This window comes from Chryseobacterium daeguense DSM 19388 (genome assembly GCF_000430825.1).
Classification (GTDB): Bacteria; Bacteroidota; Bacteroidia; order Flavobacteriales; family Weeksellaceae; genus Chryseobacterium; species Chryseobacterium daeguense.
Genome location: NZ_AUMT01000014.1, coordinates 1 through 57671, shown reverse-complemented (window position 1 = coordinate 57671; position 57671 = coordinate 1). Strand labels below are relative to the sequence as shown.

Annotated in this window: 50 protein-coding genes (1 of these 50 running past the window's edge); 22 read left to right on the top strand and 28 right to left on the bottom strand. The window is 35.2% G+C overall.

Going from position 1 to position 57671, the window contains the following annotated elements; all coding sequences use genetic code 11:
• Both H560_RS0116125 and H560_RS0116120 read right to left on the bottom strand, forming a co-directional pair.
• A protein-coding gene (locus H560_RS0116125; RefSeq protein ID WP_034753064.1) for an oxygenase MpaB family protein crosses the window boundary here: on the bottom strand, positions 1-1042 show its 5' portion. Its footprint begins 155 nt before the window's first position; the window shows 1042 of its 1197 coding nt (coding positions 1-1042); its start codon is at positions 1040-1042; its stop codon lies off the left edge, out of view.
• A 157-nt stretch (positions 1043-1199) separates the two neighbouring features.
• Positions 1200-1979, bottom strand: coding sequence for a response regulator transcription factor (locus H560_RS0116120; RefSeq protein WP_027380980.1), 780 nt, complete (start codon positions 1977-1979; stop codon positions 1200-1202).
• A gap of 370 nt (positions 1980-2349) precedes the next feature.
• Between H560_RS0116120 and H560_RS0116110 the strand changes: the two genes are divergently transcribed.
• The gene (locus tag H560_RS0116110; RefSeq protein ID WP_027380979.1) at positions 2350-3249 is read left to right on the top strand and encodes a hypothetical protein; all 900 of its coding nucleotides are present in this window, start codon (positions 2350-2352) and stop codon (positions 3247-3249) included.
• Here the strand turns inward: H560_RS0116110 and H560_RS22535 are convergent.
• The 6 genes from H560_RS22535 to H560_RS0116080 form a co-directional block, all read right to left on the bottom strand.
• Positions 3246-3713: a hypothetical protein gene (locus H560_RS22535; protein ID WP_027380978.1), complete on the bottom strand. Its 468-nt coding sequence runs from the start codon at positions 3711-3713 to the stop codon at positions 3246-3248. The genes H560_RS0116110 and H560_RS22535 overlap by 4 nt on opposite strands.
• An 82-nt stretch (positions 3714-3795) precedes the next feature.
• Positions 3796-4803: a type I glyceraldehyde-3-phosphate dehydrogenase gene (gene gap, locus H560_RS0116100; RefSeq protein WP_027380977.1), complete on the bottom strand. Its 1008-nt coding sequence runs from the start codon at positions 4801-4803 to the stop codon at positions 3796-3798.
• Positions 4804-4829: 26 nt separating this feature from the next.
• Positions 4830-5816, bottom strand: coding sequence for a 6-phosphofructokinase (pfkA, locus tag H560_RS0116095; protein WP_027380976.1), 987 nt, complete (start codon positions 5814-5816; stop codon positions 4830-4832).
• 244 nt (positions 5817-6060) lie between these two features.
• Positions 6061-6819 carry a TIGR03915 family putative DNA repair protein gene (locus H560_RS0116090; protein ID WP_027380975.1) on the bottom strand — a complete coding sequence of 253 codons (759 nt, stop codon included), beginning with the start codon at positions 6817-6819 and terminating at the stop codon, positions 6061-6063.
• Positions 6820-6953: 134 nt separating this feature from the next.
• Positions 6954-7370 (bottom strand): hypothetical protein, encoded by a 417-nt coding sequence (locus H560_RS0116085; protein WP_027380974.1) that lies wholly within the window; start codon positions 7368-7370, stop codon positions 6954-6956.
• Between the two features lie 7 nt (positions 7371-7377).
• A complete protein-coding gene (locus tag H560_RS0116080) occupies positions 7378-8637 on the bottom strand; it encodes a putative DNA modification/repair radical SAM protein (protein WP_027380973.1) in 1260 nt (419 codons plus the stop codon).
• Positions 8638-8935: 298 nt separating this feature from the next.
• Here H560_RS0116080 and H560_RS0116075 point away from each other — a divergent pair, with 298 nt between their 5' ends.
• The 6 genes from H560_RS0116075 (at position 8936) to H560_RS22530 (ending at position 13630) form a co-directional block, all read left to right on the top strand.
• Positions 8936-10267: a hydroxymethylglutaryl-CoA reductase, degradative gene (locus H560_RS0116075; RefSeq protein ID WP_027380972.1), complete on the top strand. Its 1332-nt coding sequence runs from the start codon at positions 8936-8938 to the stop codon at positions 10265-10267.
• 125 nt (positions 10268-10392) lie between these two features.
• Complete coding sequence (locus tag H560_RS23710) at positions 10393-10599, top strand: four helix bundle protein (protein WP_316929367.1); 207 nt, start codon at positions 10393-10395, stop codon at positions 10597-10599.
• Positions 10600-10788: 189 nt separating this feature from the next.
• Positions 10789-11175, top strand: coding sequence for a DUF423 domain-containing protein (locus H560_RS0116065; protein WP_027380971.1), 387 nt, complete (start codon positions 10789-10791; stop codon positions 11173-11175).
• A 410-nt stretch (positions 11176-11585) separates the two neighbouring features.
• Positions 11586-11726, top strand: a complete 141-nt coding sequence (locus H560_RS22765) for a hypothetical protein (protein ID WP_316929366.1) — start codon at positions 11586-11588, stop codon at positions 11724-11726.
• 131 nt (positions 11727-11857) lie between these two features.
• The gene (gene sucC, locus H560_RS0116050) at positions 11858-13048 is read left to right on the top strand and encodes an ADP-forming succinate--CoA ligase subunit beta (protein ID WP_027380970.1); all 1191 of its coding nucleotides are present in this window, start codon (positions 11858-11860) and stop codon (positions 13046-13048) included.
• Positions 13049-13129: 81 nt separating this feature from the next.
• Positions 13130-13630 (top strand): hypothetical protein, encoded by a 501-nt coding sequence (locus H560_RS22530; protein WP_027380969.1) that lies wholly within the window; start codon positions 13130-13132, stop codon positions 13628-13630.
• A 36-nt stretch (positions 13631-13666) separates the two neighbouring features.
• Here H560_RS22530 and H560_RS0116040 read toward each other — a convergent pair whose 3' ends face one another.
• Complete coding sequence (locus tag H560_RS0116040) at positions 13667-14554, bottom strand: mechanosensitive ion channel family protein (RefSeq protein ID WP_027380968.1); 888 nt, start codon at positions 14552-14554, stop codon at positions 13667-13669.
• Between the two features lie 97 nt (positions 14555-14651).
• On the opposite strand from H560_RS0116040, the gene H560_RS0116035 reads away from it, so the two are divergent.
• Positions 14652-15287, top strand: coding sequence for a peroxiredoxin (locus H560_RS0116035; RefSeq protein ID WP_027380967.1), 636 nt, complete (start codon positions 14652-14654; stop codon positions 15285-15287).
• A gap of 104 nt (positions 15288-15391) precedes the next feature.
• Here the strand turns inward: H560_RS0116035 and H560_RS0116030 are convergent, their stop codons facing one another.
• From H560_RS0116030 to H560_RS0116020, 3 genes are all read right to left on the bottom strand, one after another.
• Positions 15392-15982 (bottom strand): hypothetical protein, encoded by a 591-nt coding sequence (locus H560_RS0116030; RefSeq protein ID WP_027380966.1) that lies wholly within the window; start codon positions 15980-15982, stop codon positions 15392-15394.
• Positions 15983-16144: 162 nt separating this feature from the next.
• Positions 16145-16660 carry a membrane protein gene (locus H560_RS0116025; RefSeq protein ID WP_027380965.1) on the bottom strand — a complete coding sequence of 172 codons (516 nt, stop codon included), beginning with the start codon at positions 16658-16660 and terminating at the stop codon, positions 16145-16147.
• Positions 16661-16751: 91 nt separating this feature from the next.
• Entirely contained in the window at positions 16752-19034 is a 2283-nt protein-coding gene (locus H560_RS0116020; RefSeq protein ID WP_027380964.1) for a TonB-dependent siderophore receptor, read from the bottom strand.
• 176 nt (positions 19035-19210) lie between these two features.
• On the opposite strand from H560_RS0116020, the gene H560_RS0116015 reads away from it, so the two are divergent.
• The gene (locus H560_RS0116015) at positions 19211-20269 is read left to right on the top strand and encodes a Gfo/Idh/MocA family oxidoreductase (RefSeq protein ID WP_027380963.1); all 1059 of its coding nucleotides are present in this window, start codon (positions 19211-19213) and stop codon (positions 20267-20269) included.
• A 151-nt stretch (positions 20270-20420) separates the two neighbouring features.
• Here the strand turns inward: H560_RS0116015 and H560_RS0116010 are convergent, their stop codons facing one another.
• The gene (locus H560_RS0116010; RefSeq protein WP_027380962.1) at positions 20421-22322 is read right to left on the bottom strand and encodes an ABC-F family ATP-binding cassette domain-containing protein; all 1902 of its coding nucleotides are present in this window, start codon (positions 22320-22322) and stop codon (positions 20421-20423) included.
• Between the two features lie 100 nt (positions 22323-22422).
• Between H560_RS0116010 and H560_RS0116005 the strand changes: the two genes are divergently transcribed.
• From H560_RS0116005 to H560_RS0115995, 3 genes are all read left to right on the top strand, one after another.
• Positions 22423-23049, top strand: coding sequence for a hypothetical protein (locus tag H560_RS0116005; RefSeq protein WP_027380961.1), 627 nt, complete (start codon positions 22423-22425; stop codon positions 23047-23049).
• A 155-nt stretch (positions 23050-23204) separates the two neighbouring features.
• Entirely contained in the window at positions 23205-23720 is a 516-nt protein-coding gene (locus tag H560_RS0116000; protein ID WP_316929365.1) for a DUF1761 domain-containing protein, read from the top strand.
• A 48-nt stretch (positions 23721-23768) separates the two neighbouring features.
• Positions 23769-24896: a hypothetical protein gene (locus H560_RS0115995; protein ID WP_027380959.1), complete on the top strand. Its 1128-nt coding sequence runs from the start codon at positions 23769-23771 to the stop codon at positions 24894-24896.
• A 221-nt stretch (positions 24897-25117) separates the two neighbouring features.
• Here the strand turns inward: H560_RS0115995 and H560_RS0115985 are convergent, their stop codons facing one another.
• Positions 25118-25981, bottom strand: a complete 864-nt coding sequence (locus tag H560_RS0115985; RefSeq protein ID WP_027380958.1) for a glycoside hydrolase family 25 protein — start codon at positions 25979-25981, stop codon at positions 25118-25120.
• A 65-nt stretch (positions 25982-26046) separates the two neighbouring features.
• Here H560_RS0115985 and H560_RS0115980 point away from each other — a divergent pair, with 65 nt between their 5' ends.
• The 5 genes from H560_RS0115980 (at position 26047) to deoC (ending at position 30558) form a co-directional block, all read left to right on the top strand.
• Positions 26047-27309 (top strand): NAD(P)/FAD-dependent oxidoreductase, encoded by a 1263-nt coding sequence (locus tag H560_RS0115980; protein WP_027380957.1) that lies wholly within the window; start codon positions 26047-26049, stop codon positions 27307-27309.
• Positions 27306-27983, top strand: coding sequence for a tRNA (guanosine(37)-N1)-methyltransferase TrmD (trmD, locus tag H560_RS0115975; protein WP_027380956.1), 678 nt, complete (start codon positions 27306-27308; stop codon positions 27981-27983). The genes H560_RS0115980 and trmD overlap by 4 nt, the downstream gene beginning before the upstream one ends.
• 372 nt (positions 27984-28355) lie before the next feature.
• Positions 28356-29291 (top strand): endonuclease/exonuclease/phosphatase family protein, encoded by a 936-nt coding sequence (locus tag H560_RS0115970; RefSeq protein WP_027380955.1) that lies wholly within the window; start codon positions 28356-28358, stop codon positions 29289-29291.
• A gap of 43 nt (positions 29292-29334) precedes the next feature.
• Positions 29335-29805 (top strand): Lrp/AsnC ligand binding domain-containing protein, encoded by a 471-nt coding sequence (locus H560_RS0115965; protein WP_027380954.1) that lies wholly within the window; start codon positions 29335-29337, stop codon positions 29803-29805.
• A 6-nt stretch (positions 29806-29811) separates the two neighbouring features.
• Entirely contained in the window at positions 29812-30558 is a 747-nt protein-coding gene (gene deoC, locus H560_RS0115960) for a deoxyribose-phosphate aldolase (protein ID WP_394330266.1), read from the top strand.
• Between the two features lie 64 nt (positions 30559-30622).
• Here deoC and dusB read toward each other — a convergent pair whose 3' ends face one another.
• Together dusB and H560_RS0115950 are read right to left on the bottom strand one after the other, a co-directional pair.
• Entirely contained in the window at positions 30623-31621 is a 999-nt protein-coding gene (gene dusB / locus H560_RS0115955) for a tRNA dihydrouridine synthase DusB (protein WP_027380952.1), read from the bottom strand.
• A 171-nt stretch (positions 31622-31792) separates the two neighbouring features.
• Positions 31793-35005, bottom strand: coding sequence for a hypothetical protein (locus H560_RS0115950; RefSeq protein ID WP_034753059.1), 3213 nt, complete (start codon positions 35003-35005; stop codon positions 31793-31795).
• Between the two features lie 186 nt (positions 35006-35191).
• Here H560_RS0115950 and H560_RS0115945 point away from each other — a divergent pair, with 186 nt between their 5' ends.
• Positions 35192-35965, top strand: coding sequence for a T9SS type A sorting domain-containing protein (locus H560_RS0115945; RefSeq protein ID WP_027380950.1), 774 nt, complete (start codon positions 35192-35194; stop codon positions 35963-35965).
• Positions 35966-36181: 216 nt separating this feature from the next.
• Positions 36182-37048 carry a lamin tail domain-containing protein gene (locus H560_RS0115940; RefSeq protein ID WP_027380949.1) on the top strand — a complete coding sequence of 289 codons (867 nt, stop codon included), beginning with the start codon at positions 36182-36184 and terminating at the stop codon, positions 37046-37048.
• A 63-nt stretch (positions 37049-37111) separates the two neighbouring features.
• Here the strand turns inward: H560_RS0115940 and H560_RS0115935 are convergent, their stop codons facing one another.
• The 8 genes from H560_RS0115935 to H560_RS0115895 all read right to left on the bottom strand — a co-directional run bounded on the left by H560_RS0115935 (position 37112) and on the right by H560_RS0115895 (position 46653).
• The gene (locus H560_RS0115935) at positions 37112-39928 is read right to left on the bottom strand and encodes a gluzincin family metallopeptidase (protein WP_228372493.1); all 2817 of its coding nucleotides are present in this window, start codon (positions 39926-39928) and stop codon (positions 37112-37114) included.
• A gap of 59 nt (positions 39929-39987) precedes the next feature.
• Positions 39988-41367 (bottom strand): orotidine-5'-phosphate decarboxylase, encoded by a 1380-nt coding sequence (pyrF, locus tag H560_RS0115930; protein WP_027380947.1) that lies wholly within the window; start codon positions 41365-41367, stop codon positions 39988-39990.
• A gap of 290 nt (positions 41368-41657) precedes the next feature.
• The gene (locus H560_RS0115920) at positions 41658-42002 is read right to left on the bottom strand and encodes a YkvA family protein (RefSeq protein ID WP_027380946.1); all 345 of its coding nucleotides are present in this window, start codon (positions 42000-42002) and stop codon (positions 41658-41660) included.
• Between the two features lie 80 nt (positions 42003-42082).
• Positions 42083-42622: a TlpA family protein disulfide reductase gene (locus H560_RS0115915; protein WP_185095858.1), complete on the bottom strand. Its 540-nt coding sequence runs from the start codon at positions 42620-42622 to the stop codon at positions 42083-42085.
• Between the two features lie 99 nt (positions 42623-42721).
• Positions 42722-43285 carry a thioredoxin family protein gene (locus H560_RS0115910; protein WP_027380944.1) on the bottom strand — a complete coding sequence of 188 codons (564 nt, stop codon included), beginning with the start codon at positions 43283-43285 and terminating at the stop codon, positions 42722-42724.
• 13 nt (positions 43286-43298) lie between these two features.
• Entirely contained in the window at positions 43299-44369 is a 1071-nt protein-coding gene (gene aroC, locus H560_RS0115905) for a chorismate synthase (RefSeq protein WP_027380943.1), read from the bottom strand.
• 44 nt (positions 44370-44413) lie between these two features.
• Positions 44414-46051: an LIC_10190 family membrane protein gene (locus H560_RS0115900; RefSeq protein ID WP_027380942.1), complete on the bottom strand. Its 1638-nt coding sequence runs from the start codon at positions 46049-46051 to the stop codon at positions 44414-44416.
• Positions 46052-46107: 56 nt separating this feature from the next.
• Complete coding sequence (locus tag H560_RS0115895) at positions 46108-46653, bottom strand: YMGG-like glycine zipper-containing protein (protein ID WP_027380941.1); 546 nt, start codon at positions 46651-46653, stop codon at positions 46108-46110.
• Between the two features lie 465 nt (positions 46654-47118).
• Here H560_RS0115895 and H560_RS0115890 point away from each other — a divergent pair, with 465 nt between their 5' ends.
• Entirely contained in the window at positions 47119-47565 is a 447-nt protein-coding gene (locus H560_RS0115890; protein WP_027380940.1) for a hypothetical protein, read from the top strand.
• A 511-nt stretch (positions 47566-48076) separates the two neighbouring features.
• On the top strand, positions 48077-48361 hold the full coding sequence (locus H560_RS0115885; protein ID WP_027380939.1) for a hypothetical protein: 285 nt from the start codon (positions 48077-48079) through the stop codon (positions 48359-48361).
• 75 nt (positions 48362-48436) lie between these two features.
• Here the strand turns inward: H560_RS0115885 and H560_RS0115880 are convergent, their stop codons facing one another.
• A complete protein-coding gene (locus H560_RS0115880) occupies positions 48437-49270 on the bottom strand; it encodes a glycosyltransferase family 2 protein (RefSeq protein ID WP_027380938.1) in 834 nt (277 codons plus the stop codon).
• Between the two features lie 1015 nt (positions 49271-50285).
• On the opposite strand from H560_RS0115880, the gene H560_RS22525 reads away from it, so the two are divergent.
• A complete protein-coding gene (locus tag H560_RS22525; RefSeq protein WP_027380937.1) occupies positions 50286-54029 on the top strand; it encodes a fibronectin type III domain-containing protein in 3744 nt (1247 codons plus the stop codon).
• 540 nt (positions 54030-54569) lie between these two features.
• On the opposite strand, the gene H560_RS0115870 is transcribed toward H560_RS22525, so the two are convergent.
• The 3 genes from H560_RS0115870 to H560_RS0115860 form a co-directional block, all read right to left on the bottom strand.
• On the bottom strand, positions 54570-54797 hold the full coding sequence (locus tag H560_RS0115870; protein WP_027380936.1) for a hypothetical protein: 228 nt from the start codon (positions 54795-54797) through the stop codon (positions 54570-54572).
• A gap of 369 nt (positions 54798-55166) precedes the next feature.
• Positions 55167-57326, bottom strand: coding sequence for a peptidase domain-containing ABC transporter (locus H560_RS0115865; protein ID WP_027380935.1), 2160 nt, complete (start codon positions 57324-57326; stop codon positions 55167-55169).
• Positions 57327-57399: 73 nt separating this feature from the next.
• Positions 57400-57671: IS3 family transposase (locus H560_RS0115860; RefSeq protein WP_034753070.1), on the bottom strand; the 272-nt coding region annotated here is incomplete at its 5' end.

Here is a 57671-nt window from a genome sequence, read left to right as displayed (position 1 = left end):
CAACATCAGGAATCTGAAGTCTTTTACAAACCTCGTCATCCAATAAAAACCATGTACAGCAGATATGCAGGTAGCGTAGATTTCTTCTCTGGAATTTATATTTTAAAATAGGATTTTCTAAAGATTCGTTTAATAGAGAATGAGCCAGGAGAACAGAATCTTTGTCGGACGGAGGCTGAACGGATGTCCATAAATAAAAATATTCCGTAGCCTGCTTTTTGTCGTCCGGCAGGAGGTTTTCAGGGATTCCCAGCAAGTATCCCACGTATTTCCACAGGAGAAAAAGTCCTTTTTCTTCTTCAATGGAAAATGTATTTCCCAGCTTATGAAGACTGTGCATAAATACAAGACTAAAGCCAATGTACGTGGCCATCATATCCCAGGAATTAATGGGTTCGCCCCAGTTTTCAGTATCCCAGCTTTTATAATGCTTTTTGATGGAAAGCCTTGCGTAGGAATGAATTAGCCTTGTTTTTATTGCGAATTCATATCCTTTTTTGTGAATTTCCAAAGCATTGTATCTCGTAATATTTACCCAAAAATCCAGTGTTTCAGAAAGTCTTTTCACTGCACCTTTTTTCAATGCCTCGGTGGCGATCAGAGGTTTATTGAGGTAAGCATAATCGTAACCTCCGATGAGGCAGTAATCCCGCAAAGAAATCAATGAATCCAGATTGCTTCTCATACAGAGTTCAGCTCCTTTTTTGATTATATCATAATCTACCCAATCCGGAACTTTTTGGGTCTGGAGGAAAAGTTTTTTTACACTTTCGGGGACATCATCGCTTTCTGAGACACCATTTCTTATGTATTGCTCGATTTCCCGGGAGGCTTCGTGGTATTTCTTTTTGAGGTAAATATCTTTTACAACCTCATCACCTATTTCATCAATATGATAAAAATAAGGTGAAAATTTTTCAAAGTTTTTGAAGCTTACATCTGCCCCGGAAAAGTTGATAAGCTCTTTCCCGTTTCCGTTTATCCAAAAGTCCTTGAAATGCGGTGAATCTTTAAAGCGCGGTTGTAAAACTGGTGTTTCCATCAGCGTTAAAAATACAAGTTTTGCGCCGAAATTCCTCTGTGAGATTTATCAGGGTTTAGAAGTGAATTGTGAATTGTAAATTCGCTTTGCTTGTGAATTTTTTTATCAAATTAATCTATTAATTCACTATTGACTCGAAGCAAACTCACTATTTATATTAAACCAATCCCCATTCAAAGGCTTTTTTCAGGAGTTCTTTGCTGTTTCTTGAGTTGGTTTTTGCCAGAATGTTTTTACGATGGGTACGGACTGTGTGCTCTGATAAGATTAATATTTTTGATATCTCCGGAGCGGAATACCCTTTTGCAATGAGCGATAAGATTTCAGTTTCTCTTTTGGTTAAATTTATTTCAAAAAAATCTTTTTCTGTTGAATGATTTTCAATTTTAATTTGATGGAAATCATTTCTCGGTCCAATTCCTGAAATAAGGACGGTGTGCGGATTTTCTTTTGTAATATGGTTAATATTTGTGTGGATATTAATGGATTGAATAAGATTTTGGTCTTCATCTTCCATCGTGAGAACGGCCTGATGATGGAAGAGCTCATAATTTCCTTTAGCAGTTTTCATTCTGAAGCAATAGCTGCATTTAAAAAATAATTGATGTTCTTTCCCGATTTCCTTTAATTTCTCAACCACCTTTTGTTCGGCTTTCATGATGAATTCCAGGTCATCAGGATGGGTAAGGTCTATAATCTCTTTTAAATTTTCCGGATATTTTTTCAGGCCATGAAGCTTTAAAACATTAGGATGATGATGGGAAATAGTACTGTTGGTAAGATTTAAAACATAATAATAAAACTCACCAATGGCAAACATCTCGCCGATAATGCGCTCAATAGGAGGAATATTTGAAATATTCCGGTTTTCTTTTCTGATCCCGGAATAGGAATTCCAAACTTCAATTAAGGGATGTTTTTTCTCTGAATCGTCCATATTTTAGTTTGTTCTAAAATAGTTAAAGTTTTCTTAAAAATACCTCTTTTGTGGTATTTTTTTGTATCGATTTAATTTTAAAATTTGTAGTAGCCAATAACCATGGAAACTCGTTTTCTAAAACTGTTATTTTTTACAGTTTATTCTTCATAATTTTCGTGAAGAATGTTAATCCATCACAACCATTTATCAAAATGTCAAAAATAGTTTAGAATTTTCTGTTAGCTGTTTGAAAATGATAAACTTGAATCCTCTGCAATTTTGTGGAGGATTCATTATTTTGATCTGGAAAATTTTTCATTAAAATCACACAAACGGGTAATTTTTTTGTGTTCATGAATTTTGAAAATTTGTATAAAAATTAATAACCATGAAAACAAAAATTTTATTACTCTTGCTACTAAATACTGCAGGTGTAATGTTCGGGCAGGAAGAATTTAAAAAACATTATCTGATTCCAAATAGTCTTGTAAACGGACATACATTGAAAAAAGAAATTCAAAGAAAGTATGAAGATTTAGATGAGAATGATAAGAAGGAATTGACTAAAGGATATAATATTGGTGATAAGATCAAGCTGGTACAAAAGGTTAATGTGTCCGGTAAAGAACTGGAAGTTATAAAAGAGATTATTGTTGATGAAGCTTTTTTTAAAACATTTACCAAATCTGAAACTGTGGATGCCAATCTAAACTATAGAGTGAAAGCCATGGTTGCTGTATCTAAAGATAAACTAATTGTAAACCCCTATTTATCAGAGAATAAAAACGTTGATAATAATACGGTATATTTTTACAAATTGAAAAATCGGGAAAATATTAGTCTATGGACAAAAAGCTGGACTGTAAATGCGATTACAATCCCTGTAAAATATAGGTTTAAGGGAAAGAATGGTCTCAAAGAAGATTTTTCTACAGGTATTAACGGTAATTTTTTTGTAGGATATTCTTTTGGAAGAACTAATTATCTTTACCAGGAAGAAGTTGGCACGAAGGAAAATACTTGGAAAATTACCGGCGGAATTTTATTAGGAGCCTCTTCTGTAAAATTGAATAAATCCAATACCAATTTATCCAAAACTCCTATTCTTGATGATTCTGAATTTACGAAAGGCTTAGGGTCCTTTGCATTTGGATTTACATATTCTTATAATAGTATTAATTTCGGTGCTTTTTTAGGCTTTGATTATGCTATTGGAGAAGATGCAGAAATATGGAATCACAATAAAAAACCTTGGTTGGGGATTGGAGTAGGATATAAAATATTTTAAATTCCATATTTAATCTTATTCTCGTCTAAGAATCTCAACAATTCCTCTTTATTTTTCAAAGAGAAAGCACGCTTTTTTCCATTTTTTAATTTTAAAAAAATGATTTCATTATTTCCTGTAATAAAAGCTTTTCCATATTTTTTCGAAAGACGGATGCCCCAGCCTCCGAAATCGAAAATAGGATCTGTATTGACAATCTGAATTTCACGGATATCGTTCCAGCTGATTTTTGTGGATTTAAAGGTAAAGGGAAAGAAATTATATTCGAAATAGTCTTTATTTAAATTTAGTTTTAAAAAAGAGAAAGCAAATAATAAAATCAAGGGAAGGCTTACGTAAAGAACAATCATGAGAGATTCTTTTTCTTTCATTAGAACCAGAGACATCACAATGGCCTGAAAAACGAGAATAACGATAAAAAGCTTTGGAAATCCTGACTTTTCCTGAAAAGTTCTATTATCCATAAAGACGAATTTTAATTTAAAGTTACAAAAACAAAAAAAACCTTCCAAATCGGAAGGTTTTATATTACTCATTGCTGATTGCTTATGACAAAGAAGCAGCGTGTACCAGCATATCAACTAACTTGTTTGAGTATCCCATTTCGTTGTCATACCAAGAAACAAGTTTTACGAAGTTAGGAGAAAGCATTATACCAGCATCTTTATCGAAGATTGAAGTTCTCTTATCTCCTACGAAATCCTGAGAAACTACAGCATCTTCAGTGTATCCAAGAATACCTTTCAATTCACCTTCAGAAGCAGCTTTGATTACTGAACAGATTTCTTCATAAGAAGCAGCTTTTTCAATTCTCACAGTTAAATCCACTACAGAAACGTCTACAGTTGGTACTCTGAATGACATACCTGTTAATTTTCCATTTAGTGAAGGAATTACTTTTCCTACCGCTTTTGCAGCTCCTGTAGAAGAAGGGATAATATTATTAAGAGCAGCTCTACCACCTCTCCAGTCTTTCATTGAAGGACCGTCAACTGTTTTCTGAGTTGCTGTTGTAGCATGTACCGTTGTCATTAAACCTTCTACGATTCCGAAGTTATCGTGGATTACTTTAGCCAAAGGAGCTAAACAGTTTGTAGTACAAGAAGCGTTTGATAAGATTTTGATATCATCAGTAAGTTCTTTATGGTTTACACCCATTACGAACATTGGCGTATCATCTTTAGAAGGAGCAGAAAGGATCACTTTTTTTGCACCAGCGTTGATGTGCTTTGCAGCATTTTCTTTATCAAGGAATAAACCGGTAGATTCTACGATGTAATCTGCACCGATTTCGTTCCATTTTAGGTTGTTCGGGTCTCTTTCTGCTGTTACTCTGATTCTTTTTCCGTTTACCACAAGGTCATTTCCTTCTACAGAAACCTCACCCGGGAAAATACCGTGTACAGAATCATATTTAAGCATATAAGCCATGTATGTAGCATCGATAAGGTCATTGATTCCTACTACTTCGATGTTATCTCTTTCAGTCATTGCTCTGAAAACAAGACGTCCAATTCTACCAAACCCGTTGATACCTACTTTAATTGTTGACATAATAGTTTGTTTTAAATTATAAAATATTAGATTGCTAAAATTTCTGAAATCAGTAAAAGGTCTTTATTGATTTCGTTATGTTTTTTAATGGCTTCTTCAATTGGTGTGTACACCAAATCGTTGGAACGCATTCCGGCCATTACGTTTGTTTGTCCTTCCATTAATCCTGTTACGGCTCCGTAACCCAGCCTGCTCGCCAACACTCTGTCTGCGCAGCTTGGAGAACCTCCTCTCTGCATGTGTCCCAAAATCGCAACACGAATGTCATAATCAGGGAATTCCTTTTTTGTTTTTTCTGCTAATTCATAAATGTTAGCTAGTTTTTCACCTTCTGCTACCACTACAATACTGGATGCTTTTCCTGTTTTTTCCGCACTTCTGAAATTAGCGAAAAGCTCATCGATACTGTCTTTTTTTTCAGGAATAAGAATATCCAGTGCACCGGTTGCCAATCCGCTGTTTAAAGCAATAAAACCTGCATCACGGCCCATCACCTCCACAAAGAAAACTCTGTTGTGGGAAGTTGCCGTATCACGGATTTTGTCAATTGCTTCCATTGCGGTATTCAATGCGGTATCATAGCCGATTGTATTGTCTGTTCCGAAAATATCGTTGTCGATTGTTCCCGGTACACCGATCACACGAATCCCAAATTCTTCATTAAAGATTTTAGCCCCTGTGAATGTTCCGTCTCCTCCTATGCATACCAAACCGTCTATTCCAAGCTTTACACAATTATCATAAGCCTTTTGGCGACCTTCTTTGGTTCTAAACTCCTGGGATCTGGCAGATTTCAGAATAGTTCCGCCCTGGTTGATTATATTTTTTACGGAACGAGGCCCCATTTTCAGGAAATCATCGTGGATAAGACCGTTGTAGCCTTCTCTTACTCCGTAGCATTCGATATTATAGTAGTTTGCGGTTCTTACCACCGCTCTTAATGCTGCATTCATACCCGGAGAGTCACCTCCAGAGGTAAGAACTGCAATTTTTTTTACAGCACTCTCTTTCATCTAGTAAAAAATTTCGAACACAAATTTACAAAAACAAGTTCAGATAATTGCAGTAACTTCATAAGAGTTTTGAATATAAGTTATTAAAAAACTTCTAAAATTTATAAGCTTAAAAAATTAACCTTTTATTTGGCTTGGATTGTTTAATATTTAAATGAAGTAATCCTTGTCAAGGTTCTGAACCTTGACAAGGATTAAGGCTAAAAAAAATCAGCGTTATCAGCTAAATCAGCGAGAATTATATTTAATTTTTCTCAGTAAGATACTTCCAATACCTCTTGGGAACATGCTGGATATGCAGCTTAAGATTTTTTCTTTCCACAATATTGGTTTTTGTAAAATACCGTTGCCACAAGGTTTGATACTGTGTTTCTTCATCATGAAATTTCTGTTGGTACCTGCTTAAGTCTAATTTTTCTTCAGGATAAAAAAAGTCACAGCTTTCCAGATCATAGAGCAACCCGTAATGTCTTCTCAGATCATAAATCATCCATTTCTGATCCTGATAACGGTCTTTAAAATGTTTTCGAATTAAAGGAAGCACATTAAAATCGGGATCTATTTTAGCAAAAAAAACATCATCCTGCATTTTCTCAAAACGTACAAAAGCGGTCATACGGTGTCTTTCACGGCTTACAGACTTGCAGATTTTAGAGATTTTCAAAATATCATTGTCTGCATAGTTCTGCAGGATATTTTCTTCCGGATGTTTTATGGATTGCTTCACGGCGGATAAAATAAGGTGTTCCATTTCCGGATCTTCTGATAAAAATACTTTTAAAAGCTCATGGATCCCGGATTTTCCGGTGTTTTCTTCCAGTTTATTTAAAACTCTTTCAGATTTATCATTCTGGGTAATGACTTCATGAATTTCCGCAAAAATATTTTCCTGATGAAACCTTTTTCTGCTTACAATTTCCACATCTTTATAACGGTATTCGAAAACTTCAAATATCGCTGTAAAAAGTCCGTCGAAGCTTCCATCATAGAGTAGAGTTGTCATTGATTAAGATTAATGATGGTAATTTATTTTCATCCAGTTTGTAGAGTCTTAATGTATTATTAGGGGTTTTAAAAGAGCTTTTAAAAACGATTTGTGCAAATTGTGCAAAATATTTGTAATTAGTGTTGGAAAGATCATTCTTTATAACAAATTAAATATAAAGCATTTTCATCAATTTCTAAATAAAATTCACCAATATTGTTTATAATCTCTTTGATTTTAAATAGATTCTGATTTGATGTTTTGGGGAAAATTAATAATTCAATTTCTTTATATTCTAACCATTCACCAAAAGAGTTATTTCCTTCAAATCCCGTTTGCCAATAATCAAATTCAAAAATGCTATTTTCATTTAAATACAATTCTCCAATTCTATCACTTTGAATTTTTTTAAATTGAATTTTCTTGAATTCTTGAGCATGGTCAATAATTGTATCAATTAATCTGACCCACTTAGAGTTTGACATGAATTGTTGAGAGAATCTTGAAATAGCTTTTTCGATGTCTCTTATTTTTTGTTCATCGTATCGTAAGGCTTTCTTTGTTCTCATATTAAACTCAAAATAAAGTCAGCTGCTGCGAAAACTGATTGTGAAATTTCGAAGAACTTCCTCCAATCAATAATTTCCTTAGATTAATATCCGTTAAATATTTCAAGTAAGCATTTCCTGCATTAAAATCAATAAAATAGCGGGCGCGGTTCACGGCAGCACCCAATTTTTTCAGATGATCAATATTCAGAATCTGGAAGCGTCTTGCATTCACAATTTTTTTTGCTGTTTTCACCCCGATTCCCGGAATTCTCAAAATCATCTGATAGTCTGCAGTCTGAAGATTAACAGGAAACTGATCCAGATGCCGCAATGCCCAGCTTAATTTCGGGTCGACTTCGAGATCGAGAAACGGCATATTCGGATCCAGAATTTCATCAGCTTTAAATCCATAGAAACGCATCAGCCAATCCGATTGGTACAAGCGGTTTTCCCGAAGCATAGGCACTTCCGTCGTTAAAGCCGGCAGTCTTTTATCTTCTAAAACCGGTACATATCCGGAGTAATAAACTCTTTTAAGATTAAAATTTTTATAAAAATGATCGGCTACTTTGATAATTTGTAAGTCATTTTCATTGGTAGCACCTACAATCATTTGCGTAGACTGGCCCGCCGGAGCAAACTTCGGAACTTTCCTGAAGATTTTCTTCTCATCTTTATTCTGCGCAATTCCATTTTGAATATATTTCATAGGATTGAGCATATCCTGTCGGTTTTTTTCTGGGGCTAATAACTTTAGTCCGCTTTCCGTGGGAATTTCAAGATTTACAGATAAACGGTCGGCATACAAAGCGGCTTCGTTCATTAATTCATCACTCGCTCCCGGAATTGATTTTAAATGAATATAGCCGTTAAAATTTTCTTCAAGTCTTAATTTTTTCGCCACGCGAACCAGGCGTTCCATCGTGGTATCTGCATTTTTGAAAATTCCTGAGCTTAGAAATAAGCCTTCTATATAATTTCTCCGGTAAAAGTTAATGGTTAAATCAACGACTTCTTCCACTGTAAAAGCAGCTCTTTTGATATCGTTTGAGCTTCTGGAAACACAATAAGCGCAGTCGTAAATACAATGATTGGTCAATAGAATTTTGAGTAGCGAAACGCACCGCCCGTCTTCGGTATAGGTATGACAGATCCCGCTCGTGGAACTGTCTCCCAAAGCGCCTTTTTTATTCTTTCTCAATCCTCCGCTGGATGAGCAGGAAACATCATATTTCGCTGCATCGGCAAGGATTTCGAGTTTTTCTTTCAGGCGGTCAAAATTCATATTTTTTATAATTTTTTAATATAAAAGTCATAAAGATTTTAAGTCTAAATAATTTGATAATTAAAAGCTAACAAAATAAAATCTAAGATTTTTAATAAACTGAAGTGTACTTTTTAAGCATTATATTAAACTTTTTAATTTCTAAAGTGTAAAAGCTTTTGTGACTTTTGTGGTTTAAAACTTAAGTTTTCTGTCCAAATTTAATTCCAAAATTGACAAATGTCAACCTTTTTTCATGGAAGTTATCCACAGTTTACAGAGACAAATTTACTATATTTACGGTCATTAAATTTATGTTATGAATCATAAACCGGTAGAAGGTTTTTCCAAAATTACAAAGCAGGGAAAAATCGATTGGCTCGTAAACGAATATCTTGACGGAAACGAAGAATATCAAACTATATTAAAACAATATTGGAACGAAAACGCTGATCTTCAGAAGCTTCATGAAGAGTTTTCAGAGAATACGATCTCCAATTTTTATATGCCTTACGGAATCGCTCCGAATTTTTTAATTGACGGAAAATTATTCGCTCTTCCTATGGCTGTTGAAGAAAGTTCAGTAGTTGCCGCTGCTTCCAAGGCCGCTAAATTCTGGATTGATAAAGGAGGTTTTAAAACAACAATCATCAATAATGAAAAGCTGGGTCATACCCACTTTATTTTTAATGTTGAATCTCATAAGCTGCAGCATTTTTTTAATTTTAATTTAAAGAAAAAATTATTTGAGGCTACAGAAGATATTACAGCCAATATGAGAAAGCGCGGCGGCGGGATTTTAGACATTAAATTAATTGATAAAACGGCCGAAATGCCGAATTATTACCAGCTTAAAGCAAGCTTTGATACAGTGGATTCCATGGGGGCTAATTTCATAAATTCATGCCTGGAACAGTTCGGGAAAACATTGAAGCAGGAAGTTGCCATCAGTGAAGATTTTACAGAGGAAGAAAGAAATTCCCTGCAGATTGTAATGAATATCCTTTCCAACTTCACACCGGATTGTATCGTAAGAGCTGAGGTTTCATGTAAAATTGATGATTTAAAAGACGACAGCGGAATTTCCAATGAAGAGTTCGCAAGAAAATTCAAGCAGGCAGTTACGATCGCTGAAATCGAGCCTTTCCGTGCAACTACGCATAATAAAGGCATCATGAATGGGGTAGATGCTGTTGTTATCGCGACAGGAAATGATTTCCGTGCAACTGAAGCCTGCGCTCATGCATACGCTGCGAAAGACGGGCAGTACCGTTCGCTCACACATTGTACAATTGATAACGGTATTTTCAGATTCTGGATTGATCTTCCGATTTCTGTAGGTGTTGTAGGAGGTTTAACGAATCTTCATCCGCTGGTAAAATTCTCTCTGGCACTTTTAGGAAAGCCTTCTGCTCAGGAATTGATGAGTATTTTGGCGGTTTCCGGTCTGGCTCAGAATTTTGGAGCATTACGTTCCCTTGTGACAACCGGAATTCAGAAAGGACACATGAAAATGCATTTGCTGAATATTTTAAACCAATTAGGCGCAACGGAAGAAGAAAAACAACATTTTGTGACCTATTTTAAAGATAAAACAGTGAGTCATCATGAAGTGATCAATGAATTTAATAGAATGAGAGGAGAGAATTAATTTCAAATTAGAAATTACGAATTACGTTTTTTGATCATGAAAAAAGATAATATTGTTCAACAAAAAAGTTTTGATTTTGCTTTGAAAATTATAAATATCTTAAACAGGAAAAACATGAATTTGTATTGTCTAAACAATTGTTAAGAAGCGGAACTTCTGTGGGAGCAAATATTGAAGAAGCGATTGGAGCGCAAACAGATAAAGATTTTTTCACAAAAATTACCATTTCATATAAGGAAATGCGGGAGACTATTTATTGGATTAAACTTTTAAGACACTCTTCTTATTTAGAAATCTCTGAGGCAGATATTCTTTTAAATGATGCAGAATGAATTAATAAGAATTATTGGTTCAATTCAAAAAACATTAAAAATAAAATTAGGACTTATTAAATAGAGTTACGAAGTAGAAATTGCAAATTACGTTTAGTCTATATTAATTATTTTAAGCGTAATATTATTTGGAATTGCTGATTTAATGATAGTGTAATTCGTAATTTGAAAATTGTAATTAAACAAAATATGAAAACAATAACCTTAGTTTTTGGTGCCGTTTACGGAATGTTATCCGTGATTTTGGGTGCATTCGGCGCGCACGCTTTGAAAAAAAATTTGTCTGTGGAAAGGCTGGAAAGCTTTGAAACAGGAGTAAGATATCAGATGTATGCTGCATTCTTTTTATTGATTGCCGGTTATATTTTAAAATTTGATACATCATCACAAAAATGGATTTCCATACTAATGATTGCCGGGACAATGCTGTTCTCTTTTAGTATCTATGGTTTGAGCCTGCAGGATTATTTTGGTATGAACTTAAAGTTTTTAGGACCAATTACTCCGCTTGGAGGCCTTCTAATGATTTTAAGCTGGGGATTGATGATTTTTTACTTTGCTAAGAATAGAATTTAAGAATAAAATAAAAGATGCTTCGACTCCGCTCAGCATGACACCGTTAAATAAACTGCTAATGGAAACAGTTAGTATTAGAGATGTCATGCTGAGCGGAGTCGAAGCATCTCAAAACATTAATACAAAATGATAGTTGCAATTTTAAAATCAATTTAAATGAAAATCAACAGAAGAAGACGCTTAATACGAACATTCAATCTTTTGGATCAGCCCATTAGGTTTAATCCGTTTGTATTCAGCCGTACTTTTTTCATGGGCAATTACGGGTTTGGTTGGGGGGATTATCGCCGGACTTTATTGGATTGCCCTTGAACATTTCACTGATTTTTTTAGCAGAATTTCAACTGTTGATACCACTTTAGCCATCGTAAGCTGTATGGCCTTAATTAATGCCTGTAACCAGAACTCCTATGAGTACAACAATTATTTTGGGAACTTTAACAGGTTTTACATACTTCGTTCCGATACTTTTTGCAAGTTTAGCAGGGTATTTTCTTGCACCCAGAATCACGTTTATCGGATCACAATCTGAAAAATTGTCCGAAGAATAAGGCTAATTTCAGAGATATGCTAAAAATCAAGTTCTGCGGACTTTAATTTTTAAGTCAATAAACTTGAACTTCCATGTCTTTTTAGTAAATTTGTCAACCTTTAACTATTAAAATAAAATAATAAAAATAATATGAATCTTCACGAGTATCAATCAAAAGAGATTTTATCAAAGTATGGAGTAGCTATCCAACGTGGTTTTGTTGCAAACAACGTAGATGAAGCTGTAGCTGCTGCTGAAAAACTAACTGCTGAAACCGGCGCTCAAGGATGGGTAGTAAAAGCTCAGATCCACGCAGGTGGCCGTGGTAAAGGTGGTGGTGTAAAGTTCTCTCCAAACATGGATAAGCTTAAAGAAAACGCTCAGAACATCATCGGGATGCAGCTTATCACGCCGCAAACTTCTGCTGAAGGTAAAAAAGTAAATTCTGTTTTGGTTGCAGAGGATGTATATTATCCAGGTGAGTCAGAAACTAAAGAATTTTATGTTTCTATTCTTTTAGACAGAGCTGAAGGTAAAAATACCATCGTATATTCTACTGAAGGAGGTATGGATATTGAGCATGTTGCTGAAGTAACTCCTCATTTGATCCACAAAGAAATCATTGATCCTGCTTTAGGTCTTCAAGGTTTCCAGGCTAGAAAAATTGCTTTCAATTTAGGTCTTGAAGGGAATGCGTTCAAAGAATTCGTAAAATTCATCGCTTCTTTATACAATGCTTACACAGGAATTGATGCTTCTCTTTTCGAAATCAATCCTGTATTGAAAACTTCTGATAACAAAATTATCGCTGTAGATGCTAAAGTAACTTTGGATGACAACTCATTGTTCCGTCACAAAGATCTTGCTGAGCTTAGAGATACTAGAGAAGAAGATCCAATGGATGTAGAAGCTGGTGAAGCTGGTCTTAACTTCGTAAAGCTGGATGGTAACGTTGCTTGTATGGTAAACGGAGCTGGTCTTGCAATGGCAACTATGGATATCATCAAATTATCTGGTGGTAACCCGGCTAACTTCCTGGACGTAGGTGGTACTGCTGATGCTCAAAGAGTACAGACTGCCTTCGGAATCATTTTAAGAGACCCGAACGTAAAAGCTATCCTGATCAACATCTTCGGAGGTATCGTAAGATGTGACAGAGTTGCTCAAGGGGTTGTAGATGCTTATAAAGCGATGGGCAGCCTTCCGGTTCCATTGATCGTAAGATTACAGGGAACTAACGCTGTTGAAGCTAAGCAGTTAATTGACGAGTCTGGTCTTCCGGTTCACTCTGCAATTACTTTAGAAGAAGCTGCAAATAAAGTAAAAGAAGTTTTAGCTTAATACTGAAATTTTATATAAAAATAAAACCGTTTCATTTTTTTTGGAACGGTTTTTTAATGTAGTAAAGGAAAACTTATTATCATGAAAAATCTACACATCCCAAATCCCTGCTCAGAAAACTGGGAAATGATGTCTCCTCGGGAAAAAGGAAGATTTTGCTCAGTATGCAGTAAATGTGTCATTGATTTTACCGAAAAACAATCTGAAGAAATTCAACAGATCATTAAAGAAAAAAAGGAAGGAGCAGTATGTGGAAGATTTTATAACCATCAGCTAAATGATTTACCAATTTCTAAATCTGATAAAATTAGAGATCAGTTTTTAAAGTACATTCCATCAGGTTTTCAAAATAGCAGGATTACATTTGCACTAGTTTCTTTAGTTATGTTTCTTACGGGCTGCAGTAAGCAAAAGGATGTATGTACAGTAACCACTGGGGTTGTGATGACAGATATAGAAATGGATACGGTAAACAAAGATTATGTAATGGGTGAGGCTAAAATAATTGAAGAAGACTCCGTGGCAAAAATTCCAAAAGGAGACAGCATTAGTTTAAAAAATAAATCAGCAAAACGAAAATAATTAATCAAAAAAGCAGTGTGAAACTGCTTTTTTGATTTATTTATCCGAATTTCCCATTGTCAGATTATTTTCACCATTTGTAATACTGATGCTTGTAGGAGTCACCAGCTGAATTCCGTCTGCATCAAGGCGCTGCTTGATTTTCAGAATTGCATCACTTTTTACGTTCACCATATTAGCACCAAATTTCAGCCAGAATTTTGCCTGAATAGTAAATACTCCCTGCTTTAAATCCGTAAAAATAACTTCCGCAGTATCCAGCCTGTCTACATTCTCCAGACCTTTTATGATTTCCATAATCCCTGTCTGGGCTTTTGTAATATCCTCATCAGCCGGAATTTCAAAATTTAAAATAATTCTTCGTTGAGGTGAAGCGGTAATATTAGCAAAAGGAGCATTAAAAACAACCTGGTTGGGTATATACACTTTTTTACCGTCGTCGGTAATAATTTTTGTTGTTAAAAAACCAATCTCAGAAACTGTACCGGAATTTATCCCGATCGTGATATAATCTCCCACTTTAAAGGCTTTATCAATTCCGATCAGCATTCCGGAGAATATACTCGAAACCAGATCTTTCAAAGCCACACCGGCGATAACCCCTGCTACTCCCAAACTTCCTATGAATTTCCATAAAAAACCGCTGAACCCCATGATCTCTAAGGCAATAAATGTACCCATGATCATGATTAAAAACCTGAAAATACTGATCAGTGTAACAAGAGAGCTTTCTTTTTTGCTTTTCGGAAAAAGTTTATGAAATAATTTTACGGCAATTTGGCTTAAATATTTGCTGGTAATCAGGAAAAACGAGAAAACCAATATTCCCACAATAAGCTTTGGAGTGATTTCTGCAAATTTAAAATACCAATTTTGTAAGACTTTATAGATGACATCGAGATAGCTTAAGCCATTATTCTGCATAAAAATTATTTTGATTAAAAATATGAAAATTCTAATCAAAAATTTTGCCAGTTTCAAAAAGTCTACTAAATTTGTAGACTAACAAGAACGAAATATTATGTCAATTAAACTAGGAGATACAGCACCCAATTTTCAGGCAGAAACATCTGCCGGTAATCTGGATTTTTACGAATATCTGGGAGATTCCTGGGGTATTTTATTTTCTCATCCGGCGGATTTTACCCCTGTTTGTACCACGGAGCTTGGTTATACATCAAAACTGAAATCAGAATTTGATAAAAGAGGGACGAAGGTCATTGCCCTAAGTGTAGATGATGTTAATGATCATCTCAGCTGGATTAATGACATTAATGAAACCCAGAATACCACCGTACAATTCCCTATCATAGCGGATAAAGACAGGAAAATTTCCGAATTATATGATTTTATCCATCCCAACGCTTCGGTAACGGCAACGGTTCGTTCGTTATTAATAATAGATCCGGATAAAAAAGTAAGGCTGATTATTACGTATCCGGCTTCAACGGGAAGAAATTTCAATGAAATTCTACGGGTACTGGATTCTCTCCAATTAGTTGATTCCCATAAAATAGCAACTCCTGTCAACTGGAATAACGGCGATGATGTGATTGTTCCGCCTGCAGTTTCTACAGAAGATGCCCGAAAAATATTTCCGAAAGGAGTAACGGAAGTAAAGCCGTATCTGAGATATACGCCTCAACCTAATACATGATTTATTTGATTTTTTATAGTTTAGTTTTAATTTGTACGAAAAGCGCCGCAGAATTTCTGCGGCGCTTTCATTTTATACGTGTATGTATGTAGATGTGAAGTGATTTATTTTACATCATTCACCACTTGTTTTGCTTTTGATGTTGGAATGTAGATACTGAATCCAAGGTTGAAAGTAATGTTTGAGTTCAAACCTTCGCTTCCAAATCCTGCTCTGCCTCTATATTTTACCAAACCTTCAAGACCGATGTTAGGCGTAATAAAGTAAGAATAACCAGGACCTACTCCGAAATCAAGACCGGTAGTAGAATCTGCGCTCTCTACTGATCTGCCTCCAATACCTACGTTACCTTCAAGGAACCAACGGCCGTGGTTCAATAAGTTATCAACACCTTTTTCTCCCGGAGAAAGATAATAACGTCCCAATCCACCTACACCGTAAGTAAATTCTGTTTCACTTCCTTTTGTAGTTTTTAAAATACCCAAGTCTACATACCCACCAATTGCTACATTATCTTTAATAAAGTATGCTCCTTTAGGTTGAATCGCAATATTATAACCACCACCAGTGTTTAGTCCGAAATTACTTGATATTAAACTACTACCTACTAACCAGTTTCCTTGTTGAATCTGAGCATTCATAGTTGTCATCAAACCTGCTGCCGCTAATATTCCAGTTAAAATTAGTTTTTTCATAATTTATTTTTTTTAATAATTAATGTTTATCATCTGTAAAGCATGATAAAAACAAGAAATGTGCCATAGTAGTCAACACATAGTGAATTTTTCTTAAAATTGTTAATTTAACTAAAATTAATATTCTTTTATTTCGAATTTTAACTTTAAAATATTATAAAATTAAATAAATAACAAAATAATAGAAACTATAAGCCCTGCAATGGTAAAAATTATTCCGCGCTTAAAAGCTTTTGTTTTTGGGTTAAACATCCAGAAACTTGAGATGACAAAAAAGAAAAGTGATATGCCAAAAAAGGTATTTAGTGGCGAAAGTGTGTCTTTCGATTGTGATTTGTGAAGCTTTGTCATTTTATCTAAAACAAAAGGAAGCTCTTTTTTTGCGTATTTTGCTTCACCGGTTGCAGAGTTGTAGGTTCCCTGTTTGAATTTTAAAATGCTGCCTTCCGTTTTTTCCACTTCCAGGTTTTTTATTTTTAATTCTTTTCCCAGTTCCTTTTCGGTAAGGTTTTTCTCAATGGTCTTCTCATATTTTTTTTCCTTTTTCAGGAAATCGGTATCCCTGTACACCAGCAGGACGCCGCTTACTGCATAAACAGCCATAATTCCTGCAAGAAAGTACCCCAGATATCGGTGGGTAATCCTCATGAAGCTTCTTGTATCTTTGATTTTATCCATATCTTATTGTTTGTTTTTAAGGTTGAAAAGTGGGAACTGCAAATTTGCAATTCCCACTTTTAATGAAGAAATTATTAATAATATTAAATTGTTACAATTTGTAGGTCAAAGTGAAATAGTAATTTCTTGGAGTAATCGGGTTCACAGAGTAATTCTCATGAACATTGTAATTAACAACATCAAACAGGTTGCCCACTTTGCCCTGGATTGAGAATTTTTTCCATTCATAGCCTACAGACAATGAAACAGTTGTGTAATCTTTTAAATCAAACATTCTGCTTACATCATTTCTGCTGACATTGGTGGATTTAGTATCATTCCATCCTGCGATTCTGTCGCCGATATAGTAAATTCCCGCTCCTATTTTTAAGCCTTTTACGTAGTTGGTAAACTTATATAAAACAGATGCATTGGCAGTTGTTGCAGGTGTTCTTACCAATCTCTGATTTTCTACATACCCTTTTTCCGGAGTATCTATATACACAGAATTGTTGTAAGAAAAACCTCCTATAATTGACAGATTATCTGTAGGATTTCCTGTAATATCAAGCTCCACACCACGGCTTCTCATTTTTCCTGCAAATTCTTTAAGGTTGGTATCTGTAGAGTTTACCGGGGCACCGTTTGGCCCTGCGAACCAATAAGTCTGATAGTAATTATTATACATAATCTGGTAAGCCGTTACATTAACAGCCAAAGCGTTGTTCCAGAAATTCTTTTTAACCCCAACTTCATATTGATCAACGGTTGTTGGTTTTAAACTTTGTCTTGAAAGTCCATTTAATTGATTTTGAACATCCTGAACCGGCAGATTAGTATTTACCGAACCAAACTGGTCTGAAGTATATCCTGTATTGGATACAAATGAATTAGTATACGTTGCAAAAACAGAAAGATTATCATTCGGCATATAAACAATACCTGCTTTAGGCGAAACGGCCTGGTCTGAAGTTGCTGAATTGTCTACCAAAAACTTTTCGTTAGTTGTAAAACGGCTGGTTATCGTAGGCATATTTTCTATATAAGACCATCGTAAGCCTGCAATTATTTTCCATGCTTTAGTAAGGCTTATGAAATCCTGAGCATACAAACCTATTCTTCTTGTATTGATCCTGTTTTTAGTATTAAGGGTAGAATTAGGCATATCAATACTGCCCCATGTGGAAGGGTCATCAAGATATAAAAGATTTCTAGGAGCGCTCACATTATATGCATAGGCATCTGCCTGGCTGTAATCTGCATCTGCCCCGATTAAAACCTTATGGTTAATTTTGCCAGTGTTGAACTCTCCATTGATATTTACCTGCGCAGAAGTATAATTCTGTTCGTTATAAGTTTTACCAAAAGGTCTCTTCCAGGAAAGCCTGTTTGGATCTACGGTAGCATCTTTGGTATCATAAATCCACTGAATTCTCTCCGAAGAAAAATAATCTTTAGTATAGTTTTGATAAGATGCAGTAGCGTTCAAAGACCATCTTTCGTTAAACTGATGATTAAAAGTAACGTTTGTTGAGGCCTGCTGTACGTTTTGATATTGCCAGTCTGTTCCGAAGAAAACATTTCTGGATACTGCATCATTTAGTCTGTAGCTTTGATCTTTATTGGTGATAGATCCTATTCCAAAATCCGGTGTAAAATCATTTTTAAGATAATCTGCCTCTACAATTAATTGTGATTTTTCACTTAAATTAAATACAAATGAAGGATTGAAATAATACTTTTCAGACTGCACTACATCTCTGAAGCTTTCCGCATATTCGTAAGCACCGTTTACCCTGAAAGCAACATTTTTTGATAACGGACCGTAAATATCTACTGTCGGTTTGTATGAGTTCCAGCTTCCTGCATTTAATCCTACGCTTCCTCCGAAATTAAATTTCGGTTTTTTTGTAATCATATTGATAACACCTCCGGCAGCAGTATTTCCATACAGCATTGCATTTGCACCCTTTAAAACTTCCACTCTTTCAAGACCGCTGATCTCCGGAAAAACACCGCTGTTTATCCTCGATCCGTTTTTGAAAATATTATCATTTCCTAAAATAAAACCACGTCCCCCAAAACTATCCTGTGAATTTCCTCTTGATGAGGTAATATAAATACCATTTACATTCTGAAGAACATCACTCAACTGCTTGGCCTGCTGCTGTTCAATGATTTCGTGGGTTACAATGGCAATCGGCTGTGGATTTTCCATTACCGTAAGATTAGACTTGGTGGATAATGGTCTTGCCTTATTCGGATTCCCTGTTTTATGGAGGTTTACGTCTTCTATGGTCTGTACTCTTACCGTATCGGTCTCAGTATTTCTCATCTGTGCACCTATGGATACGGCTGTGAATAATAATCCTAAGGTAACTAGCTGCTTTTTCATTTTTATTATTTATTGAAGTGTATTTAATCAGGCGCAAATGTAATCTCTTATTTAGAATTAGTCGAAATAAAAACAATGATTTTTATCATTCAATAAATTTGTAATGTATTTACAAATAAAAATAATAATGAAATTGGCGTAAAAAATTTATAAATATATTTGTTAAAAATAATAATATGCAATTGGTAAAAGTAGGACTTTGTGCATTTGGGATGAGCGGGAAAATCTTCCATGCTCCCTTTTTAAAGGAACATCCGGGATTTTTTATGTCAGCGGTGGTGGAAAGAAGCAGGGAGGAATCAAAAGAAAAATATCCCGATGCAAAAATTTTTCGTTCGGTAGAAGAAATGCTGCAAAATGCAGATATTGATCTTGTGGTAGTTAATACACCTGTTCAGACTCATTTTGAATATGCAAAAATGGCTTTGGAAGCAGGTAAAAATGTAATCGTGGAAAAACCTTTTACCGTAAATGTGTCTGAAGCGGAAGAACTGGTAATGCTGGCTGATGAGAAAAGTTTATTCTTAAGTGTTTATCAAAACAGAAGGTTCGACAGAGATTATCTTCAGGTTCAGAAAGTCATTAATGAAAATAAAATCGGAAATATCAAGGAAGTTGAAATCCGTTTCGACAGATTCCGGACTGAGCCCAGCGGTAAAGCCCATAAGGAGAATCCGGATGCAACAGGTTCCGGTTCACTCCATGACCTTGGAGCACATTTGGTAGATCAGGCCGTACAGCTTTTCGGTTTCCCGGAAAAACTGTTTGCAGATGTTTTTTCAATGAAGGGAAAGGAATTTGCCAATGATTATTTTGAAATTATTTTATTTTATGAAAATGAATTAAGGGTAAGATTAAAATCTTCTGTTTTCAGTAAAGAAGCGCATTATGCATATATCGTGCATGGAGAAAAGGGTAGTTTTCTACAGGAAAGAACTGATAATCAGGAAAATGAATTGGTTGCGGGAGTTATTCCGGAATATGGGAAAGACTGGACGCAGCCTTTACAGCAACCTGACGGAATCCTGAATTTTTTAAACGAAAACAAACAAACCGAAAGAATTCTTACCTCCAGCGAACCCGGAAATTATATGAATTATTATCAGCAGATTTATGAATTTATCGTGTTTGGATATGCTTTGCCATCACCTGCGGGCGAGATTATCAAGAATATGAAAATCATTGATGAAGCGATGGAGAGCTCCGGGCAGGAAAAAGTGATTTATTTAAGTTAAAATTATATTTAAATAAAACGCTTCGAGAGCCTCAGCGTGACACCGCTACAAATTGACTGTTAAATGACAGTTAATATTAGCAATGTCACGCTGAGGGTCTCGAAGCGCTATTTATATTAAAACTCAAATCCTCAAACTCTCAAAAACCTAATTACCCTTCTCCAAGAATATCCTGCAATTCCAGCCATCTCATCTCATGGTTTTCCAGTTTTTCAGAAATATTTTCCAGATCAGCAGATAGTTTTGATATTTTCTCATAATCCGCTTCGTTATTAAGCTGAGCAAGGATTTTTTCCCGTTCTGCTTCGAATTCCGGCATTTCTTTTTCTATGGTTTCAAGCTCTCTTTGTTCTTTAAAGGATAGTTTTCTCTTTTTACCTGTATTTTGTTGAAGTTGTGGAGAAGCCGGTGCTTCTTTTACGGCTTCGGGTTTTTGTGAAACTGTTTTTTCCAAAGCTTCTTCTTTGCTTTTCGCTTCACGATATTCTGAGAAATTACCTACAAAATCTCTTATTTTACCTTCCCCTTCAAAAGCCAGAATGTGATCAACAATTCGATCCATAAAATAACGGTCGTGAGAAACAATAATCAATGATCCCTGAAACTGCTGCAGAAAGTTTTCAAGAACCGTTAATGTAGGCAGGTCAAGGTCATTCGTAGGCTCATCGAAAATCAGGAAGTTGGGGTTTTGATATAAAATATACATCAAATGCAGCCTTCTTTTTTCTCCACCGGAAAGCTTTGAAATAGGAGAGTACTGCGTTTGGTCATCAAATAAAAATAACCTCAAGAACTGGGATGCAGAAAGGCTTTTTCCATTGGCTAAAGGATAATATTCCGCTACTTCTTTAATAAAATCAATGACTCTTTCATCTTCTTTATATTGAAGGCCTTTCTGCGAAAAATATCCGAAGTGAATGGTTTCTCCGGTTTCTATTTCACCTTTGTCTGCCTTTTCAAAACCCTGAATAATATTGAGGAGGGTAGATTTTCCGGCGCCGTTTTTTCCTACAATTCCTACTTTTTCACCGCGCTGAAACTGGTAGCTGAAATCTTTCAGCAGTACTTTGCTTCCAAAGCTTTTGTCAATATTTTTAAGCTCAAGGATTTTATTCCCGAGTCTTTTCATTTCGAAATCAAGTTCCAGGCCTTGTTTTCGGGTATCGGTTTTAGCTACTTTTTCCGTTTCGTAAAATGCATCAATCCTCGATTTTGATTTTGTGGTTCTGGCTTTCGGCTGTCTTCGCATCCATTCCAGCTCCTTTCTGTAGAGGTTGTTGGCTTTATCAATAGTTGAATTAAGGTTGTCCTCCCGGATCATCTTATTCTCAAGGTAAGTTGCATAAGAACCATTGTGTACATACAGGTTTTTATCCTCCATTTCCCAGATGATATCGCAGACACTGTCAAGAAAATACCGGTCGTGGGTTACGAGCAGCAGGGTGATTTTGGCTTTACTCAAATAATTTTCCAGCCATTCTACCATTTCCACATCAAGGTGGTTGGTAGGCTCATCCATAATCAATAAGGTGTGGCGGTGTTCTGCTCTTGTTTCTGTCAAAAGCTTGGCCAGTGCAACACGTTTGATCTGCCCTCCGGAAAGTGTTCCCATTCTGGCATCCAGATCGGTGATTTTTAGCTGGGAGAGAATTTGTTTCATTTCATTTTCCAGGTCCCATGCTTTATGGACTTCCATTTCTGCCAATGCTTTTTCAATGAAATCATTATCTGTGGAATGTAAAGATTTATGATAATTTTTCAGCGCCATGATCGGTTCAGAATCCAGAGTCATCATAAACTCGTCTATGGTAAGATTCGAATCAAAATCAATCTCCTGGTCAAACAAAACTACCTGAATGTCTTTATTGATGATTACCGTTCCGCTGTCTGCAATTTCTTTTCCCATCAGGATCTTCAGAAGGGTGGATTTTCCGCTTCCGTTTTTGGCTACAATGGCTATTTTGTCACCTTCATTGACATGAAAAGAGACATTTTCGAACAATACTTTGATGCCGTAGGATTTGGTAAGATTTTCGACAGAAACGTAATTCATTGGAATTTAATTGGTTTTATTTGAATTAAAATTGAGCCGCAAAAGTACGAAAATGTAACAAGAAAACTTTTAAATAAACAAATACTAAAAAGCTATTATCATGATTACTAAATTACGCACTGTACCGAAAGAAAAATATTGGGAATATTTTATTTTGGTTTCACGATTTTTATTGGCCTTTACTTTTTTCAATTATGGTTTTGGTAAACTCTTTGTAGGTCAGTTCGGTATTTCACCGGAAGAGATGGCAACTTCCATTAAAGATCTGTCATTATTTCGGGTGATGTGGTATTTATTTGATCATGAACCTTTTAATTCCGTGGTAGGTATTCTCCAGATCATTACGGCAGTTTTATTGCTCTTTCACAGGACCGTTATTCTGGGTGTCTTCTTTTTTATTCCGATTGCGGCAAATATCATATTGATGGATGTCAGCTTTATGCCTGAAGGTCTGGCCATGGGTTTTGCAAGGAGATTTACCGGATATTTTATTCTGTGCTTTCTTATTTTATGGCATGAAAGGGAAAGAATGAGATTGATCTGGAGAGCGATGATCAAAGAATTTTCTTTTAAGCTCAGATTTCCGGTTATTATGTATCTTTTGATTCCTGTTTTTGCTCTGATATTGGAATTTTTACCCGGAATACTACAAATGATTTACTTTTCTATTACAGAACCCCAAAAGTCATGGAGCTTTATTCAAAATGCTTTTGGTTATATATTTTAAAATAACAATTAAATATTGATTGTTTTAAAATATTATCCTATAAATATCATTTTATTTGTGATATTTTAGTTAAATGTCAAATATCTTTGATTTAAATGTATTTTGTATCGTTTTTTAATGTAGCTTTATATTAAGCTTATTTTAAAATTAAAACTATGATGCAAATTAACTTATGGGCTATTTTTGTAGCCGCACTTATTCCTTTAATAACGGGATTTATCTGGTATCACCCGAAGCTTTTCGGCACAGTATGGATGCAGGAAGCCGGCCTTACGAAAGATAAAATGAAAGGCCAGATGATGGGCGTTTTTATTTTTTCTATTATTTTATCCTTATTGATGGCATTTTTCCTTCAGATGGTCACTATTCACCAGTTTGGTGCAATGGGAATGGTAGGAGGGGACGAAATGAACGCTAAAGCATCTTACGCTGCTTTTATGAAAGATTACGGAATGGCTTTCCGGTCTTTTGGACACGGAGCTTTACATTCTTTCATGGCGGGAATTTTCTTTGTGTTTCCTATGATCGCCATCAATTCCATGTTTGAAAGGAAATCTTGGAAATACACCATGATCAATACAGGTTACTGGACGCTTACCATTACTATAATGGGAGGTATTATCTGTGGCTGGTATGCTGTAGACGGATTTCATTGGGTGACACAAAAATAATTGTACTATTTTCTAAAAGATAAGGCTACATTTGCGTGGCCTTTTTTTATGTTTGGTTTAAAAATTTATAAGACAGCTTCTGCGCTTCCCGAAAAGTGGAACGATGTAATTGGAGATCATAATATTATGCTCTCAAAAGAATATTTCCGGGTTCTTGAAACGGCAAAACCACAAAATATGGAATGTTTTTTCATGGGATTTTTTCATGAGGAAACTTTAGTCGGCGGGGCTTTATTTCAATATCTCAGCTTTCAGCGGCACGCTACTTTTCAAAAAAATGAGGTCTGGTGCAGTATAAAAAATCTTGCAGCGAAGCAATTCAGCAGAGATGTTATGATCCTGGGAAATAATATGCTCACCGGGCAGAACGGATTTTATATTGATGCTTCGAAAATTAATCTTGATCAAATTGTTCCCCTTTTAGATGAAGCCGTCTTAAAAATGCAGAAAGAGATTCGGAAAACGTCCATGATTATTTATAAGGATTATCAGCAGAACCTGGTTAATTTTTTTCAGAATAAAACACATCAGTCTTACTTTAGGTTTTCCGTACAGCCAACAATGATTCTCAAGCTGAGAAATCATTGGTCTTGCTTTAATGATTATTTAAATGATTTTTCAACAAAATACAGAACACGCGCCAAAGCAGCACGCAAGAAGCTTATCGGAGTGGAAACCATCGAGCTGGGTCTTAGTGCCATAAAAATACATCAGAAAGAAATGAATTTTCTTTATCAGAATGTAGCCGAAAACGCGCCGTTCAATACTTTTTTTCTTCCTGAAAATCATTTTGAAAGTATGAAGGAAAATTTAGATGAAAATTTTAAAGTTTTCGGTTATTTTTTAAATGGAAAACTAATTGGTTTTTACACCTTAATTTTAAATAATAAAGACATTGACACCTACTTTTTAGGATATCACAAAGAACTTCAGAAGGAAAAACAGCTTTACCTGAATATGCTTTTGGATATGGTAGAATTTTCCATTGATAATAAATTTAACAGGATAATTTTCGGAAGAACGGCTTTAGAAATAAAATCTACCATTGGTGCAGAGCCTGTTGAGATATTTGGTTTGATAAAGCATAATAATTTAATGGTAAATCCTTTTATGAAAAATATTTTCCCGTCACTTTCCCCAAAAACGGAATGGATCCAAAGAAAGCCTTTTAAATGACCCTTAAAGCGCAGATTCACAAAATTGTACAAATATTCCAAAATTAAGCACAAGATTTATCCTAAAATAGACCCAATCATCTGCGTAATCAGCAAAATCAGCGAGAGACTGCACAATATCCTGCATCAATAGGAGCGGGCTTTAGCCCGTTTAAAAGAATATAAAAACAAATTGGCTTTAGCCAAAACTTAATTAAAAATTTATAATACGAAGAAAATAAATCAATCCAAAGTCAATCTTTTCAAAGACCATAAACTTCCATTATAAATATCCAGATCAACCTTTGTATTAATCCCATGCACGATTCCGTTTTCTGTAAACTGCCAGAAATCCCAGTTGTCATCGGGTGATGGGGTAGGAACATCGTTGTAATTGGCCAGCCAGAGCGGATAATCGTCAAACTCGCCTTTCAGGAAATCTTTATAATAATGATAATAGGTGTAAATGATTGGTTTTTCACCGTAAGTTTCTTCCACGATTTTGCACCAGACCTTTAAGTCTTCAATTAGTTTTTTGTTGGTTTTTCGTTTTGGTATCTTTTCAATATCAAGAATTGGCGGAAGGTCACCGCTCTCCAGCTTTACATTTTCCAGGAAATTATTGGCCTGTACCACAGGATCTTCATCCGCCCTGTAAAAGTGATACGCTCCACGGATCAGATTGTGTTTTTTTGCCTGTTCCCAAAACTCATCAAAATGCTTATCGGCACTTCTGTTGCCCATCGTTGCACGCATCACCACAAATTCCAGCGGAATGGTTTTATTACCGATGCTCAGGCTGTCCCAGCTTATATCTTCCCGGTTTTGGTAATGAGAAATGTCGAAACCATAGGTTTTATCAAGATTATCAGAAAGGATTTTCTGAATTCTTAATGCTTCAATTTCGGTATTGTGAAGCTTTTTATGTTTGAATTTATTAAAGTACATAGCATAATAGTAGCTTACCGATTGTTTCAGGTAAAAACCTGTCCCTATCAATGCAATAATTAAAATAGCCAACAGGATTTTCCGACGGAAAAAATAATGCTTCCGACGGTTTTGGTGTATCTTTTTGGCGGTCTTTTTGCTGTACTTTTTTTGTGTCATAAAGTTTTGCAAAACTAACTTTTTTCACTGCTAAATGCTAAATAAAATCAGTAAATTTGTGTACTATGGAAACACGCGAAAAGATCATCATCATAGGAGGAGGTTTTGCGGGGCTGCAGCTTGCGAAAACATTGAATAATAAGAACAAAAAAGTAATTGTTCTGGATAGGGTAAACCATCACATGTTTCAGCCTCTTTTCTATCAGGTGGCGTGTGGAAGGATAGAACCATCCAATATTTCTTTTCCTTTCAGAAAAATTTTTCAGCGTTCCAGAAACACACAGTTTCGTCTTACCGAGGTTAAACAGATTGATACTATTAATAATAAGGTAATTACTGAAGAAGCAGACTTCAGCTATGATAAGCTGGTGATCGCTACCGGATGCAAAACCAATTTTTTCGGAAACAAAGATCTTGAAGGCAAAGCTTTCGGAATGAAAAATACCCAGGAAGCCATAAGCATCAGGAACCATGTTTTAATGACTTTCGAAAAATTAATCATCGAGAAAAGGCGTAGTGATGACGGAAACTGGAATATCGTAATCGTAGGAAGCGGACCGACTGGTGTAGAACTGGCCGGTGCTTTTGCAGAGATGAAAAAAGAAATTCTTCCCAGAGATTATCCTTATATGAATTTTGATCATCTTCAGATTATTCTGGTAAGCTCTACAGAGAAGCCGTTGGCGGTAATGAGTCCTGAAGCTCAGGAAAAATCTGAAAAATATCTGAAAGATTTAGGAGTTACTTTTCTAAGCCAGGAATATGTTACGGATTATGATGGTGATAAAGTTTTCATGAAAAGCGGAAAAACAATTCCTTCTAATAATGTAATCTGGGCAGCCGGAGTTACAGGTAACGTAGTGGAAGGATTTCCGGCGGAAAATCTGGTAAAAAACAGGTATATCGTTGACCGATATAATAAAGTAAAAGGCTACAGCAATATTTTTGCAATTGGTGATATCTCTTATATGGAAACCCCTAAATACCCGCAGGGACACCCGCAGGTTGCCAATGTAGCAATTAATCAGGCAAAGAATTTAGGCAAAAATCTTTTGAAAAAAAGCACAAGCGAATGGGAGGAATATGAATACGATGATAAAGGATCACTGGCAACCATCGGGAAGCACAGGGCAGTAGTGGATTTACCGTTTATAAAATTTCAGGGATTATTTGCCTGGTATTTTTGGATGTTTTTGCACTTAATGCTCATTCTGAGTGTAAGAAATAAGCTTGCCGTGTTCTTCAACTGGATGTGGAGCTATTTTAACAAAGATTCTTCCTTAAGATTAATAATTTTGCCGAATAAGAAAAACGAAACATTACAATGAGAATTGATATTATAAGCGTACTTCCGGAGCTGATGGAAAGCCCGTTCAGAACTTCTATTTTGAAAAGGGCAGTGGATAAAGGACTGGCAGAAGTGCATTTTCATCATCTGAGAGACTGGGCTGTCAATAAACACAGGCAGATTGATGATGAACCTTACGGCGGCGGTGCTGGAATGGTAATGATGGTGGAGCCTCTGGATAAATGCATCTCGGAACTGAAATCTCAGAGGGAGTATGATGAGGTTATTTACCTTACACCGGACGGAATTACATTAAATCAGAAAATTGCAAATACATTATCCATTAAAAATAATCTGATTTTCTTATGTGGTCATTATAAAGGAATAGACCAGCGTGTTAGGGATCTTCATATCACTAAAGAAATTTCTATTGGTGATTATGTACTTACCGGTGGTGAGCTTGCGGCCTGTGTGCTTGCAGATTCTGTTATCCGCCTGCTTCCGGGTGTTCTGAATGATGAGCAAAGTGCATTGACTGATAGTTTTCAGGATGATCTTCTTTCGCCACCCATCTATACAAGACCGGAAGTTTACAAGGGACTGGAAGTTCCAAAAATACTTTTAAGCGGCAACTTTGGTAAGATTGAAGAATGGCGCCATGATGAAGCGGTGAGAATTACCAAAGAGAAACGTCCTGATTTATTAGGAAATTAGTTGCTTTTTTTATCAGTTAAGCGTTTTTTTTTTTCACTTTTTATTTATTTAAATTAAAAATGGAATGAAAATTGCTATTATTTAATTTATGGTTAAAATTAAATTAACTTTAGAATAATAAAATTAATTTTTATACTGTTGAAGATTGTTTTTACGGATTTTTTTTAATTAATATTAACGACTGATACGTAAAAGTTATTAATTTTTTTAACCAAATAAAGTATTTTTATTGTTGTTTTTAGTTTAAACTAAATTTTATATCTCAAAATTAATGTGAAAATTTTACAAAAAAATTGAGGATATATAAAAAAAAATAATAAATTTACACCAGAATTAAGATGTAAATTTTGATTAAACAAGAAAAGCGTGTTGATGGAGCTGTTCAGTTTTTACAACGTTGAAAATTTATTTTTACCGGATCCAATGCCAAAACATAAGTCAGACCCTACAATATCAGGGCTGAGAAATTGGGATCAGAGAAAATATCAGAACAAGCTCTTTAAAATATCACATGCCTTTCAGCTGATGAAGGAGGAAAATGGCGTATTGCCGTTTATGATAGGTCTGTCAGAAGTTTCCGGAAGGAAAGTCTTGGAAGATCTTGTGCAGAAAGAACCTTTTAATTCAGGATATGGAATCATCCACTACAATTCCATGGACGAAAGAAAGGTAGATGTAGCATTATTATTTGATAAAAGTAAAGTAGAGGTAATAGATTCACAAACTATTACATTCTTCTTTGAGATTATAAACAAAAACACAGAAAACTACGACACAACTAGGGATGTACTTTATTCAAAAGTGAAATATAAAGGAGAGAGTATTAATGTTTTTATCGCCCATCTTCCCTCCAAGCGAGAAAAAGACATTAATAAGCCAAAAAGAGCCTTTATACTGAACGAGATCCGGGGGCGGATTCTGAATATTGTCAATGAAGAGAAAGAACATGTAATCTTGTGTGGTGATTTTAACGAAAACCCAGATGATGAAAATTTAGTAAAAATTCTCTATGACAACGTGCACACGAAGGTTTTAGAAAACCCCTTCCAGCAGTTGTTTTCCACAAGAAATTATTCTACTTTTCATTATAAATCTGGACTGCTGTATGACCAGATCATATTATCGAAGTCTTTCTTCAATGGTAATTCTGCTCTGTCATTTCAGGAAGCGAAAATATTCAATTCTGAAAAGCTCAGCAGCCGGGACAGGAAATTTGAAGGCAGACCCTTCCGAACGTATGCAGGCACCAGGTATTTGGGAGGTTACAGCGATCATTATCCGGTTTTTGTAAAGCTCAAAGATTTATAAAAAAAACATTAGTAAAAACATAAATAATAAAAAAAAGTAGAAAATGAAAAATTCAAGCAACACAAACTACCATTTAGATTCAATCGACAAAGAAATCATCTATATGTTGATGGATAACGCTAAAACATCATTAGCTCACATTTCGAAAAATGTTGGAATTTCAACAACTGCCGTTCACCAGAGAATTAAAAAGCTGGAGCATGCCGGAGTTATTGAAAACTCAATTTCATTCTTAAATCCTAAGAAAATCGGATACAAGGTGATTTCATACATTGGCGTATTTTTGGATCAGCCAAGTCATTATCCTGATGTGGTAAAATCTTTAAAAGATATCAATGAAGTAGTGGAAGCTCATTACACCACCGGAAATTATACAATTTTCTTAAAAGTTCTTTGTAAAGATAATGACCATCTAATGCAGATTCTTAGCAAACTTCAGAAACTAAAAGGCGTTACAAGAACAGAAACTTTCATATCTTTGGAGCAAGGTATTTACAGACAATTGAAAGTATAACAGATCATGAACATTGCTCAATATTTGGATTCCACTTATTTGAAAACGCCCGCACAATCGGGGCTGTCAGATGAAGAAACTTTAAAAAAAGACAAAGATCTTACCCAGGAAGCGATAGATAACGGAATTTTTGCCGTAATGATCCGCCCGGATTATGTATCTGAAATCAAACAATTTGTTAAAGAAAAGAATTCAAATGTTGTGGTAGGAACTGTAATTGGTTTTCATGAAGGACCGTATTCCATTGATGAAAAAATTGCAGAAGCCTCAAAAGCAATTGACGACGGGGCGGATGAATTAGATTTTGTCATTAATTATAATGCTTACCTGAAAGGAGATCTGGATTTAGTAAAAGAAGAATTTGTAAAATGCACAAAGTTGTGCATGCAGCATAATAAAACTGCGAAATGGATTATCGAAATTGCGGCTTTACATGATGAACAGATTGCTGATCTTACTAAAAATATTTCCAATTGGGCAGAAGAAAATTTTTCTGAAAACGATCTATCGAAAATTTTTGTAAAATCTTCAACAGGCTTTTATGAAACTACCGGAGGAAAGCCTAACGGAGCAACATTTGAAGGCATAAAAATAATGCTGGACAATGCCGGAAAACTTCCTGTGAAAGCAGCAGGGGGCGTAAGAACTCCAGAAGATGCCGAAAAAATGATCAGTATGGGCGTAAAAAGAATAGGAACTTCTTCAGCATTGGCTTTAATTAAAAATCAGTCTGCTTCATCAGAAGGATATTAAAAAATAATCATTTATTAATGATAATGCAAAAGAGAACCCATCAATAATTTGATGGGTTTTTTATTTATACCTGCTGAGCTAAATATTCTGTATAAAACTCTTGGGTTTCTTTAATCAAAGCATCCATTTCTTCTAAAGTGAAAACTTCTAGAAACTTCTTTCTGAAATCTTTAAAATGAGGAACTCCTCTGAAATAATTGCTGTAATGCTGTCTCATCTCAATCAGCCCCAGCTTTTCACCTTTCCATTCTGCGCTCCACTCTGCATGCTGGCGAACGGCAAGTAACCTGTCATCAATAGTTGGGGCAGGAAGATGCTCTCCGGTCTTAAAGAAATGTTTGATTTCATTAAAAATCCATGGGTAGCCAATGGCTGCACGACCAATCATGATTCCGTCACAGGCGTATTTTTGTTTGTATTCCAAAGCTTTTTCAGGAGAATCAATATCACCATTCCCAAAAATAGGTATTTCGATATTCGGATTTTGTTTAATTCTTGAAATATGTTCCCAGTCTGCTTCACCTTTATACATTTGTGCACGTGTTCTGGCGTGGATTGTCAACGCTTTGATGCCTGTTTCCTGAAGACGTTCAGCCACTTCATCTATATTAATGGAAGTGCTGTCCCAGCCTAAACGGGTTTTCACAGTTACCGGCAGGCTTGTAGACCTTACTACGGCTTTTGTAAGGCGAACCATCAGGTCAATATCTTTTAAGACACCGGCACCGGCACCTTTACAAACTACTTTTTTTACTGGACATCCAAAATTAATATCAACAAGGTCAGGGTTTACCGTTTCCACAATTCTTGCAGACATAGCCATAGCTTCTTCGTCTCCACCAAAAATCTGGATTCCTACTGGTCTTTCATAATCAAAAATATCCAGCTTTTTTCTGCTCTTGATCGCATCACGAATAAGCCCTTCTGAAGAAATAAATTCCGAGTACATCAAATCTGCGCCATGCATTTTGCAAAGCCTTCTGAAAGGCGGATCGCTTACATCCTCCATCGGTGCAAGTAAAAGCGGAAATTCCGGCAGTTCTATGTTGCCTATTTTTATCATGGTGCAAATTTACAAAATTTAAAACTTTTAAAAATATGATAATATCTATTAATGTAATGGGGAATAAATTGAGGGTTGAAAGTTATAGAGTTTAGAGTAAATGGGTTGGGATCAAAGGGTTTCAAGGAATTCTAAAATCTTAAAACCCCCTCTCTTTCAAACGCTGAAGCCCTAAAAGCTCGCTTTCACCTGCATACTTCCGATATGGATGGTTCGGTCTCCGGAATTTCTTCCTTCGTAATTTAAGTTGAGCTGAAGGAATGAATTAATAGCCTGCTGAATAAATACGCTCCAAACCTGATTTTTTCCGGGTTTTAGGCCGTCAAGCATCTGGTTCCCGACAATACTGAAATTGTTTCCTGTAAAATCATTATTTATAAATGAGAAGTTTCCTCTGATAGAGGTTTTTTTACGTTCCCACTGAATGGTTCCCGTAATGTCAAACGCCTTTAAAAGTTCCTCACCATCTACTCTCTGCTTCTCACGGTAAGCCGAAGAAAGCTCAGCTTGGATTGCATCTGTAAATTTATAGGTAGCTTTTGGTTTGGTTTCAAAATTATTTAATCTGAAATCTCTGGTGGCAAATAATTGCGATGAATTCTGAATATCATGAACGGAGTTTTCCCAATCCACCCGGAATTCTTTATTAAACCAATATCCGATATTTAAAAAATGGGAAGTCTGCTGACGCTCTTCATTACTGAAATTAGCATTGATTAAATTATCATTTGAAATAAAACGATAATTACCGTTCCAGCCGGATTTTTCTGTCGGACTGAACTGTACGGATGCTAAAATATTCTGGTTTTTGAGAATCTGGTCTTCATTTTTTTCAAATGGATTTAATACCAAAACTTTGTCTTTTTTATAAAAGGAATTCTGAGAATTTAATGAAATATTGAAATTCCAGCGCTTTAAAAATTTATTTTCAGAATTAAATACAATCGAAGGATTCACAAATAAAGCAAGCTGAATTTTGTTCTTATTGGATGGAATATATCGTACAGAATTCGTATAAATCCTGATATACTGCGCCAGATCCGAGTATTCTGCAATTTCAAATTCATCAAGCTGCTGAATGCCGTCTCCGTTGTAATCTGTCCATTTGTAAATACCCTGTCCGTCTGTCACTTTGATATATTGGAATTCCCTTTGTGCTTCCTGCCCGTTTCCGAGCTCGTAAAATGCCTGAAGGCGCATCCCGTTCCTGAAAAGCTGTTGGTTATACAAAATATTTCCGACTACAAAATCATTGTTTCTGGAAACATCAATATCCTGATTCTGGTAAAAGAATTTCCTGTAGTGAAGCAAGGCGTTTAAAGTGGTTTTTTCAGTTTTAATAATCTGGCTTTCCGCCATGAATCCGAGAATGTTGTTCATGCTTTGCAGCCTGTTGTCACGTACGGAATCGTTATCACGCATGTATACTTTTGCAAGTAGTTTTGTTCTTGTACTGTCGCCGATTTTCTTCTGAACGAAAACTTCTTTCCAGCTGAAGCTGGTGACATCCATTAATTGGGTGTCATTGTATTTTTTCTCATTGTGCTCCATACTGGCACCAACGGCCCAGCTTCCTTTTTTACCGGTATATTCCGTAGAAACGCCTCCACGGATGAATTTCGTATCCTGAAGAATAGCATTTGTATTTAAATAAGATAAAGCTCCTTTAGTGAAAAATTTTCCTTTGATCCAGCCAAAATCCAGATCATTTTTAATTCCTTTGTAGGTATACTGCTCATCAAGATAGTTGACCCTGTAATTTAAGGTTGATTTATTATTCCATTTATTTAAAAAACTGAAAATAAACCTGTTTTGTGTTCTTCCACTGAATTCCTGAGCAAGGTTGAAATCTCTTGAGAATTCCACATCATTGATTCGGTCCAGAATATGGAACTGCCTGTCGATGTATTGATATTCAAAATTCGGGGTACCTTTCCAGTTGTTTTTTGTAAATGTTTTGTTACCAAAAATCCTCCATGCGTATCCAATATTTTGATTGGAATCTCTTGAAGAGAACAAATTCACATCATAATTGCTTAAAGAAACATCTGCCCCGATTTTTCCATCTTTCAAAAGATATTCAGAATTTAAGGAATATACTTGGGATTTCTCCGGTGAAGGAAGTTTTCTTACCGCTCTGTAATCTCCCTGGTTTGGCCCTACATATTCGAAAACACGACCGTTATTAGTGGTTTGTGTAATCTTATAATCTCCAAGATTAGCCCCGAAATAAGTGTAGGAAACCGTATAAAGTGTCTGTGTCTGATCCGTTGAAAATTCATAATAATTTCCATTCGGGCCCTGAACGAGACGGTAAAGGATTTTATTGACATCATAATCCGTTATCACTCCGGACGGGGCGTACATTAAATTCGGATTGTTGCCGGCTTCAGCCAGAATCTGTTGATCTTCTGAGGAAAGATTTAAGGAAAGTGGTGCATTTTTATTATCATTTTCCATGAACCAGTTTAATCCGAGCCTCAGCTTTTCCCTTTTGTGCTCCACTTTACCGGTGAATAAATATCTTGAATAATTTCTATTGGTATAATTATATGATATCGTGATGAAATTTTGCTGAAAAATCGGTCGGAAACTGGTGAATGTAACTTCCCCGGTATTATAATTAATAATATAATCCTGGTTTTCTCCACGTTTCATTAAAATACCATCAATAAAAACCTGTTCAGAGCCGGAAATCAATGTAATGAACTGCTCGCCGTTTTTACCTGTCAGTCGGTAGGGTCCCTGGTTGCCTTCCACCCCCTGAAAACGGATTCTGTGGAACTCACTTCGAGCAACGCCCATTGAGACATCTACAAAAGTTTTATTTTCTTTTCCAAATTCTGTCTGAAACTGAAGCCCCATACTTCGGCGCTGGTATTTTGCGAAATAATTTTTAGCTTCTACCAGATCCAGATGCCCGGCTCTTAAAATGGATTTATCCTTAATATTAAGCTGCATGTAGATTTTGTCAAACTCTTCAAGGGTTTGTGTATATCCGTCTGCCTGAATGGGTAAATTATGATCTGAAATACTGGCTAAAATGGTAACATCTTTTGAAAGCCTTCCGGAAATCTGCAAATCCATTGAACTCTGTACAGACTGCCCCTGATTATTACCAAAAGTAATCCCACGAATAATGGAACCTTTTGAATTTAATTCTCCTAAAAATCTTTTTTTATCATTTCTGGCAAGAACGGCTTCATCTACAATAATTCTGTTGCTGGTTTTTACAAAATCAAGGGTGTCTTTTGCGAAAATATCCTGCTCAAATTTAGCGGCAAGAATACTGTCTTGTTTGATGCTGTCCTGACGAATGCTATCCTGCGGAAGGTTGGGATTTTTCCATGTGAAAATCTGAGCATTACCCGAAAATAAGCCCATGAAAACCAACACGAATACAAGAAAATAATTTCGCAAGTCTCTTAAAATAATTGGTAAAAATAATTAAAAAATGTTAATAAGAAGGGTTTTAGCATTATTAACAAAAAATTAATTCAATTATTGTCTAATTTTGAAAATTTGCTTTAATTTTGTGTCGTAAATTATTAATAATTAAATTTTTAAGTCATGAAAAAAATTTATTCTCTATTTGCTACTGTAGTGGTGGCTTCAAGTTTTTTTGCACAAACAGTTTTTAGTGCAACATTTGATGATGTAACAGGTACAGGTGGTAACGATGGTAGCTGGAGTGGAAGTGTTGCCGGTTCTGGATTTACAGACGGAAGTACATCTTATACAACAGGTGGTGCATGGACTTTTGCTAAAGTTTATAAAGGAAACCAATGCCTTAAAGTAGGAACTAGTTCATTAAAAGGTACTGTAACCACACCTACTATTAATTTAACAGGTAACGGAACTTTAACGTTCAGAGCTGGTGCCTGGAATGGAGCAAATGAACTTACTACATTGAATGTTTCTGCAACAGGAGCTACATTGAGTGTACCTAGTGTAACTTTAACTAAAGGAGCTTTTGGATCTTATACAGTAAACATTACGGGTGCTACGGGTGCTGTAACTCTTACTTTTGAAGGAAGTACCGCGGCTAACAACAGATTCTTTATTGATGATATTGTTGTGTCTGCAAGTACTACCTTAGCTGTTTCAGATTTATCAAAATCAAAAAACAATTTCGTAAAGAATACTTTCGTAAAAAATGAAGAAATTACTTTCGGAGCTGAAGCTAAAGATGTGAAAATCTACAATATGTTCGGACAGGTGGTAAAAACTGCTTCTGTAAAAGAAAACGGATCGGTGAACGTTGCTGAGCTGGCAAAAGGAAATTATATTGTAACTGGTACTGTTAATAATCAGCCGGTTTCTCAAAAAATTCTTAAAGACTAATCTTAAAAGATTTCAATCTATAGACAGCTGCTTCATTTGGAGCAGCTGTTTTTTATTTAAATTAATATAGTTTATTTAGATCGTTTAAAGTATTTCGGTTAAAATCTTTTTTTGTAAATATAATTAAGTAAAATTCAATGATTTATTAATAATAATTTTTTCATGTGGTATCTTTTTTGCATTTTAAAAAGTATCACACGCAAAATATTAATTATCATGAAAAAGATTTTTACTCTTGTCGGATTCGTTTCGATGACTGCATTTCTCAATGCACAGATTGTTATCAATGAAATTTACGGTGGAGGCGGAAATTCCGGATCTACATTGAAAAATGATTATATCGTTTTGAAAAACATTGGATCAGCCCCGGCATCCCTTTCAGGTGCAACTATACAGTACGCTCCGGCCGCAGCAACATTTACCCAATATCACACACTTCCGAATATCACTCTGAATCCAGGTCAATCTTATCTTATTCAGGAAGCAACTGGCGGCGGTGGAACTGTTAACCTTCCCACACCGGATTTTATTGCGAGTACGGTCATTAATTTTGACGGAAGCCCAAATCCATCTGTAGGAATAGGGATTGCAGTGACTTCAGGGAAAATTGTACTGGCAAATAATGCAGTTCAGGTTACCGGGCCTACCAGCACGAATGTCTTGGATTTTGTAGGATACGGCTCAAGCGCGACTCAATATGAAGGCGGCGGACCGGCTCCATCACCTACTACAACTACTGCAATCAAAAGAGTTTCCGGTGATACCAATGATAATACAGTGGATTTTACAGTAGGCGTTGCTAATCCAATTAATTCCACAGGCGGAACTTTAGCTATTTCTGATGTTGATTTTAATTATTCAAAATTCAGATTTATAGAAAATGCCTTTGTGAAAGATAACGAGATTGTCTTCGGTGGCGAAGTAAGAGAAGTGAAAGTCTTTGATACGCTTGGACAGGTTGTAAAAGAGGCTCCTACAAAATCCGCTTACAGGCTTGATGTCGCAGATTTACCAAAAGGAAATTATATCGTGACAGGAACCATAAATAATGAACCTGTTTCACAGAAAATTTTAAAAGATTAAAGAAATCTAGCCAAAATTACATATAAGTTTAAAAGGCAGTTGTAAGTAAAGTGCAGCTGTTTTTTAATACCAGCCTCTTCTTGCAGCATTAATAATCGTACTTAAATTAAGAACCAGGGTGTATCTGATTCGTTTTGCATAATCTTTAAAGCCGGGCTCGAAGCCAAGGGAAGACTGAATGGGAAAATAAATCTCCAGGAAATCCGGGATTACACGCACTTTTACGCCACTGTCCCAAATGAATTTAGCCGGCTGATTCTTATTCTGGTAAACTCCCGCATCCGCATAAACATGGAAAATTTTCCACACGCTTGTATCCACATTTACAGAAGTAATCCATTTATTGACCGTTCCCGGAAGAAAGGATTTGAAACCTCCGTCTGCCTGAATGTACTGCTGGGACAAAATCCCGCTTGTAGCACTCTGCCCCAAAAGATTATAAGAAAAAGAATAATCTGAAACCCTTGAGATTCCATAATTGAAAATATTATTCCGGGTTTTGTTTCTTATAAAATATCCTGCAAATAAACGGACACTAAGCTTTTGTCTTGGTGCAAATTCCCAGCGGTAGAAACCTTCGGCTGTTACTTTATTGAAATCTTCCATCCATTGCGTACTTACGCCGAGACTTTTTTCGTGAATCATCTGATTATCCACGTATCCGTAACCGATGCTCCAGAGATTATATTTGTCATAATCATTCTTAGCGATCATTTCCGGGCTTAAATCTCTTTCAAAATAGTTATACGAAACCCCGATGCTTCTGCCAACGGTGCTTCTTGGATTTTTCCTGAAATTTAAATTGGAATAAACGGAAGCTTTTCTGTACGCAAGATCATAATCATAATGAAAATACGAGCCAGATACTCCAAAAGTAAGGCTTCGGATGATGCTTTCAGGCGGCAAAATGGAGTAGGTGACTGCTCCTGAACCTGTCAGTTTTCCAGTTCCTGTACTGTAAGTAGGTGTAAGTGAATATAAAAATTTCTGGTCAAAGAATGACTGGTTTTTTAAATTGACTCCAATCAAAAATTTATCGTACGTATTATTAAAGCGCACTCTCGGGCTTACGTAGATTTCGTTAAATTCCGGATTCGGAATGTCTTTGATCAGTTTTAATTTAATTTTTTTTGTGTTTGAGAAAAAGCCTTTAGCATACAGGAAATTATCTCTGTAGTTGGATTCCGGGAAGATATAATCATCATTTAATGTAATTTTATTAATATCTAACGCCGGAATTGAAAATGTTTTTGTCTTTTCATTTTCATTGGTGTCCACCCAATATTCTCTTTTCTCACCATCTTTTGTTTCAGCCTGAAGCTTTACGGGAATATTGGCTAAAGTATTTTTATTGATTTTGATATTTAAAGAATCGCCTTCTTTTTTAAACCTCTTCAGCTTAAAATTGACTCTGTTTTTATGCTTTAAAAAATCGGCCAGATAATCTGTTCTTTTATCTTTTTCTGCAAGTTCTTTAATGAAATCCCTTGGATCTGCCTGCTTGTCATTATTTTTTGCAATAAAATCCTGCACAAGGCTATTGAAATTTTCATAACCCATTTTATCGGCAGAATAATTAAATAATGTTCCGGTTTCGAAGCTGCTGATGGCCATATCATTGAAATTACTCAATACAGCGTATTTTTCATCAATTTTCTGATCCAGGTTTTGAGACATGATGTATTGGTACGCAAGCCCGTATCGCTCAATCAGCTTTACCTTGGAAGCGTGGAAAAGCTTCAGCGGCTTAACCCCGAAAATTTTTGTTTCGGGTAGGGTTCCCAATAGTTTTGTTTCCGGATAAAACTTCTTTAAATATTGAATTTCAAGATAAGATTTTAAACCGTTTTTAAACCAGTGATAATCCTGTTTATCAGTAATAATACTTTGATCGAGCACTTTTTTAGCAATAATCCCGAAATAATCAAGGTCGGTTTTTTCTGCTTCGGTAAATAATTTGAATCTGAATTTCCAGAATGAGATATCATTATTCCCGAAAAAATCTTCTTTTTGCCTGAATTTATCAGATATAAAGATTGTTTCCGGAATAACACCCGTTCTTTCTTTAATAAATTTTAAATGTAATGGAAGATAAAACTCTAAATTCTGTCTTTCTTCCGGAGATAAATTATACCCGAACTTAATTTCAGTATTAACCTCGGAAGTATTGATCCTGATGGATGGATATTCATTTTGAGAAATCAAAAATTCAGGATCCGAATCAAGATAACCTTTAAAAGAATTCATCTGAATCTCAGGTAAATTACTTTCAATAAAATAATTGACAGGGAGATCAAAATTGACGGTCCAGAATGTATTGAAGCTTACAGATTCTTCGATATCGTGGTAATTTCTTTTAGAAATATTGTCCGGATCAAAACGATCCGGAACAATAAAGAAATATTTTAAAGCTATATTTTTATCAGAAGTTCCGTATCCTGTAAATTTTTTATCAGGAAGCTGAATCTGATACTGCAGCTGAAGCTTAATCTTTTCTCCCGGCTTTAAGGTCTGTTGTAAAGGGAGGAAAAAGTTTTCATCAGAAATATTACTGACAGGGATTTCCTGATCCGAACTTTTAACCTGTAAGTTTAATAACTTTCCAAGCTCTTCTTTTTTTGCAAAATGCAGATCGGTATTCCTGTCTTCCAGTTTTCTGTAAACAAGTGAAGTATTTCTTCTGTTGTAGGCTGCGACCCAGTTTAGAAGCTTAATAGTGCTGAGATCTTTTTCAGAATTGTTGTAATACGTCATTTCCTGACTTACGTTCAGCGTTTTTCTGTCCGGAGCTAATCCGGCCTCAATATAAATGCTGTCTTTCTGCGCAGAAACTTCTACAACACCCAAAAACAAAATAAAATAGATACTAAGCTTTTTCAATTATCTGTGATAAAGTGCCAAATATAACTTATTTTGTTTATACTTCATGTGATTTTAATTTAACTTTGAATTACTTTTTTTTCCAAAGAACTCAAGTAAGCATTCCAGCCCTCGTTTTTGTATGTAGAGGCAGCCGTTTCAGGGTCTGCAGCTTTATAAATTCCTCTTCCTACAATGATAAAATCTGTATGAAGTGTTTTGAAAACGTGTTCAGGTGTATTGTATTGCTGTCCTTTTCCGTCTCCTGAATCTGCAAGATTTACACCCGGCGTGAAAAGAAGCATTTCCTCAGGAAGCGGGTTCTGGGAAACTCCTCCTATTACATTAGGGTGAGATAAAGCCACTTTTAAAGCTTCTTCTCTATAATTATTTGTAGTTAAAGTGCCTTTGGAAGACATTCCGATGATGGCTACCACACCTACATTTCTGAAGCAGTCCAACGATTCGAAACCGCCGATAACCTGTGATGTTACAAAATCTGCCCAGTCAGTGATTTTAAATACACCGCTTGTAAACTGAAGCTCCTGTGTATTCCCGATATCTGCAAATTTTCTGTCTTCCATTAATAAGAAGTTGTGTTTTGCAGCCAAAGCCTTTAGTGGAGTAATTGTTTTTTCGTATTCAAAATCAGAAATAATATCGATATGCGTTTTTAATGCAATGACATGAGGCCCTACTTTTTCTGCAAGATCTAATAATTCCTGAGTGGTAGTAACATCTGCAGAAGCTATAAGATTAGATTGCTTTGTCAAAGCAGTTTCCAATAATTTTTTAGAAACGGAATGTTGGGCATTAGCCAATTTTTGTTCGTAAGAAGATCTTGTTTTTTCCTCAAACTGAATATGGTTTCCCTGTAAAAAATCCTGAATTCTTTTAACTTCATCATCCGTTAATTCTCCATTTTCCTGAAGAATTTCGCAAACCTCCGAAATATTGAAAAGTGTATGTACTCTGAATCCTTTGCTTTCGAGAAGCTGTTTTCCGCCCTGTTCTCTGTCCAGAACCACTACGATATCGGCTACTTTAAGATCTTCCTGCTCAATTTCTGCAATGGTTTCTATCAAAGATTTACCGGAAGTGATTACGTCTTCTACTAAAAGACAGTTTTGCCCTTTCTGGTAGATTCCTTCGATCATTTTTTTTGTACCGTATTCTTTAGCCTCTTTTCTTTTAATAATTAATGGAATGTAGCTTTCGAGAGACATTGCTGTTGCCATAGGAAGCGCAGCGTAAGGAACCCCGCAGATCAGATCAAAATTATCTAACGGAAGCATTTCCAATAAATAATTAGCAAGATTTTTTAAAATTTTGGGGTCTGAAGCCAAAGGTCTTAAATCTACATAAAACGGACTTTCAATGCCGCTTTTTAATGTAAATCTTCCGAATTTGATGATTCCCAGTTTGTAGCACTCTAAGAAGAATTCTTTTTTACTTTCCATTATTTTTTATTAGATGTTGCAAATTTAAGGAAATGAAGTTAAAAGTCAATTGTGAATTTTGCTTCGGAAGTCAATTGTGATTTTTTTAAACACAAATTTCACAAATATCTTTCACAAAGAACACAAACATCTGCCTGATAAGCAAAATCAGCGGGAATTTTTTTTAACGCAAGATTCTATTGTAAAATATTGATTTAAGAGCTAAGAAGAAAATCGTTGCGTTAAATTATAAAATCATTTAAAGCAAATTCACATCCATAACAAAAAAACCATCTCGAAAGATGGCTTTTTTACTTTATGATTTCGGCATCAATAACTTTCGTGCCGGAATTATATTCTTGTTCCGCTTCCCACATCAGGAATTTATCGACTTCCCGGATTAATTTCGGGATGGCAAGTGAAAGAATCGCAAGATCATCCAAAACTCCAATAACAGGTACTGCAACTTCCGGCAGCAAATCAATAGGAGAGATCACATAAACTAACCCAAGCAATGGTAAAATAATATCCATTGATTTGATAGGATAGCTGCCTTTTCTCCACATCTTTACCATTCGGAAAATATCGGGGATTTTCTTTACAAAACCTTTATGAGCGATAGCTTCTTTTGCCAGATTTAATTTTGAATACTTCATTTTGTGCTTAGTTTTATATAATTTTTCAACAATATAAATTTCACAAAATCCATACCAACAAATTATAAAATTCGTTAAATCTATTTGATTATGTTATCAATAAACTGATGGACAGATTCTGTATTCCAATCTCTTGAAGCATCTTCTTTTATGATAATTCTTCCATCCTTATCCAAAAGGTAGGTGGTTGGAAATACTTTAGGAAGAATTTTCTCAGAAATCGGGCTTTGGGCAATATAAACGGGAACATTATAATTATTTTCCTTTAAAAATTTTCTTACGGCATCTTCCTGATCATTCATTGCAATTAAGACAAAATCTACATGATCTTTTCTGGTATCATACAGCTTCTGGATAGAAGGCCATTCTTTTCTGCAGGGCGGGCACCATGTTCCCCAGAAATTCAGGAAAACTGCCTTATTTTTAAAATCTTTAAGATTGGCATTAGGAGTGTTGATCCCCTGAAGCTCCACATCATAATCTTCATCTGTAACATGAACGGCATTTTCAATGGTTGCAATTGGGAAAAAAGTGTCCTGCAATTTTTCCTTTACACCAGGAACTAAGGCTGTTACAGCGATAATAGCAATTAGTACAACGTAGATTATATTTTTTTTCATTTTTATTTAATAAAAATTATTTTAAATCCTAAAAGCTTATTCACTCAGCGTAGATTCCTACGGAATGATAAACCGAACCCGTAAAATTAACGATAAAAATTACAACAATTCCAAAATTTCCTCAACAGCATCTTTCCCTCTGTTTTTAGCATAATAAATCTGCAGGTCGTTATAAAACATATCTTTTGTATATGTTTCGGGGTCTGCTTTGTATTTCATTAGCAATTCTTTACCGTATTTCGGGCGTGGTCCCCAAGAATTTTTTACGTTAAAATTTTTATCAAGGATAATAACTTTCGGGATGGATTCTGTTCCGTTGGTCAAAAATTGATTAATTAAACTTTTATCACTGTCTCGAAGGAAAATTTTAACTTCATTTTTTCCTTCAAAGAACTTTACCAATGCCGGAACTGTGGAGCTTGCGTCTCCACACCAGACTTCGGAAATAATTAAAATTTTTCCGTCAAAGTTTTTAGATTCCAATTCTTTTAGCTGGGCTTCATCCGGAACATATTTTTTTAAAGTCCTGTCAATTCTCTGAAGTCCCAGTTCATAATAATGTTTATAGTCGATATCCTGCTGGCTTACAGGAATGGCTAATCTTTGTTTTCCGATTTCGAGATACTCTTCAAAAGAGATGCTCTTTTCCCAGTAATTTTTCATTACTACAATATGTTTAAAAATTGTTGATATTTCTTGTTTTATTAATCAAAAATAAATCTGCAAGCACAAAAGCTGCTAAGCTTTCCACTACTGGAACAGCTCTTGGAAGAACACACGGATCATGGCGGCCTTTTCCTTCCACAATTACAGGATTTCCATCCTTGTCAACGCTGTCCTGGGGTCGTAAAATAGTAGCTACAGGTTTGAAGGCCACACGGAAATAGATATCCATTCCATTCGAAATTCCACCCTGAATTCCACCTGAAAGATTGGATTTTGTAGTAAAATCTTCGTTGAAAAGATCATTATGTTCTTTTCCTGTCATTTTTGCACCGCAAAAACCGCTTCCATATTCAAAACCTTTTGCTGCGTTGATATTTAACATTGCTTTTCCCAATTCTGCCTGAAGTTTTGAGAAAACAGGCTCACCGATACCTACAGGAACATTTTTGATCACACAGGTAATCGTTCCTCCGATGGTATTGCCTTCTTTTTTAATTTCTTTGATTCTTTCGATCATTTTTTCTGCTGTTTCCGCATCAGGACAACGAACTTCATTGCTTTCCGTTTTAGAAAAATCCAAAGCCTGATAGGGTTTTTCACAGAAAATTTCGCCTACGGAAGAAACGTATGCATTGATCTCAATATCTGAAAGTAATTGTTTGGCCAAAGCTCCTGCAACTACCCAGTTTATTGTTTCTCTGGCCGAAGATTTTCCTCCGCCGCGATAATCCCTCAAACCATATTTCTGATCGTACGTATAGTCTGCATGACTCGGACGATAAGAATTGGCGATGTGATCATAATCTTTTGATTTCTGATTTTCGTTTTCGATAATAAAACCAATGGGAGTTCCTGTGGTTTTTCCGTCAAAAATTCCTGACAGAAATTTCACTGTATCACTTTCTTTTCTTTGGGTAACGATGGCGGACTGTCCGGGTTTTCTACGATCCAATTCGTATTGAATTTTATCAAGATCAACCGCTAATCCTGCCGGAAAATTATTGATGATTCCACCGTAAGCAAGGCCGTGACTCTCTCCAAATGTTGTAAGACTGAGAAGATTACCTAGAGTATTTAACATGATACAAATTTACGGCTTTTTCTTCAGATTATGAGGCCGCGAAATTACTTCTGTTTATACGAATTGTTGATATAATGCATGATGTATTCGACTTGTTTTTTCTCTTTTATATCTGATTTTTTCCAGTGAAAACCTTGTCGGATGTTTTTTTCATTAATTAATTGCGGAAATATCCCCGCTTTTGCATCATCAAAAAAGTAGCCCTCTGAAATTGCAGGAAGTGGAGTGTCAAAATTATAAGGATATTTTTCTGAGATATTAAATTTTAAATTCCCAACCTGATAAGAATTAAAACGGCCATAATCATAAGTTGAAGGCCTGTACAGCTGTTTTACTTCAAATTTCCCCATAAAATTTCCCAACTTAAAACTTGGCAAGTAAGTCTGAAGAACATTCGGAAAAGTAAGTGTTCCAATGAAAATTATACTTAAAAAATAAAATACCGCAAAGGATTTTTTTTGATTAAAATAATTAATAAAAATCACAAAAAATATTACAAAAAAAACGTCGATGAAAAACCTGTACTGCGCAGAGAATAAAAGAACTAAGATGCTTTTGATTACAACTGAAAAACAAATTAAGCTGATAACTTTATTTCTTTTAACACAAGTAAAAATGATGAAAATCAGTAGGCTTATAATAAAAAGAATATTGATTTTTGATTTAATTCCGTTAAGGAAAAGCCAGTTTTTAATATAATCAAAGAAAGAAAATGCCTGAATTTCCCTATACGAATACTGCATATCGTAGGTTTTCTGTATTGCATACTGCGAAGAAATCTTCAAAACTTCAGGATTTGGCTTCCACGTTACTCCAACATCGCCGATTGCAACAGGAAAAACAGGATAACCGAACGTGTAAATATTTTTAATACAAAACAGTAAAATAATTAAAATTCCAGGCATTAGTTTTTTCACATTTGATTTAATAATCAAAACAGAGTAGAGGAAACTCAAAACCGGAAGCCAGATCATTGTTGGTTTTATAGCAAAAACGAAAACTGAAAAAGCAAATAAAAAAGTCGTGTTTTTATTTTCTTTTAAAATTTCTTTTAAAATAATTAATGAAAAAGTAATTACCGGCAAATCCGGACTTGGAGATTGTGAAAATAACAGTAAAACAGGGATGAAGCATAGATGAATCCAAACCTTATTTTCGATAATATACAGAATGTAAACAATCAATATAATAGAGTTAATTCTCAAAAAAGGATCAGAAAAATTGGAAAACCCCGCCTGGAAAATATGCCACAGAGACATTTGACCTAAAGTAAAATCCAGATTTGAAATCCCTTTAATTAAACCAAATTCTGTGAGCCATTTTATGGTTGGGACATAATATCCAAAATGGTCTAATATATAAGGATAGAAGGAACCGCAGAATAAAATTATTAATGAACCGGCCGCTAATAATAAATATTCATTTTTTGTAAACGTGTAAAAATCCAAATATAGTTTTTCTTTGAAAAAGAATAGAAATCCCAACGTAAGAGTCGTGAGTTCTATATATATATTTAAAGGAATAAAAAAAGAGATGATTGCCCATGCCAGACTTACCCCGAGAATCCCGGAGATTATTTTTCCTGAAATTCCCTCCAGGTGTTTTCCAAAAAAGCTCACTGTTTTTCCCAGGCCCATGAGAGCCGGAAGCAGCAATAATGTGGAAAGGAGCAATAAAATCATAAAAAAAGATTGCCTAAAAATAAGCAATCTTTTCTATGTTATCGTGAAAATAATAATTATCTTGGCTGTACTCTACCGTCTTTTCTGTCACCGGCTCTACCAATGGTATATCCGGTTGCACCACCTACTACACCGCCAATCACGGCGCCAAGTCCTCTGTTTTTCTTCGCAATAATTGCTCCTGCAGCAGCACCACCTACCGTACCTATAATAGTACCTTTTGCGGCTTTACTCATCCCTTGTTTCTGGGTGGTTCCCTGAGAAGCGCTGCTTCCGTTATCTGCGTAAGAACCGTTGTTTGAGCTTTGGCTAGGTCGGTCTCTGTATACAGTGTGAGTTTCTCTGATCACTTGTGGTCTCGGATTGTTTGCAGCAGCTGCAGTTTTAGCTTTTTGAACTTCTGCAATACTGTCAGCCTTTTTCTGAGCTTCATAAGCTATTTTTTCTTTTTCAATGGCTAATTTTTGCTTTTCAATTTCAAGCTGTCTCATCTGGAACTCCATTTTTTGTTGTTCCAAAGACTTTTCCGCTACCTGATCATCTTTTTTACAGGCTGTCAGTAAGAAAACTGACAATAAACCTGTTAACACTATACTTTTCATAATTCAAATTTTATAGGGTATGTCAAAAGTCAAGCTGACTATGATTAAATTATTATTTTCAATTATGAAGCCAAGCTTTAGTTAAGTAATGTTAAAAAATGAGAAAATGTCTTAAAAATATTATTCAAACTATATTATGACTATAAAACGTTCAATATGATTGCCGTTTTTGAATTATAATAATTTTTATCTTGAATAATTATAAATTGAATAATTTTCTTAAAAAAGCTTAGTGAAAAACAGCAATATTTTTCTTTGCTTTCATTGGTAATTTTCGTTATCAATGAAATTGAAAAGTAAAAAAAACATTTTCCGGTGATACTGTTGAGAATCTTAAATTAAATATGATCTTTTAATTTTTATATTTCATTATAAATTTTTGTCTGATTGTAATTTTAAGTTAAAACTCTCTTATTCTTGAATTAATATGAAATGATTAATTTTGATTTACCAAATTACATTACTATGAAAAGTATATTATTTAAAAGCCTGCTTTGTGCCGGGCTGCTAAGCATTTTTAACTCTTGCGTGTCAGATGACCAGTATATGAATGTTGATGTACAGCAAGACAAGATGAATTTAAGACAGGTTTCTAAAGAGAAAACCTATAAAGTGCGATATGGACTTTTGTCTCAAAACGGAACAAAGATGCTTTCCGGAAGCTATGATGTGGGCAGCTTCGTTGCAACTAACATCACTACCGGAGAATCATTTGAAACTTATGCCGGCGGAGGTTTTCAGTCATTACCGAAATATTATGAAGGTATTCCTTCAGGAACTTATACTTTCACTGCAATGCAGGGCCAGGGTGGCTGGGTAGGATATGGTTCCGTAACCGGAGTAGTTTCTGATGCCCAGGTGGATGCTGATGGATATATTACAGTTTATATTCCTATTGTTTGGGATGAATAGGAAATTTTTTTTGCATTTTATAATATGGTTTTAAATTCATTGAATTAATTATTATGATGAATATATTTCGTTAAAATGATTATATTCACTTCGTAAAGAGTTAAATATTTATCTAGAATTTTAAAAAAACTAAAGACTATATTATGGAAAATTTTGACTTTTCTTTCATTTTAATGCTAACTATTTTGTTTATTTCATTAATGCTTGCTATCTTTGGGCTCTGTCAAATTCTCGAAAAGAGAAGTTATAGATCCGGCTTTTTATATTATAATGATTTTACCCACTGGAAAAATTATTGTAAAAAGAAAATAAAATAGCTTTTAAAAGCTATGTAAGAGTTCTGTTCAGAACACTCTGAATAGATTTTTTTCATCATTTGTGTTTTACGGCCTCCTGAAAAGGGGGCTTTTTTATGCAAAAAAGTTATTCTTTATGACTCCACTCATATGATGCGAAATTTTTACGCCATATTTTTGATATAAATTAATTTACATCATTAAAATATATTCATATGAAAAAAGTAATGCTATTAATGCTAGGAGTAAGCCTTTTTGCAGTAAGCTGTAAGAAAAAGGAAACACAAAGTGAAAACTCAATGAATGATTCTATTTCAGCAGATACGATGTCTGCGGACACCATGAGCACAAGTACCGCAACACCAATGGATACTACGGCAAGTGTGAGAGACAGCGCAATGAATCAGGGAAACAGAACGAACCAGACCACAACAAACCAACCAGGAACTACTGGTACTGCTAATAATGCTACAGGTTCCAGAGCTGATTCTGCAAGATAAATATGACACTTTTTTTAGCCCCATATACCCTTTAAAAAAAACTCCTCGGAATTGAGGAGTTTTCTTTTATAACTTTTAGTAAATATTAAGTGTTGTTTTTATTTTATTCATCAGGCGGTAAGGAATTTTTGTCTGGTAGTCCAGAAGATCATAGATTTCCTTATAATTGGTGTATTCTGCAGGAACATCTTTGTTTTGAATCTTTTGCAGGCCCCGTCTCTTCATAGCTTTATGAATTACTTTTGCAAAAGATTCCTTGGCGCTTTGCTTCGAGCGTTGCTGAGAAATCCCGTTAGAATGAAGCCTGTATTTATACAGAACTTCTTCAATGAATTTTGCATCTCCGATTTCAAGAAGCTTTAAGTATAAATCCTGATCTACTGCATTTTTAAGGCTCGGATCTATGCCTTCGGTTTGAAGGTAAGCCTCCCTTTTAAACATGAAAAATGCAGAAAGCTGTATTGGAGTATTGAAGAAATATTTACTGTTGCTTATTTGTTTGATTTTTGAGAAAACTTCATTAGAATTAAGTTCTCCATCACAAAATACCAGCTGAGAGTAAACGGCGATTATTCTGTCATTCTTTTCAAATTCTTGGATGCAGCGTTCCAATGAATGTGATACAAGGGCATCATCCGGATCTAAAAATGCGCAAAAATCTCCACTGGCAAGCTCCAGGCATTTTCTTTTTGTATATCCGCAGCCTTGGTTTACTTCGTTTTCAAAGAATTTAAAACGCTCATCAGTTGAAATCAGGCTTTTAATAATTTCTACAGAATTGTCTGTGGAACAGTCATCTACAATGATTACCTCCCAATTGTCATCGGTTTGTGAGATAATCGACTCATAACAATCTTGAAAGTATTTACCATTGTTATAATTCGCTATTAATATACTTGTGTTATTCACTTTCTGTGGATTTAATGGTTATAACAAATTTATTTAATTTATTTTAAATAATGTATGTTTTTAATCATTTAATTATTTCTAAATGATTAAAATTTTAAACATTAATATTTGATATTAATTCCTTAATAGTTCAAATTGTTTTGTTCCAGTGTTTTGTGTATTTTTTTTGTTTGTTCCAAAAAAGTTTGAAAAAACTTTTTCATTGTTCGTAAACAAAAATTAATATCTGTAAAGTGAAATGTAGAAGGTGATCACTCACCATTATTAGAAGTGTTGTACAAAATTAAAATTTTTATTTCATAATTTATTAAACATTTATAGATAAATGAATATTAGGGTATAGATAAATTAAATAATTAAATTATGTTATTAATTACAAATTAATAAATTGCTTTTATTATAACATTGTTGTTATTTAGTTCACCATGTTATGAACTGCAATTTAATTTAATTAAAAAGATTGATTATGACTGGGCTCATAAACATTTGGCTGCTAAAAGTTTAATTTTACAATAGAATTAAATTAATTGATTCCGATATAAAAAATTTTTTTTCATCATTTGTGTTTTGGGGTCTCCTATTTTTCTAGGAGGCCTTTTTTTTGGAAATAATCGGATTTTTCAAAATTAGCTTTAAAAACCATTATAGAGATTCTTTGGTAATTTTTTAATCTCAATTACATATTTAATAAATCTTTTTATAATTAAGTACTGAAAGAGATAATAAAATATAGTACTAAACGTTTGTTTTAAATACGTCTGTAAAGATGTATCAATAAATTTTACATTAAATATTATTAAAATTTCTGTAAAAATTATAGTATTTATACTATATATTATTAAAAAACGAATTAGATTTGCAATGATTAATATTAAATGACAGCCTATGGTGAATCTTTTTACTCTTTGTCGCTTTGGCGGCAACTATAATCTTTTGTATATACTACAGTCAAAAGATAATTCCTTAATTAAAATTTATAACTTTCTTACTATTAGAGAATCTAATATTTACTAAAATGAAGAAAATTTTACTATTTTTTTTCCTGGCGCTTTCATACGCTGTTAATGCACAGATCAGTGGTTACAGTTTTGCGCAGTCTACGGGAACTTACACGCCTTTATCCGGTACTCCGACGGTATTGGCAACTGCAACAGGGAATACGAGTGCTACATCACTAGATAATGCTGTTTATCCGGTAACTCTTCCTTTCGGATTTTCATTTAATGGGAGTAATTATACTTCTATCAATGTTTCTACCAATGGGTTTATTACTTTTGGAGCGACGGCGCCGGGAGCTGCTACTTACAGCCCGATTTCCAGTACAGAAACATATGCAGGGGCAATATCTGCATGGGGAAAAGACCTTAACACTGTTTTTAATATTGCTTCTGTAACGGGTAATATCAGCTGGGGTGTTGAAGGAACGGCTCCAAATAGAGAGATCGTAATACAGTGGTCAGATTTCAGACCTACTTATACAACGTCTACTACTAATGTTTATACAATGTCTTTTCAGATAAGACTTAGGGAAACAACCAATACTATTGCGGTAGTATACAAAAATGGTTCTTATCTGGCAGGATCAAGTTCTATAAGCAGTACTGTACAAGTGGGATTGAGAGGTGCTACTAATGCTGATTATAATAATAGAAATAATTCAACATCTACATTATATACAAGTTCTACACAAGGAACGGCTAATAATAATTCGCAGTCGTTTAATACAACAGCTACTCCGGGAATGCCAACGAGTGGTCTTACCTATACATGGACTCCGCCGTCTTGCTTTGGCCCGTCCGGTTTTGTTTCTACGGGGATGACTACTACAAGTGCTTCCGTAAGCTGGACTGCACCTGCTACGCCTCCGGCTAATGGATACGAAATCTATTACAGTACTACAACAACGCCTCCTGCAACGCCTCAAGTTACAGGGATTCCGTCAACAAGCACCAGCTACGTTATTCCGGGATTATCTCCAAGTACAACTTATTATGTTTGGATTAGGGCAAAATGCAGCCCGACTGATCAGAGTGCATTAATAGGGCCACTTACTGTTTACACAGGCCACTGTCTTCCTACAGGAGGGGCATATTCTACAAATTATTATCTGAATAATGTTACAACTACAGGAGGTTGGACGAATGTTGCTTACACAGCTTCTTCATATCAGGCCTATGTAAATTCGCCTGCAGTGGTAATGAGCTCTCCAGGATTTAGTGTAGTTACAAACCTTGCAGCAGCAGGTGGAAGCACATACTATTATTATGTATGGGTTGACTGGAATAACGACCTTGATTTTAATGATCCGGGTGAAACTATTTTAGCTACAACTTCTTATGCATCAACGGGAACTGCAACAATTGCAATACCGGCAGGGCAAGCTTTAGGAAACTATAAAGTTCGTACAGCTACTTCTTATAGCGGAGCTATTACAGCTTGTGGACCAGCAAACTATGGAAATTATGTAGATTTTACATTGTCTGTAGTGGCACCCCCAACTTGTCTGCCTCCAACAGGCTTAACAACATTAAACACAACAACAACCAGTACTACAATACAGTGGACAGTACCAACTCCGGCTCCGGCAGGAGGTTATGATGTTTATTATAACACTACAGGTACAGCTCCTAACGCAGGAACTACTCCTCAATACACTGGAGTTGCAGGACCGAGCCAGCTGATCGGAGGATTAACTCCAAGTACAACATATTATATTTGGGTAAGAGCAAAATGTAGCGGTTCTGATATCAGTTATTGGTCTGGGCCGCTTACGGTATACACCAATTATTGTGCTCCTACGGGAGGTTCATCTTCTACAAATAATTATTTGAAGACGATTACTACTACAAACGGATTTACAAATTTAAATTATACAGCTACTTCATATAGTGCCTATGTAAATAGCCCTGCTACAACATTCTCTGCATTGCCGGGAACTACTGTAAACGTTAGTATGAACGCCGGAACAAGTACATATTATTATTACTTATGGATAGACTGGAATAATGATATGGTGTTTAATACTCCGGGAGAAACTGTTTTGGCTACAACTAACTATGCTACTAATGCAACAACAACAATTAACACGGTTGGTCATCCTTCAGGTTCGTACAGAGCGAGATTTGCAACATCATACAGTGGTCAGATAAATCCTTGCGGACCGGCACCTTATGGAAATTATGTAGACTTTACGTTTATCATCAGACCTTGTTCTACAACGGCACCTACCAATGTAACTACAACTGCAGTAACGTATAACTCTGCAACAGTAAACTGGACTCCTTCTCCTGATAACCTAGGCTATAAAGTATATTGGAGAAAACAAGGAACTACAGGATGGCCAAATTCATCTGCAGTGATAGCGCCGCCTGCAACCAACTATAATATTACAACTGGTTTAGACCCGGCAACAGCTTACGAAGTGATGGTAGTTGCTGTTTGTAATACTACCGAGGGTACTGCTACACCAGTAGTATTTACTACAAAATGTGATCCTACACCTCCGAACGTTACCATCAGTAATATTACTCCTACTTCTGCAATGATCACCTGGGCACCGCTTGCTGCAAGCTCCAGTTATTATATGAGATACAGAATAGTAGGAAGCGGAAATGCCGGATGGAGTGCAAACATTGCTCTGCCAGCAGCGCCTGCGAATACGTATGTAATACCAGGTTTAAGCGTTTATACAACATATGAGGTTCAGGTAGCTAACAAGTGTAACGGTGAAACTACATTGAATCCATGGTCTAATCCTAAGGTGTTTACAACAGAAAGAACTTGTGAAATTGCGCCTCCTGGACTTACCATCACCAACCTTACTACTACAACTGCAGAGGTAACTTGGGATCCTTTCCCGGGAGCAACATATATCCTTAGATATAGAAAAGTAGGTATTTCGAGCTGGACAAATGTTCCTTCTGCTACAAATACGGTTACTCTTACAGGTTTAATTGAAACAACTCAGTATGAAATGCAGGTGGTAAACATTTGTAGCGGTACTCCGGGTACTTATACTCAACCTTACATCTTTACTACACCTACGATTGTATATTGTGATATGGAATCTACAATGTCATCTTCTGATTATATTTCAAAAGTAACTGTAACTCCAAACGGAAAACCGGTAATGGAAAATCAGTCTCAGGCATCGAACTATACAGATTATACAGGTGTTACCAATAAATTTATTGAGCTGATCCAGGGTTCATCAAACAACCAGATCACGATCGAGAAAAAATTATCAGGTGGTGCAGATGCAGGGGTAGCTGTATGGATTGACTTCAATAGAAACGGATATTTTGATATCAATGAAAGAGTATTGGTTTCAGGGCCAAATAATAATGATACAGCAACCGGAACATTTACAGTACCTTCAGACGCATTCATCAGCATGACAGATTATAAATATGTTGTGATGAGAGTTGCTCTGCAAAAAGGTGCAATTCCGGTAAACTGTACAAGCTTCCCGGATGGAGAAGTAGAAGATTATACGGTGAGAATCACTAAGCCTATTGTGCCTAATGCACTTAACCAGACAGAGATTCTAATCTATCCTAACCCGGTAAAATCAGTATTAAACGTGAAAAACGTTAGTAAAAGAGCTAACTATAAGATCTATAATGCTGCCGGACAAATTATATCTTCGGGAATCATCCTAAACAATAAGATTGATGTACATACATTAACTAATGGTGTTTATGTGATTGACATTGATGACGCGCAGGGAACTGCCCAAAAGAAGTTTATCAAAGAATAATAATTGGTAATCTATAAACTAATAAGCTCTCAGAAATGGGAGCTTATTTTTATTTATTATTCTTTAACAAAGTTAATTAGTTATAGCTTATCATAAATTAAAGCATAAGTACCGTCGTTTAAAATGCTCCTTTAAAATTATTTTAAAGAATGATAAAGTTTTGTTAATTGATGAAATTAATCTTGCAAATAGACCCACACGTGAAAGACATTTCTTACATTTGCAGTCACTCATGTTTAATTTGAGTTTTCATGGTTATTAGTTTTTAGTCCCCGTAGTATTACGGGGACTTTTTTATTGAATAAAAATGTAGTTTTTTTAATGTTTTGAATCGGGGTATAGAAATAGTTCTATTATGACTTTAATCATAAATTAATCATATAGCAAAGAATTAACTTAGTGTAAAATCAAAATATATTAGAAGTTATACTTCTTTCCCCATAAATTGAATATATCAGTCTCGTTAGTTTTTAAATGTAATTGCCCTTTACTATTTGGAGGGCTTTTATATTTTTATTAAAAAGCTTTAATACTTGAAAATTAATATTTGTCTTTTGGAAATAAGAAAACTTTGAATTGGGAATCGCTGCTGTAAGTTTTGCAGCTCTCGTCTATAAAAGTAGATGGAGATTTGCGGAATTCGCTCATGTATTTCTCTGCCTCAGCTTCTATTGCCGGGATAATAATGTAATCATACATTGTTTTTGTAAGTTCGCTGGAGTTTTTCAGAATGTTCTTTTTCTCCCTTACAGCCTCGTTAAATGTCATTGAATTAGTTTATGCAAAGATATTAATCAGTCATTTTATTTCAATTATAAAAACCATAATATTTATCATGTTTATGTGATTTATTATCATGTAATATTATAAAAGATCTACTAATGGGTTTGGTACGGAAAGTTATATTATCATGTGATTTAATTTAAATGATCAAAAGAGATTGTAATCATATTGTGTTCATCGTATACACGATATATTTGCATTACACTTTATAAAGTGATTCTCGGTTATTAGTTTTCATCCTCGGAGTGTTCCGGGGATTTTGTATATTTTCTCAGGAATTCAATTTGTACCCGATATAATTTTTATTACAAATAAAAGTAGGGTTAGCATAAGATCGATCATCATTATATGGTATTACGTTAGACTTGTGTTTTGTTTTTGCCACATGGATTTATAGACGGAATCTTTACTAAGCAGATCTTTGTGGTTACCTTGTTCCATTATCTGCCCGTCTTTCATAACCAGAATAGTATCTGCACCGGCAATTGTGCTTAAACGATGGGCAATAACAATCATAGTTTTACCCTGGCTCCTGAATTCCTGCAGCGTATTTTGTATCACCATTTCAGATTCTGTATCCAAAGAGGAAGTGGCTTCATCCAAAATCAATATTTCAGGATTTTTATATAAAGCCCTTGCAATGGCAATCCGTTGTTTCTGCCCGCCCGAAAGTAATGCTCCGTTTTCACCCAAATAGGTTTGAAAACCATTTGGCAGTTTTTCTACAAAGCTCAGGATACCAAGATTTTTAGTAATATTTAAAATCCTCTGTATGTCGGGAAATTCTTCTCCCAACGCAATATTTTCAATCACATTTCCGGAAAAAAGATCTATCTGTTGCGGAACTACGGAAATCAGGTTTCTTAGAGAATAATTGGAAATATAATTAATGTCATAATCCCCGATAAGTATTTTACCTGTTTTCAATGGATATAAATTCTGGATTAATGAGGCCAGGGTAGTTTTGCCGCTGCCGCTTTCTCCAATCACAGCTGTGGTTTCTCCTTTTTTTATAACGCAGTTGAAATTGTTAAATACTTCCGTCCTGCTGCCATAGCTGAAGCTTACATCCTTAAATTGTATATCTCCAATATTTTCCTTGGTAAGATCAAGCTTTTCTGTATTTTCTTCTCTGTCAAGATCCATTATTTCGAAAAGACGGTCGGCGGCAATCAATGCGTTCTGAATGGTTTTGTTCATCCCTATCAGCTGGGAAACAGGACTGGTAAAATATCCTATCAATGCATAGAAAGAAAGAAGCTCTCCGGGAGTAATTACCCTGTCAATAACATATCCGGAGCCGGCCCAAAGTAAGACTATGGTAAAAATTCTTGATAAAAACTCTGATGAATTGCCTGAGAATAAAGCATTCATTACAGAAATATAAATCGTTTTCAGAAGTTTTGAAAAGGCATTGTCTGTTTTGTTATTTGCAAAAGTTTCTACACCGAACTGCTTGATGGTTTTTACCGAAGTAATAGATTCCACTAAATGAGATTCCAGATCAGCGCTTTCTTCCATTAATTTTCTTTCGGATTTTTTATTTAGCTTATTGGTAATCCAATACACTAAAAAGTAAAAAGGAATTACCAGTGCTGTTATTAATGCCAGTTTCCAATAGTAGGTAAACATTAAGGCAAATGAAAAAATAATAATGAATATATTGACGAAAATCTGTATGGAGACATCATTGATAAACGTTCTTATTTTGACGGCATCATTCACTCTTGAAATAATTTCCCCAACTTTCATGGTATCGAAAAATCGTTGAGGTAGCTTTAACAAATGTTTATAATAACCGAGAATAAGGTGCTTATCCATTTTCTGGCCGGTTTGTAATACCAAAACACTTTTCATGGCTCCAATAAAAATCTGAAACAAGAGTATAACAATCATTCCTACCGAAAGCAGGTTTAAAAGTCGTTTGTTTCCATCAATTAACACATAATCTGTAATTTTTTCAATATAAATAGAGGTGGATAATCCTAAAACGGTATAGACCAGAGCTCCAAGTAAAGCCTGGATCAAAACACTTTTATGCGGCTGCACCAGACTCCAGAATCTTTTGTAAAGGCTTGTCTTTTCATCTCGCTGCTCAAAATATTCAATGGGCTCTAAAAGAATAAGCACGCCGGTCCACATTTTTGAAAAATTTTCCAGAGTATATTCTTCCAGTTTACCACGGGCCGGATCCATCACCGTGATTTTATCCTTTGTTACCTTATAAATTACAACATAATGATGCATTTGTCCGTTAACAATAATATGAGCGATTGCGGGCAATGGTAAATCCGGTAGAGCATCAGCTCCTCCTTTTACACCTTTTGCATTGAATCCCATTTGTTCCAATCCCTGAATTAAGCCTAAAACATTGGTTCCCCTGGTATCAGTATGGCAGATTTGCCTGATTTTAGCAATAGGCATTTGTAATCCGTAATGGGCAGATACAGACGCAAGACAGGCTGCACCACAATCTTTGATATCGTGTTGTTTTATAAGTGTATTTTTTTTCATCTATGTGGTTAGGGATTTATATAAACCTGTTAGTGAACTTGCAACTATTTTTGAGACAAAATTTATATACTCTTTATGCTACATTTTTAGATTGATTAGACATTAAATTTTGATACTCTCTTATGGTTAAATTTCCTAAAGCTGAATGCCTTCTCTGGGTGTTGTAAAATGTTTCTATATATTCAAACACAGAGTTTTTGGCGTGGTCTCTAGTTTCATATTTATTTTGATAGACAAGTTCGGTTTTCAGAGTTTTGAAAAAACTCTCCGCTACAGCATTATCATAGCAATTTCCCTTTCCACTCATACTTCGGGTAATATTTTTCCCGACTATTGACGTAAATT

What these genes read in the sequence shown, in the direction of transcription:
- H560_RS0116120 (WP_027380980.1), bottom strand. Translation starts at nt 1,979, where the DNA reads ATGGACGATTCAGAGAAAAAACATCCCTTAATTGAAGTTTGGAATTCC.
- H560_RS0116110 (WP_027380979.1), top strand. Translation starts at nt 2,350, where the DNA reads ATGAAAACAAAAATTTTATTACTCTTGCTACTAAATACTGCAGGTGTA.
- H560_RS22535 (WP_027380978.1), bottom strand. Translation starts at nt 3,713, where the DNA reads ATGGATAATAGAACTTTTCAGGAAAAGTCAGGATTTCCAAAGCTTTTT.
- gap (WP_027380977.1), bottom strand. Translation starts at nt 4,803, where the DNA reads ATGTCAACAATTAAAGTAGGTATCAACGGGTTTGGTAGAATTGGACGT.
- pfkA (WP_027380976.1), bottom strand. Translation starts at nt 5,816, where the DNA reads ATGAAAGAGAGTGCTGTAAAAAAAATTGCAGTTCTTACCTCTGGAGGT.
- H560_RS0116090 (WP_027380975.1), bottom strand. Translation starts at nt 6,819, where the DNA reads ATGACAACTCTACTCTATGATGGAAGCTTCGACGGACTTTTTACAGCG.
- H560_RS0116085 (WP_027380974.1), bottom strand. Translation starts at nt 7,370, where the DNA reads ATGAGAACAAAGAAAGCCTTACGATACGATGAACAAAAAATAAGAGAC.
- H560_RS0116080 (WP_027380973.1), bottom strand. Translation starts at nt 8,637, where the DNA reads ATGAATTTTGACCGCCTGAAAGAAAAACTCGAAATCCTTGCCGATGCA.
- H560_RS0116075 (WP_027380972.1), top strand. Translation starts at nt 8,936, where the DNA reads ATGAATCATAAACCGGTAGAAGGTTTTTCCAAAATTACAAAGCAGGGA.
- H560_RS0116065 (WP_027380971.1), top strand. Translation starts at nt 10,789, where the DNA reads ATGAAAACAATAACCTTAGTTTTTGGTGCCGTTTACGGAATGTTATCC.
- H560_RS22765 (WP_316929366.1), top strand. Translation starts at nt 11,586, where the DNA reads ATGAGTACAACAATTATTTTGGGAACTTTAACAGGTTTTACATACTTC.
- sucC (WP_027380970.1), top strand. Translation starts at nt 11,858, where the DNA reads ATGAATCTTCACGAGTATCAATCAAAAGAGATTTTATCAAAGTATGGA.
- H560_RS22530 (WP_027380969.1), top strand. Translation starts at nt 13,130, where the DNA reads ATGAAAAATCTACACATCCCAAATCCCTGCTCAGAAAACTGGGAAATG.
- H560_RS0116040 (WP_027380968.1), bottom strand. Translation starts at nt 14,554, where the DNA reads ATGCAGAATAATGGCTTAAGCTATCTCGATGTCATCTATAAAGTCTTA.
- H560_RS0116035 (WP_027380967.1), top strand. Translation starts at nt 14,652, where the DNA reads ATGTCAATTAAACTAGGAGATACAGCACCCAATTTTCAGGCAGAAACA.
- H560_RS0116030 (WP_027380966.1), bottom strand. Translation starts at nt 15,982, where the DNA reads ATGAAAAAACTAATTTTAACTGGAATATTAGCGGCAGCAGGTTTGATG.
- H560_RS0116025 (WP_027380965.1), bottom strand. Translation starts at nt 16,660, where the DNA reads ATGGATAAAATCAAAGATACAAGAAGCTTCATGAGGATTACCCACCGA.
- H560_RS0116020 (WP_027380964.1), bottom strand. Translation starts at nt 19,034, where the DNA reads ATGAAAAAGCAGCTAGTTACCTTAGGATTATTATTCACAGCCGTATCC.
- H560_RS0116015 (WP_027380963.1), top strand. Translation starts at nt 19,211, where the DNA reads ATGCAATTGGTAAAAGTAGGACTTTGTGCATTTGGGATGAGCGGGAAA.
- H560_RS0116010 (WP_027380962.1), bottom strand. Translation starts at nt 22,322, where the DNA reads ATGAATTACGTTTCTGTCGAAAATCTTACCAAATCCTACGGCATCAAA.
- H560_RS0116005 (WP_027380961.1), top strand. Translation starts at nt 22,423, where the DNA reads ATGATTACTAAATTACGCACTGTACCGAAAGAAAAATATTGGGAATAT.
- H560_RS0116000 (WP_316929365.1), top strand. Translation starts at nt 23,205, where the DNA reads ATGATGCAAATTAACTTATGGGCTATTTTTGTAGCCGCACTTATTCCT.
- H560_RS0115995 (WP_027380959.1), top strand. Translation starts at nt 23,769, where the DNA reads ATGTTTGGTTTAAAAATTTATAAGACAGCTTCTGCGCTTCCCGAAAAG.
- H560_RS0115985 (WP_027380958.1), bottom strand. Translation starts at nt 25,981, where the DNA reads ATGACACAAAAAAAGTACAGCAAAAAGACCGCCAAAAAGATACACCAA.
- H560_RS0115980 (WP_027380957.1), top strand. Translation starts at nt 26,047, where the DNA reads ATGGAAACACGCGAAAAGATCATCATCATAGGAGGAGGTTTTGCGGGG.
- trmD (WP_027380956.1), top strand. Translation starts at nt 27,306, where the DNA reads ATGAGAATTGATATTATAAGCGTACTTCCGGAGCTGATGGAAAGCCCG.
- H560_RS0115970 (WP_027380955.1), top strand. Translation starts at nt 28,356, where the DNA reads ATGGAGCTGTTCAGTTTTTACAACGTTGAAAATTTATTTTTACCGGAT.
- H560_RS0115965 (WP_027380954.1), top strand. Translation starts at nt 29,335, where the DNA reads ATGAAAAATTCAAGCAACACAAACTACCATTTAGATTCAATCGACAAA.
- deoC (WP_394330266.1), top strand. Translation starts at nt 29,812, where the DNA reads ATGAACATTGCTCAATATTTGGATTCCACTTATTTGAAAACGCCCGCA.
- dusB (WP_027380952.1), bottom strand. Translation starts at nt 31,621, where the DNA reads ATGATAAAAATAGGCAACATAGAACTGCCGGAATTTCCGCTTTTACTT.
- H560_RS0115950 (WP_034753059.1), bottom strand. Translation starts at nt 35,005, where the DNA reads ATGGGCTTATTTTCGGGTAATGCTCAGATTTTCACATGGAAAAATCCC.
- H560_RS0115945 (WP_027380950.1), top strand. Translation starts at nt 35,192, where the DNA reads ATGAAAAAAATTTATTCTCTATTTGCTACTGTAGTGGTGGCTTCAAGT.
- H560_RS0115940 (WP_027380949.1), top strand. Translation starts at nt 36,182, where the DNA reads ATGAAAAAGATTTTTACTCTTGTCGGATTCGTTTCGATGACTGCATTT.
- pyrF (WP_027380947.1), bottom strand. Translation starts at nt 41,367, where the DNA reads ATGGAAAGTAAAAAAGAATTCTTCTTAGAGTGCTACAAACTGGGAATC.
- H560_RS0115920 (WP_027380946.1), bottom strand. Translation starts at nt 42,002, where the DNA reads ATGAAGTATTCAAAATTAAATCTGGCAAAAGAAGCTATCGCTCATAAA.
- H560_RS0115915 (WP_185095858.1), bottom strand. Translation starts at nt 42,622, where the DNA reads ATGAAAAAAAATATAATCTACGTTGTACTAATTGCTATTATCGCTGTA.
- H560_RS0115910 (WP_027380944.1), bottom strand. Translation starts at nt 43,285, where the DNA reads ATGAAAAATTACTGGGAAAAGAGCATCTCTTTTGAAGAGTATCTCGAA.
- aroC (WP_027380943.1), bottom strand. Translation starts at nt 44,369, where the DNA reads ATGTTAAATACTCTAGGTAATCTTCTCAGTCTTACAACATTTGGAGAG.
- H560_RS0115900 (WP_027380942.1), bottom strand. Translation starts at nt 46,051, where the DNA reads ATGATTTTATTGCTCCTTTCCACATTATTGCTGCTTCCGGCTCTCATG.
- H560_RS0115895 (WP_027380941.1), bottom strand. Translation starts at nt 46,653, where the DNA reads ATGAAAAGTATAGTGTTAACAGGTTTATTGTCAGTTTTCTTACTGACA.
- H560_RS0115890 (WP_027380940.1), top strand. Translation starts at nt 47,119, where the DNA reads ATGAAAAGTATATTATTTAAAAGCCTGCTTTGTGCCGGGCTGCTAAGC.
- H560_RS0115885 (WP_027380939.1), top strand. Translation starts at nt 48,077, where the DNA reads ATGAAAAAAGTAATGCTATTAATGCTAGGAGTAAGCCTTTTTGCAGTA.
- H560_RS22525 (WP_027380937.1), top strand. Translation starts at nt 50,286, where the DNA reads ATGAAGAAAATTTTACTATTTTTTTTCCTGGCGCTTTCATACGCTGTT.
- H560_RS0115870 (WP_027380936.1), bottom strand. Translation starts at nt 54,797, where the DNA reads ATGACATTTAACGAGGCTGTAAGGGAGAAAAAGAACATTCTGAAAAAC.
- H560_RS0115865 (WP_027380935.1), bottom strand. Translation starts at nt 57,326, where the DNA reads ATGAAAAAAAATACACTTATAAAACAACACGATATCAAAGATTGTGGT.